Here is a 56,653-nt window from a genome sequence, read left to right as displayed (position 1 = left end):
ATCATGCCGCGCGTCTAATCGAGGCGGAGGGACTCAAGGGATATCGGATCGGCGGTGCGCAGGTGTCCGAGAAGCACGCGAATTTCATCATCAACACGGGCGAGGCCAGTGCCGCGGACATCCGCGAGCTGATCGACCTGGTGCAGCGCCGGGTCGAGGACGCTACCGGTGTCCGGTTGGTGCCCGAGGTCAAACGAATCGCCGGAGAGCATCCATGACACCAGAGAAAATCCAGGCGCGTGCTCGGTTCGGCAAGGTCGCGGTGCTCCTCGGCGGGCGCGCGGCGGAGCGCGAGATCTCGCTGAAGAGCGGCAGCGCCGTGCTGGCGGCCCTGTTGCGTCAGGGCGTCGACGCCCATGCACTGGATCCGGACGAGCAGGTTCTCGAACATCTGCGCACCGGCGGTTTCGATCGCGCCTTCATCATCCTGCACGGACGCGGCGGCGAAGACGGTCAGATTCAAGGCGCCTTGGAGACCATCGGGATGCCCTACACGGGTTCCGGGGTTCTGGGTTCGGCGCTCGGCATGGACAAGTATCGCTGCAAGCTGGCCTGGACGGGGTGCGGTTTGCCGACGGCCGCATCGGTGCTGCTGCGCACGGACGCCGATCTGGCGGCTGCCGAGGCTCTCGGCTTCCCGCTCATGATCAAGCCCGTTCACGAGGGTTCGAGTATCGGGATGGCGCGCGTCGAGGATCCGGCCGCACTCGCCGATGCCTGGCGCACGGCACGCGGTTACGACGCACTGGTGCTCGCCGAGCGCTGGATCCAGGGCGCGGAATACACCTGTGCCGTGCTCGGACAGGCGGCGCTCCCCATGATCCGGCTCGAAACGCCGCACGCCTTTTACGACTTCGAGGCCAAGTATCGGGCCGACAGTACGCGCTATCACTGTCCCTGCGGTCTGCCCGAAGCAGAGGAGTCACGCCTGCAGCGACTCGCGCTCGACGCCTTCGAGGCGACCGGTGCGAGCGGTTGGGGCCGTGTCGACCTGATGGTCGACGGGAGCGGAGAGCCGTTCCTGCTCGAGATCAACACGGTGCCGGGCATGACCGACCACAGCCTGGTCCCGATGGCTGCGCGGGTAGCGGGGCTGGACTTCGACACCCTGGTTTGGCGGATCCTGGAAACGAGTCTCGACCGTGGTTGACCCGGCACGGACAACCCCTCCGATCGTAGAGGTGCGTGCGCGCCGCTCCGGGCGTTGGCTGGCGCTTGTCGGGTTGCTCTTGATTTCGGTCATGGCCGGCGGCGTTTGGCTGCTCGTTCATTGGGAGCCGCACCTGTTGCCCGTGCGCGTCATCGCCGTGGAGGGCGAGCTGCATCATCACTCCTCGCGGTTGCTTCAGCAGACCATCAGCGAGCGGCTGCGCGGCGGCATCTTGACGGCGGATTTGCACGATCTAAAGCAGGCTGCAGAGGACCTGGCCTGGGTTGGTCGCGCCACCGTGCGGCGCGTCTGGCCGGATCGGCTGCAGGTCGAGGTCGAGGAGCACCGCCCGATCGCACGCTGGAATCGCGACGGTCTGGTGACCGCGGAGGGCATCGTTTTTCGGCCCGGTACGGGCACGGTCCCGGCGGGTCTGCCGCTGCTCGAAGGCGAGGATCGGCGTGCGCCCGAGGTGGTCAAGCGCTATGCGCAGTGGCGCGACGATCTGATGCTGATCGGCCATCTTATCCAGACGCTCTCGGTCGACCCGCGCGGGGCGTGGCGGGTCGAGCTGGTCATGGGGGTCGAGTTGTATCTCGGCACGGAAGGCGTCGATCAACGGCTTGCGCGCTATATCGCCAGCGCGACGCAATTGGAGGCGGCCGGCCAGCCGCTGGTGGTGGACCTGCGCTACAGCAACGGTTTCGCCGTGAAATGGGCAGCGAACGCCGAGCCGCAGGCTCGTGCGACAACGGATCGCCCGACGCGATCCGGCAAACGAGGATAAGACCGGATGTCGAGACGTAACGACAAGAATCTATTGGTGGGCTTGGATATCGGGACCTCGAAGGTGGCCGCCTTGGTCGGCGAGCTCAAGGACGACAACCAGATCGAGATCATCGGCATCGGCACACACCCCTCGCGGGGTCTGAAAAAGGGCGTAGTCGTCGACATCGAGTCGACCGTCCAGTCGATTCAGCGTGCGGTCGAGGAGGCCGAGCTGATGGCCGGCTGCGAGATCCACTCGGTCCACGCCGGGATCGCCGGCAGCCATGTGCGCAGCCTCAACTCGCACGGCATCACCGCGATCAAGGAGGTCGAGGTCACCCAGGCCGATGTCGATCGGGTCATCGATGCCGCGCGCGCCGTCGCGATCCCGGCCGATCAGAAGATCCTGCATATCCTGCCGCAGGAATTCATCATCGACGATCAGGAGGGCATCCGCGAGCCGATCGGGATGTGCGGCGTGCGGCTCGAAGCCCGCGTGCACATGGTCACGGGTGCGGTGAGTGCCGCCCAAAACATCATCAAGTGTATTCGCCGCTGCGGGCTCGAGGTCGACGATCTGGTGCTCGCGCAGCTCAGCTCGAGCTATTCGGTGCTCGGCGACGACGAGAAGGAGCTCGGCGTCTGTGTCGTCGACATCGGCGGCGGGACGACGGATCTTGCCGTCTTCACCGACGGGGCGATTCGCCACACCGCGGTGATCCCGATCGCCGGCGATCAGGTGACCAACGACATCGCCGTGGCGCTGCGCACGCCGACCCAGCATGCCGAGCTGATCAAGGTCAAGCATGCCTGCGCCTTGGCGCAGCTGGCGGCCAACAGCGAGTCCATCGAGGTGCCGAGCATCGGCGATCGCCCGCCGCGCAGGCTCTCGCGCCAGACCTTGGCCGAGGTGGTCGAGCCCCGCTACGAGGAGCTTCTGACCCTGCTGCACAACGAGCTGCGCCGCAGCGGCTTCGAGGATCTGGTGGCGGGCGGCGTGGTACTGACCGGCGGCAGCTCGAAGATGGACGGTCTGATCGAGCTGGCCGAGGAGGTCTTCCACATGCCGGTGCGGCTCGGAGTCCCGCAGTACGTGATCGGGATGGACGAGGTGGTGAACAATCCAATCTATTCGACCGGCGTGGGGTTGCTGATGTACGCGCGTCAGCACCGCTTCTCGCGGCGTCCGGAGATCGGAGATTCCGCCGGGCTGCGTGGGGCTTGGTCACGGATGCGCAGTTGGTTCCAGGGCAATTTTTAGTGCAACCGCGTTTGGCGTTGATCCTGCTGAAAGCGGATTGATGATGGGGTGTTTCGTCAAGCCCCGTCGGTCGGGGGGCCGCGGCCTGCGGTCTCGGGCCGCGACGCATCCCGCGTCGCGGCGGTGTCGGGGGGGCGTGCGCGCCGAGGCGCGCACGTACGAGGTTTCATAGGTCGTGCAACGAACGAATTCGAGAGGAGACAACAGCATGTTTGAGCTCATGGATACCCACAGTCAGAACGCCGTCATCAAGGTCGTGGGCGTCGGGGGCGGGGGCGGGAATGCGGTCAATCACATGGTCGCCGCGACCATCGAAGGGGTCGACTTCATCTGCGCCAATACCGACGCTCAGGCGCTGAAGAGTTCGCAGGTGAAGACCATCCTTCAGCTCGGTGCCGGCATCACCAAAGGTTTGGGTGCCGGTGCCGATCCTGAGGTCGGTCGCAACTCCGCGATGGAGGACCGCGATCGCATCCAAGAGGCCCTGGAGGGTGCGGACATGGTCTTCATCACCGCCGGCATGGGTGGCGGGACCGGTACAGGTGCCGCGCCGATCGTGGCGCAGATCGCGAAGGAGCTGGGTATCCTGACGGTCGCCGTCGTGACCAAGCCGTTCCCGTTCGAGGGGACCAAGCGTCGCCGCATCGCCGAGGAAGGGATTGCGGAGTTGGCCAAACACGTCGACTCCTTGATTACCATTCCCAACGAAAAACTTCTGGCCGTTCTGGGCAAGGAAATGAGTCTGCTCGGTGCCTTCAGCGCCGCCAACGACGTGCTGTTGCATGCGACCCAAGGCATCGCCGAGCTGATCACCCGTCCGGGATTGATCAACGTCGACTTTGCTGATGTGAAGACGGTCATGTCCGAGATGGGCGTGGCCATGATGGGAACGGGTGCTGCGCGCGGCGAGCATCGTGCCCGCGAGGCCGCAGAGGCCGCCATCCGCAGCCCGCTGCTGGAGGATATCGACCTTGCAGGAGCGAAGGGCATCCTGGTCAACATCACCGCCGGACTGAGCCTGACCATCGGCGAGTTCGACGAGGTCGGCAACACGGTGCGTGATTTCGCCGACGACGATGCCACGGTCGTGGTGGGCACCGTGATCGATCCGACGCTGGACGACGAGTTGCGGGTCACCGTCGTGGCGACCGGGCTGGGCGAGCGTCGCGTCATGCTCAAACGCCAGGTGGCACAAGAAACGGCCGCGATGCATCTGGTCAGCAGCGTGGGCGGCAACGAGAGCGCGCCGAACTACAACGACCTGGGTCGGCCCGCCATCTATCGCCGGGGCGGCGGCGCCGGCGCCGCTGTGGCCGAAGCCGTGGTCGAGAATGACCTCGATTATCTGGATATCCCGGCATTTCTGCGGCGCCAGGCCGATTGATCAGGGGTTTCCCTGTATCGAATAGTTCTTTTAAAACAGGCATCTTCAAAATGGTTCGTTGTTGATCTTGATAAACGTCGGGGAAAACCCTAAGCTTGTCGGCAGGTGGCTCGCATGCGAGCCGCAAAACAACATGACGAATGGAAAGCGATCGTGGCTCGGGCGTGGACTCGCCGGGTCACGACCGGTCGTCGATCAGCCGGCAACGGATGCCGACAGCCGCCATGGCTTGCGATGGGAGACCTCGACCGATGCTCAAGCAGCGTACCTTGAAGAATGTGATCCGGGCGACCGGCGTCGGCCTGCACACCGGCGAGAAGATCCCGTTGACCTTGCGGCCGGCGGCGCCCGATACGGGGATTGTTTTCCGTCGGGTGGATTTGGACGTGCCCGTCGAGATCAAGGCGACACCCTTCAATGTCGGCGATACTCGGCTGTCGACGACATTGGTGAAGGGGGATGTTCGCGTCTCGACGGTCGAGCACATCCTCTCGGCCTTTGCCGGGCTCGGGATCGACAACGCCTATGTGGATGTCGGCGCCGCCGAGGTGCCGATCATGGACGGCAGCGCCGGGCCATTCGTCTTCCTCGTCCAGTCGGCCGGCGTCGAGGAGCAGAACCGCGCCAAGCGTTTTATCCGGATCAAGCGGCCGGTCGAGGTTCGGGACGGCGACAAATACGCGCGCTTCACGCCGTACAACGGGTTCAAGGTGGAGTTCTCGATCGACTTCGATCATCCCGCGTTCCATGCGCGATCCAACCGTGCGATCGTCGACTTTTCGACCTCCTCCTTCGTGAAGGAGATAAGCCGGGCACGTACCTTCGGTTTCCTGCGGGAAATCGAGGCATTACGTGCACAGAATCTCGCGCTCGGCGGCAGTCTCGACAATGCCGTGGTGGTCGACGAGTATCGTGTCCTCAACGACGAGGGTCTACGTTACGAAGACGAGTTCGTGAAGCACAAGATCCTGGATGCGATCGGCGACCTCTATCTCTTGGGGCACACCCTGATCGGATCCTTCCAGGCGCACAAGTCCGGGCATGCACTCAACAACACCCTGCTGAGGGCTTTGGTGGCCGACGTCAGTGCTTGGGAAGAGGTGGTGTTCGAGGACTCCGCGGAGTCTCCGATCTGCTATGCACACCCGGTGGCGCTGGCCTAGTCCGATCGCGCAGCAGGCGTCTTAACGATACCGGGCGATTCCGGCGAGTCCCTGTTGTCCCCGGCCGCCGTCATGGCGGCCGGGGCATGATTGTTTGCAAAACGTCGAAAGACCTCGGCTAAGGCCGGATCCGACATCCCTTCCGCTGCGCCGAGGAGATGGGCGCGAGTCTGTTGGGTCAGTCGCCCGCCGCCGTTCGGTTGTCTCTCGACCGTCCCTCGCGGTTTTGGCCCGAGGGCATCCATTCCATCGCGTTCCGAACGGACGCGGACCTGAGCAACCACCTTGGCAACGCCTTCGCGCTCGAGGGCTCGGGTCAGATCCTCGATCATGAAGCGTGCGCGGGTGACCCAAGCCGGCGAATCGAGAAAAAGCGTCAGGATCCCATCGCTCAACACGACGTCGCGACAGTGCGCACGCAGCGGGTCGGGCAACCGGCTCAGGACCATGCCGAGCAGTGCCAATTCACGGTCGCGATGCTCAAGATGCCGGCGAATCAGGCGGTTGGATTGAAGTAGCTCGCGGACATGGGCCAATCCCGGACGAAGCATCGGAGGTTTACCTCGGTATGCGCAAGGCCTGAGCAAACGGAGTCCCGATGTTTGCCCACGGCGAAAAACGAATCGACCTGAGGCGCGATTGTGGCGACAATCATGCCATATGCCCAGTGCTCATCAGTTAGAGACCAAAGCAGAGTAAACAACGATGCACCACCTCGATCGACGAAAAACCGCTCGCGGACAGGCCGTTATAGCGCTCTTGGCCGTTGTCTTGTTCACCTTGGCCGGTGGAGGATTAGGATTCTGGATCGGTCACTATCAAAATATGACGACACTTGTCGACAACCGTGCCCAGCAGCCTGCAAGAGTTCCCCGATCATTGCCCGCACCTCTGACCCCCGCACCCCCACCCGCTGCTACCGAAGATCTCGATGTCATCGCCTCGCGTGTCGGCGAGATGCAAGCCGAGCTTCTCAGGCTGAATGCACTCGGCGAACGTCTGGTGCAGATGTCAGGATTGAATCCCGAAGAGTTCGATTTCACGGACCCGCCGCCGCGTGGCGGTGCCGAAGACGGTCCGGCACGAGACTTCACGATTCGCGAGATCGCCAGCGAACTCGGCAGCATGGTCAGCCTGGTGCAGGATCGCAAGCGTAAGCTCGAGGTCCTCGAAGATGTCATCATGGACAAGGGCCTCGCCGCGCAGGCGATGCCCTCCGGTTGGCCGGTCCGCTCCGGTTACATCACCTCGAATTTCGGTTTTCGGGTCCATCCCATCAAGAAACGACGCCTCTTTCACGAGGGTGTCGACTTCGCAAGCCCACGCGGCACGCCGATTGTCGCGGTTGCCGACGGTGTCGTGACCTTCAGCGGTCGCAAGGGCGGATACGGGCGGATGGTCGACATCCGGCATGTCAACGGGCTGGTCACGCGTTATGCCCATAACCAGGACAACCTGGTCAAAGAGGGCCAGATGGTCCGGCAGGGACAGAAGATCGCGACGGTCGGATCCTCCGGAACCGCGACCGGCCCGCATGTCCACTTCGAGGTTCTCAAGGACGGCAAGGCGGTCGATCCTTTCCGTTACATCGACCGTCAGCCCCGGCCCGTGCTGGCCGGCGGGTCCGAGGATCAACCCGGTTAAACCGCGCCCAGCGCGATATGCGAGGTTTTTGGATGGGATCGGCCCCGGCAGACTCGGCGGCCGTTGGAGCCGGCGCGGTTTAAGATTTTAAGAATATATTATTTTAAACCGCGTCCCCGCCAAAGGCCGTGGATGCACCAAACGGCGGTCTCACACGAAAATTCAGCATCTCGCTCTGGACGCGGTTTAGGGCTCGGGGCTCGCTGAATCGATCGGGGTGCACGGGGATCTGCGGGCCATTTGTGCAGGCAACGGCCGCCGACCCCGGCCCCGGGCGCGCATCCGATGCCACCTGCGGTTGTCCTTGAATTCCGGTATCATGGCGGGATTTTCCCGACAGGTCTCAAACGTATCCGATGGTCAAGCATCTGTTCAAGAAGGTCTTCGGCAGCCGGAATGACCGGCTCGTCAAGACATTGCTCAAGTCCGTCGCACGGATCAACGCCCTCGAGCCCGAGCTCGAGCCACTCTCCGATCAGGCCCTGGCCGCGAAGACGACTGAGTTTCGGGAGCGTCTTGCCGCGGGCGCCGATCTCGACAGCTTGATCCCCGAGGCATTCGCGGTCGTGCGCGAGGCGTCCAAGCGAACGCTCGGCCTGCGTCACTTCGACGTGCAGATGGTCGGCGGCATGGTGCTCAACGACGGGAAGATCGCCGAGATGCGCACCGGCGAGGGCAAGACCCTGGTCGCGACCCTCTCGGCGTACCTCAATGCGCTTCCGGGCAAAGGCGTTCACGTCGTCACCGTCAACGATTATCTGGCTCGGCGCGACGCCGCCTGGATGGGTCAAATCTACCATTTTCTCGGTCTGTCCACCGGCGTCATCAATTCGTCGGGCGGAACAGGTCCGGACTCGGCGTCGTTTCTCTTCGATTTGAGCTACGAGCCGCCGGTCGGTCAAGGTTACCGCCACATGCGCCCGGTCTCCCGCAAGGAGACCTATGCCGCGGATATCACCTACGGGACCAACAACGAGTTCGGGTTCGATTATCTGCGCGACAACATGGCCTTCGTGGCCGAGCAGCGCGTGCAGCGCGATCCCTTCTACGCGATCGTCGACGAGGTCGACTCCATCCTCATCGACGAGGCGCGCACCCCGCTCATCATCTCGGGTCCCTCCGAAGGGAGCACGGATCTCTACAAGCAGATCGACAAGGTCATTCCGCGACTGACCCGTCAGCCCCCCATCACCAACGAAGAGGGTCAACCCGACTTCGGTCCCGGTGATTATTCGGTCGACGAGAAGGCGCGCCAGGTTTATCTGAGCGAGGAAGGTCACGAGCACGTCGAGCAGATGCTGGTCGAGATCGGTCTTCTCGCCGAGGAAGGCGGTCTCTACGATCCGGCCAACATCGTCCTGATGCACCACGTCTATGCGGCGCTGCGTGCGCACGCGCTGTTTCAAAAGAACGTTGAGTACATCGTGCGCGACGGCCAGATCATCATCGTCGACGAGTTCACCGGCCGCACCATGCCGGGACGGCGCTGGTCGGAAGGTTTGCATCAGGCGGTCGAGGCCAAAGAAGGGGTTGCGATCCAGCCCGAAAACCAGACGATGGCCTCGATCACCTTCCAGAACCTGTTCCGGCTCTATCCCAAGCTCTCGGGCATGACCGGCACGGCGGATACCGAGGCCTACGAGTTCCAACAGATCTACGGTCTGGAGGTCGTCGTCATCCCGACCAACCAGCCGATGGTCCGCGACGATCGGGGCGACCTCGTCTATCTGACCCAGGAGGAGAAGTACGAGGCCATCGTCGAGGATATCCGGGACTGCATCGCCCGCGGTCAGCCTGCCTTGGTGGGTACCGCCTCGATCGAGACCTCGGAGCTGATCGACCGACTGCTCGTGGAGCAGAAGATCCCGCATGAGGTCCTCAACGCCAAGCAACATGAGCGCGAGGCCGGGATCATCGCCCAGGCCGGCCGCCCCGGCGCCGTCACCATCGCCACCAACATGGCCGGTCGCGGGACCGACATCGTCCTCGGCGGCAATCTTGAGGCCGAACTCGAGGAGGCCGGTCCCGACGCGGATCGCGCCGCCATCCGCGCCGCCTGGAAGGAGCGCCACGCCCAAGTGGTGGCCGCCGGCGGTCTGCATGTCGTGGGTACCGAGCGGCACGAGTCCCGCCGTATCGACAACCAGTTGCGCGGTCGCTCCGGTCGCCAAGGCGACCCGGGCTCCTCGCGTTTCTATCTGTCGCTCGAAGACAACCTGATGCGTATCTTCGCCTCCGACCGCGTCGGCAAGATGATGCAGAAGCTCGGGATGCAGAAGGGCGAGGCGATCGAGCACCCCTGGGTGACGAAGGCGATCGAGAACGCCCAGCGCAAGGTCGAGGGTCGCAACTTCGATATCCGCAAGCAGTTGCTCGAGTACGACGACGTCGCCAACGATCAGCGCAAGGTCATCTATCGCCAACGCCGCGAGCTGATGGACAGTGTCGATGTCTCCGATACCGTCACCGCGATGCGCGATGATGCGCTGACGCGCCTGATCAACACCTATGTCCCGCCCGAAAGCCTCGAAGAGCAATGGGACGTCGACGGACTCGGCGCCGCCTTGAGCGAGCACTTCGGTGGCGACTGGCCGATCCGCAAATGGCTCGACGAGGACGATTCGCTCCACGAAGAGACGCTGCGCGCGCGGATCCACGACACCCTGACCGGGGCCTACACCGAGCGCGAGCAGCTTGTCGGCTCGCCGACCATGCGCCAGATCGAGACGGCGGTCATGCTCCAGACCCTGGATACCCACTGGAAGGACCATCTCGCCGCGATGGACTATCTGCGCCAAGGGATCCATCTGCGCGGCTACGCTCAGAAGAACCCCAAGCAGGAGTACAAGCGCGAGGCCTTCGAGATGTTCTCCGCGATGCTCGACAGCATCAAGCACGACGTCGTCGCCACGCTCGCCAAGCTCCAGGTGCAGACGCAGCCGGGTGCCGCGGCCGAGCCGGCTGCGGGGCTCGGGGCAGCGCGAGAGCGCGAGTTCGAGTTCAAGCACGAGCGCTTCGAGGGGTTCGGTCAAGGTCCCGGGTCCGAGGATGATGCGCAGCCCGACGGTCGCGATCGGGCGAGCACCCGCGGAGCCGAGGACGCGCACGCTCAACCCTATGTCCGCGGCGATCGCAAGGTCGGCCGCAACGAGCCCTGTCCCTGCGGCTCGGGCAAGAAGTACAAACAATGTCACGGCAAGGCGAGCTGAGCGACACCATGACGCGGTCCGAGCAGCCCCCGTCCGAGCCCATTGCATCCGATCAGGTCCAGTCGGAACAAACCTGGCTCCCCGTCGGGGGTGTACGCTTGGCCGCGGGTGCGGCCGGCATTCGTTACCAGGGGCGTGACGATCTGGTCATCCTGGAGTTCGCTCCCGGCAGCCGATGTGCGGCCGTTTTTACCCGCAATGCCTTCTGCGCAGCGCCCGTGCGGGTCGCCAAGGCCCACTTGGGTCAAGCGATGCCGCGCTACCTGCTGATCAACGCCGGTAACGCCAACGCCGGGACAGGTCGGCGCGGGATGGCGGACGCCGAGTCGAGCTGTGCGGCACTCGCCGTTGTCGGCGACTGTGTCGCCGAGGAGGTCCTGCCCTTCTCGACCGGCGTGATCGGCGAGCATCTGCCGGTCGCTCGCATCTCCGCGGCATTGCCGGGCCTGCTCAGCCGATTGGATGCATCCGATTGGCCCGCTGCAGCGCGGGCCATCATGACCACGGATCGGGTGCCGAAACTGGTCTCGCGCCGCTTCGAGATCGACGGGCGCACCGCCTCGATCACCGGTATCGCCAAAGGCGCCGGGATGATCTGTCCGAACATGGCGACTATGCTGGCCTTCATCGCGACCGATGCCGCCGTGTCGCCCGATCTGCTCCAAGCCTGTCTAGGCTCAGCGGTCGCTCGGTCGTTCAATGCCATCACGGTGGATGGCGACACCTCGACCAACGATGCGTGCGTGCTTGCTGCAACCGGGGCCTGCGGGAATTCGGAGATCCGCGACGGCGCGTCGCCGGGATACGCTGCACTCCAGTGCGCCGTCGATGCGGTCTGTGTCGAGCTGGCGACCGCCATCGTGCGCGACGCCGAGGGTGCGACCAAGCTGGTGACCGTGCAGGTCGAAGGCGCTGCGGATGTGGAGGAGGCTCGCGCGGTCGCCTACACCATCGCCCATTCGCCCCTGGTGAAGACGGCGCTTTTTGCGTCGGATCCCAATTGGGGCCGTATCCTGGCCGCGGTCGGACGTGCGGGTCTTCGGGATCTCGATATCGATCGGGTCAGAATCCATCTCGGCGAGGTCCTGATCGTGGCCGACGGCGGTCGCGCACCGGACTATACGGAGGAGGCCGGAGCCGCCGTCATGGCCGAGCCCGAGATCCTGATCCGCGTCTTGCTTGGACGGGGTCTGGCCGAGGCGCAGGTCTTGACCTGCGATCTGTCCTATGAATACGTTCGGATCAACGCCGAATACCGCAGTTGAGCGTCGATCCGATTCATGTGATGGTCGGCGCGATTTCCGACCCGGCTGGACGCGTGCTGGTCACCAAACGTCCCGATCATGTCCATCAGGGCGGGCTGTGGGAGTTTCCGGGCGGCAAGCTCGAGCCCGGCGAGTCGCCCGAGCAGGGCCTTGCGCGCGAGCTGGCCGAGGAGCTGGGTATCGAGGTCAGCGACAGCCGTCCGCTGATCCGCATCCGACACCATTACGGCGACCGCCATGTCCTGCTGGATGTCCGGTGTGTTCGCTCCTACACGGGCATTCCGGCGGGCTTGGAAGGGCAGCCCCTCGCCTGGCAGCGCCCCGAGACCATGGATCCGGCCTGTTTCCCCGCTGCGGATCGTCCCATCATCGCCGCGCTGCGCCTGCCCGGGCGGATGCTGATCACGGGTCCCGACCCGCTCAGGCCCGAGGTCTTCCTCGCGCGGCTCGCGCGTGCCGTCGCGGGCGGTATCAGGCTCGTTCAGCTGCGTGCGCATGAACTGGATCACGCCGACTATCGGAATCTGGCACGCGACGCCTTCAGGCTCTGCGAGCAAAGCGGTGCACGTCTCCTCTTGAATCGCGATCCGGGCGAGACGCTCGGTATCCCGCGTCACGGCCTGCATCTCCGCAGCCAGACCCTCGCCGGACTGAGCGGGCGTCCGGGTCTGCCCGACGATCTCGTGGGTGCCTCCTGTCACGACGCCGAAGACCTCTTGCGGGCGGCGCGCATCGGGCTCGACTACGCCCTGCTCTCGCCAGTCCAGCCGACCGCCTCCCACCCCGAGGCCGTGCCGCTCGGCTGGCGCCGCTTCGCCGAGCTGGCGGATGCGGCGACACTCCCGGTCTATGCGCTGGGCGGCTTGACCGGAGCTGATCTGGATCTCGCCCGTGAGCATGGTGCGCAGGGTGTTGCGGCGATTCGAGGCTTCTGGCCGATCGATTGATCGGTTAAACCGCGCCGGCTCCAGCGGTTGTCAAATCCGCCGGGGTCGATCCCACCCAAAACATCGCATACCGCGCCGGGCGCGGTTTAATGCTCGCTCATCGGCGAATCTTCGTCGGGATCGTCCTCCGTGCCGGGGATCCGGTGATTCTCGTCCAGCCACTCGCCCAAATCGACTAAACGGCAGCGCTTGCTGCAGAAGGGGCGCCATGGCGACTCCGGACCCCAAACGACCGATTTGCCGCAACGCGGACAGGAGACGATCGTGTCCATGGCTAAACCGCGTCCCGAGTGAAGATCGATGTTTCGCTGTCGTCGGCGGTTCGGTGCACGTCTAAGGATCCGTGCCGGACGCGGTTAAGGAGCAAAACGAAAACCTCTGAACCGCGTCCACCGATGAGGCGCTTGGTGGGTGCGAGGGCAGGGGTGGAGTCGAAACAATGCATGATGTGCAGGACGCGGTTCAAAAGACGCAGCAGGTGAGCTTGAAGGGGATGTTTTCCGGGATCTGAGCTGGCCGTCCTTGAGTGCCGGTCATCATGAAACGGATACTGAAGCGGCCCTTGTGCCCGCTGATCTCCGGATAGAGTGCACCGGTCCCGTTGATGCCGACCCGCACCATCTGCGCAGGCGCCTGCACATCGAGCGCCTCCTGGAAGAAACCGCCCTCCGCGAGCACCTGACGCGGTGATGCGCTGGTGCGGGCGAGCGAGAGGACGAGACGGATTGCCCGCTCCGCCGGTCGCAGATCTTGAAGCCAGTGGTCGATCCGTGCCTTCCTGAGCTCCGGTGCCTGGATGAGCCAGTGATGAAACTGCGGCAGATCGAAGCTGCAGGCGCCGCCCGGAATACTGCTGCGCTGGGCGACGCTCTTGAGAAGATCGTCCTCGCGGGCGATTTGCCCGATGGGTCCGGACAGGCCATGGACGCCGCCGACGGCATCCGCAAGGTCGCCGAGTACCTGCTCCAAGGCCCGTGGATCGACCCCGGGCTGATCCCCGAAACGCTTGAGCGTGGTCATGTTGCGCTCAAGCTCCTTGAGCAGCTCGTTCTTGACGTCTGCGCGTGCGGTCACCGCGGCAATGTCGAGCAAGGTCTCGACAGCGACTCGGGTCGCCCAGGCGTCGTACTGAGGTGCGAAGTGGTTGAGCCGCTCGAACAGATGCTCTATCCGCAGGAAGGTGCGGACGCGCTCGTTCAGCGGATGCTCGAAGGTCATCAGTGTCGACACAAAGGCGCCTCGGGGCTCGGCGCGATCCGGATCCGGTCATCTCGGCTCGGTCGGCGCGGTAATTGTTCGAATGTGGCGCACCACGCGATGCGGTGCGCGCTACCATGGCCGGAATTCTCCCGATTTCGCGAGGGGTTGTCACGCCCGCGCCGATCATCCGATCATCACGCCGGATACGGTCCTCGGGCACCGCATTGAACCGCCCCTCGTATCGAGGGCACCGCGGGTGCCCGAGGCGCGTTTCGAGCGCCTGATCCGCGAGCCTACTTCGTACTCTCCTTGAAGTCCTCGGTACCCTCCGAAACCGCCTTCTTGGCGTGCTGCCAGGTGTTTTTCGAGCCTTCCTTGATGTTGTTCCAGTTTTCTTTCGACTCTTGCTTGGTACAGGCCGTCAAGGCCGCGAGGGCGACCAGTAGGCCGACGATCGATGCCTTCGACATATTTCCTTTCCGCATGCTTGCTCTCCCGTTGTCATGAATCGCCCACATCGATTTGCGCCGGCGACGCGCCTCAGGCTCATCCTTCGGGACTGATCGCGGCGGCCGTTTTGCCCCGAAGCGCCGCGGGGTAGTCGCGATCGATGGACGCGAGACCCTGATGATACTTCCGGCCGGCGAGAGCGACCCTCATCATTTGATCGGGCGCGGCCAGATGGCGATTGACCCGCATCGGCACCTTTTCCAGGGCGACATGGGCCTGCTCGGCGAATGAGCGCACAAACTCGCGAAGCGGCAGCGCCGTCGGGGTCAGGGGATGCATGCAGTCGTGCAGGTCATGCGGGTTGTCGACCCAGATCCGCGGCTGCATGGCCTGATAGTCCGGGGTGCCGGGGGAGGGCGTGCAGACGGTGAAGCTGCACTGCACCGGCGGCAGTCGGCTGACGTAGTCGCGCAGTCTCGCGAACTCGAGCGCCCGGTATTCGGGCTGCACCATGAAGGCGGCATGCACGGCCACGTCCATCGCGCGCAGCCGCTCCAGGGCACGTTCGTTGGCGGCGACGGTTCCGCCTTTGGCCGCGCGCTTGAGCTCCGCGTCGCTCGGGAACTCGAAGCCGATAAAGGCCGCATCCAGGCCGATCTCGCGCCAGCGTCGCAGCAGCTCCGGGGAGCGGTTGACGGTGGTGGCGCGGGTCCAGGCGAAGTAGCGTTTCTTCACGCCGCGTGCCTCCAAGGCTTCGGCCAGCGCCCAGGCGAAGGGCTCGTCGATGAAGTTCTCGTCGTCGCAAAAATAGACGTGATCCACAGCCAATGAGGCGATCTCCTCGACCACGGACTGCACCGGACGCGTGCGGTGGATGCCGCCGCACAGATGCGGCACGATGCAGAAGGAGCACTTCATGCGGCAGCCCCAGGAGGTGCGGACCATCGCCACCCTCGGGAACAAGGGATGCCAGCGCGGCAGCTTCTCGCCGGTCCAGATGCTGCGGTAATGGCGGGTGTCCCAGAGGTCGCGCCTGGGCAGCGGCAGCATGGCGGGATCGGGAAACAAAGGCCAGAGCCGCTCCTCGTCGTCGCGCCAGCTCCGATTCGGCAACAGCACCTGCGGGATGTCTTCGAGCCCGCGGCCGGCGGCGAGCGCACCGACGATCTGTGCGAAGGGTGCGCATCCTTCGCCGCGGACGATGGCGTCGATCGCCTCGATCCGATAGTCCCGTGGGGCGACGGTCGCATGATGTCCGCCGACGACGATGGTTGTTCCGGGCAACGATCGGCGCACTCGGCTGGCGATCCGCTTGACGCTGGACGCCTCGTGGCTGTAGCCGGTGATGCCGACCAGATCGGGGCGAAAGCGCCGCAGGCTGTCGAGGAGGTCGAGTTCGGGCCAGGCGGCCAGGCGCAGATCCAGGATCCGGGTGTCGTGCTCGGGGCCGGCCGCGGCGGCCAGGTAGCCGAGCTCAAGGGGCTCCATGCGTTGAAACGCCTGAAGACCGAGAACGGACCTCAGTCGCGCCTTGGGTTTGATCAGCAGGATGTGCATACGGCTGGACTTCCTCGGCCACCGGGGAGCGGGGCGGCATTCGATGCTCGGGGCCGGCCGCGGCGGTCGCGCCTCAGGTCACCCGGGCGACCATGCGGCGGTTGCGGGTCAGGCGGGCCCAAGTCTTGCCGGTGGCGAACCAGGCGACGTAGAAGCCCTCGATCAGCCAGCGATGAAGGGACGAGGGGCGCAGCGCGGTGGCGACATCCTCGGCTGCGCAGAGTCGGTATCTCAGGCCGAGGCTGGTCGCCATCTGACCGACCCGGGCCAGGTGATAGCGATTGGAGACGAGTGTCAGCGGCTCGCGCGACTCGCTCTGGGCCATGAGCTCGCGCGCATTGCGCAGATTCGTCAAGGTGTCGTGCGAGGTCTGCTCCAGCGCAATGCGCAGCTCGTAATCGCCGGGGAGTTCGCGCAGCATCTGCTCCCCCGCCTCGGCCTCGGTGATGCGTGCCCCGCCTGTACGGCCTCCGAGGATCAGGATGCGGCGGCTCGAAACGGCCGCCACCCGCGCGGCCGTTTCGAGCCGTGCCCGATAGTCCCGGTCCGGTCGGTCCTCGACCAAGCGCTTGCCGAAGACCACGACCACGCCGGTTGCGCCATCGGCCTTCGTTCGCAGGCCGACCGCGAGCACGCGGGCGAACGCGACCAAGAACGGAAGCCCCAGCCCCGCGACCCCGACCAGACAGGTCAGCGCAAAGGTTCCGATCTCGTCCCGATCGATCGTTCCGGGTGTGCTCACGGTGTCTTCACGATCGAGGCTAAACCGCGTCCAGAGCGAGATGCTCGTTTTCGAGTGAGTTCGGCGTTTGGTGCATCGACGGCCCTTAGCGGGGACGCGATTTAAAATCATATCTTTTTTAATCTCTTAAACCGCGCCGGCTCCGGCGGTCGTCAAATCCGCCGGGGCTGATTTCATCCAAAAACATTGCATGCCGCGTGGGGCGCGGTTTAGAGCATCGATAGGTTCGCTCGGATCTGGTTGTCGAGGTTCGCGATCCAACTGTTGTAGTTGGAATGGATCGTCTGCTTCTCTTCGTTGTATTTCAAGTTCGTGCTGGCGCTGTAGCGAATGCTGTAACTGGACGTGGAGAAGGGGATCTCGACCTTCGCCATATGGTCGCGCAGGAAGATGGTGCCGACGATCATGCCCGGGCGGGTCTCCTGCATCGCCCATCCCAAGCTGTTGCCGGCGCCCTGGATCGCCTTGCTGACCTGGGGAAGGGTGGCGCCCGGCGGGATCGGACGTGCGTCGAGATCCCGGATCGGCGCGGTCCGACAGCCGCCGAGACCGATGACGCTCGCGGCCATGACCAGCAGCATGAGCATCCGTATATTGAAGATCCCCTGAATCCCCCGGCGCCGTGAAGCGTTCTTGGGGCTCTGTTTGCCGAGCGCGATCTCGTTTTCCATCTGCTTTTCCCTATTGTTGTCGTCATCACCGCGTCGACTGAGCCTTCAGGCCGTTGGGCGGTGGGTTCTTCTTTTCCAGCGCCCGATAGCCTGAAGGGCAGTGGTCCGCTTCTGCGTTGAGCTCAGTCGATGTCCCGCAGCGCAGCGGTGCCGCCTTTCGCCGAGCCGACTCCCCGGTCGAGCGAGCGCAGCAAGCCCGTCGGATACAGGCCGCGGCGCAGCAGTTTTGCGCCGACCAGCCGGATGATGCTCCAGGTATCGCGCCAGGGTCGGTAATGGCTGAGACGTCGGTCCGGCAGGTAGCGGGTCATGATGGGGACGCTGCGGATCTCGGCGCCCGCGGCGACGCTGTCGATCAGCATCTCGGTCTCGAAGGCGAAACCGGCATTGCGGCGCGGTCGCACGCTCAGACGCGCGAGCACGGCGGCGGGATAGAGTCTGAAGCCGGACTGGGTGTCCTCGATGCGACGCCCGCAGGCCCAGGAGATCCAAAAATCCGCGACCTCGTTGGCGAAGCGGCGCAGGGCTGGGGCCGCCTCCCGGGCCTCGGTTCGCGCGGCGATGACGATGGCCTCGGGCGCGCGCATGGCGGCCCGCTCCAAGCGCGGGATGTCGCCCGAGCAGTGCTGACCATCCGCATCGATTGTGACGATGCGCTGCCCGCCGCAGGCGATGGCCCGGGCGATGCCGCTTGCCAAGGCGAAGCCTTTGCCGAGATTGGTCCGATGGCGGATCAGCTCCAGGCTCGGCAGGGCGGCGTCCTCCGTCGGAAGCGAACGAATCAGCGTCGCGGTGGCATCCATAGAGCCGTCATCGACGACGATGATGCGATCGACGTCCTGGCGACGGACGGCCGTGACGACCTCGCGGATCGTTCGCGCTTCGTTGAATGCGGGGATGACAACGATGGTTCCTTTCATGCCATGGCGCCGTTCAGGTTGATGATCTGTCCCCAGCGCTCGCGAATCATCGGCAGGAGCAGGGGCTGGGTGACATTGTAGAAGCCGAGCAAGGCGACGTCGACGACGCGTGACCCTTGTTCCGCCTTCATGCCGGCCAAGGGCGCCGCTCGCACCCGTGTCCAGTGCGTGTTTCATACGGCGTCCGTGGCGGGGCCTAAACCGCGCCCAGCGCGACATACGTCATTTTCATGTTGCGTTTGGCTTCGGAGGTGTCCTCGATCTCGGTGAGACGCGGTTTAACAGGGTGATGCGGCCGCGCACGCAGACGCGTTCGTCCGCGCTCAGCTCGAAGCGGTAGACGGCATTGACCCCGGCGCGGGCTTCGAGCCATGCCGTCACCTGAAGCGGAGTCGGCAGACAGTCGAGTCTCGCGACGCTCAGCTCCAGGTCGCGTACGGCTCCGAGAAGCAGGGCCGTCTCGCCGTCGAGGACATCGGTCAGGACGCCGTGCGCAGCCGCGGCTTGGGCGGCATATTCCACGCCCTGAACCGAGGACAGGGTGCCGTCGCGACGCAGCGGATTGCACGGGTCGCGGTGGGATGTCGTCGCGCAGCGGATAGAGTCTCGGTCGTGCTCGAGTGCCTCCTCGAGCAGGCACATGGCACCGGCGTGCGGAAGCTTGGCGTAGACCTCGTCGAGCAGGGTCATGCGGCTGGCTCCAGACGGACGTCGAGCCGAAGCCCCGGCCAGTAGGGCAATCGGATGACGGCCGGTCTGCCGGCGGCGATGGCCGCGAGCAGCGGCAGCGCGCGGGCCGCCGGGTTGCCCCGGCGCATGGCCTCCAGTGCGCCATCCTGCATCGGCGTGAATGGCTGTTCGTCGTCGCACAGGGTCAGATCGAGCGTGGTTCGGTCGCTGCTCGGTGCCGCCGGTCCGAGCCGCAGTGCACAAGCGAAGGCGCTGTCGAAGGGCCGATGGGGATGCAGCCGCTCGGGTGCAGGCACCTCGAAGGCGACCAAGAGCACCGAGCCTGCGAAGTAGGTCACCTGGGTAGCGGCCTCGAGCAGCCCCGCCGCGAAGGTGCCGTCGCCGGCCGCGAGGCTGGTGGACGGACCCCGGCAGCCCTCGGCGATCGACCAATAGCCGGCGACCGCGTTGTGGACCGAGTTCTGGAACACCGTCGGCGACGGCGGGACCCGATGCGCGTAGATGTCCCGGCACATGGAGTCGATCAGACCCATGTCCCCGTCGGCGGAGGCGAAGACGGTGGCGAGCTCGGTCGTGGCCTCATCGTCGCCTCCATTCGCTCGCTGGGCATTCGCTCGCTGGGCAGTCGCTTGCCGTGCCGCATCCAGGGCGAGGCGAGTCGCCAGTGTCGCGCGGCGCCGCTCGTTCGGATTCAGTCCGACCGGCGCCGTGACCCTCAGCGTGTCGGGGACATAGGGCCGATCGCCAGCGAGCACGGGGCGAGCATCGGTCCAGTCGGCGAGCCCGGGTCCGACGATTCCGATCCCGGTCACGGTCAGGCGCATGAGGTCCGTCCGAAGACGAGTGCGCAGTTGTTGCCGGCGAAACCGAAGGCGTTGCTCAGTACCCGAGCGATGGGTCGCGCCTCGCTGTTGCGAATCAGGCGTGTTTTGAGCTCGGGATCGAACCGCTGCGTATTGAGCGTGCCCGGGAGCAGCCCCTCCCGAAGACAGATCAGCGAAATCACCGCCTCGACCGCCCCGGACGCGCCAAGGGTATGCCCGGTCCAGCCCTTCGTGGCGCCGGCGATCGCGGCTTCGCCGAACACCCGCGCCACGGCCCGGTCTTCCGACAGGTCGTTGGCCGGTGTCCCGGTGCCGTGCAGGTTGATGTAATCGATCGCGTCGGCGCTCAGGCCCGCCGAGTCGAGTGCCGCGCGCATCGCCAGCACCGCGCCGTCGCCCTGCGGGTGAGGCGATGCGATGTGGTAGGCGTCGGTGCTCTCGCCGAAGCCGAGCAGGGACAGGCCGTCGTCGTCCGCGTCGCCGTCGCGCTCCAGCAGGGCAAAGGCCGCGCCCTCGCCGATGCTGATGCCGGTACGTCCTTGCCCCCAAGGGGTGCAAGGGGTGGGCGAGAGCAGGCCGAGTGCGTGAAACCCCAAGAGCGTGGTTGCGCACAGTGTATCGACGCCACCGACGACGGCCGCATCGCAGAGTCCGGCCGATAAGGCTCGCTGAGCCGCCGCAAAGGTCTTGGCGCCGGAAGAGCAGGCCGTGGAGATCACCACGGCCGGCCCGCTCAGTCCGAGCCGACGTCTGCAGTAGTCCGCGAGCGAGACGTAGGCGTGGGTATAGGCGAAGCGCAGATCATCGCCGAGACCGGGCGTCTTCTCCTCGAAATGGCGCCGGTAACACTGCTCGGTGTGGCGGATGCCGGACGTGCTGGTGCCGAGAAAGAGGCCGATCCGGCTCGGGCCGCGGCGCTCGCGAGCCGCCTCGACCTGCTCGGCGAAGCCGTCGCCGCCGAGCGCAAGCTCGGCGAGACGGTTGTTGCGGCAATCGAACTCGGCGAGCCGCGCCGGCAGACGCACCGCATCCAGGCCGTCGACGACACCCGCCCAGGACTGCACGGGCGCCTCCTCCGGCGTCCAGAGACGCAGGCCGGGCCGCATCTCGCTCAGGGCTTGACGGTGCGGTCGGCAGCCGTGTCCCAACGCCGTCGTCAGCGTGTAGGCACGGATCCTGGCGGGCGAGATCGGCATGGTTGTTCGGCGGTGGCGTTCCCTGGCGTTGAAAAACCCTGTTTAAACCGCGCCCAGAGCGGTATGCGATGCCTTTGGATGGGATCGGCCCCGGCGGACTTGACGAACGCTGGAGTTGGCGCGGTTTAAGTTATTAAAAAATATAATATTCTAAACCGCGTCCACGCTAAGGGCCGTGGATGCACCAAACGTCGAACTCACTCGAAAGCGAGCATCTCGCTCTGGACGCGGTTTACCCGAGTTTAACCAACAGGCCAGGCCCTCGCCAGCAGCAGCGACATGACGTAGGCGCAGAGGATGCCCAAGGTCACGGTGAGACCGATTGCCTGCAAAGCCGGGATCGCGGACAGCGCAAGAAAGCCGAACATGGCGAAGCTCGATCCTGCGCCGACACTGACCGAGAGCAGCGAGCGCAGCCGGTCCGCCTCGTCGGCGGCCGGGCGATTCAGGAAGAGGCTATAGTCGACGGCGAGCCCCGCGACCAGGAGCAGCGAGACCAGATGGAAGAGGTTGACCGAACCCTGGATCAGGATCAACAGCGTGAAGGTCCAGACGAGTGCGATGACGATCGGGAGCAGCACCAAGCCGATCCGCGCGAGGCCACGCAGCGCGAGGGCGAGGGCGAGCGCGATGACGAGTGCGGCGAGAAGGAATTTGTCCAGGGTCTCGGTAAAGAATCCGGCCAGCAGTTCGGCAGTGCCTTCTCGCAGGTCGAGATAACGGATCCCGCCGGGCTCGGCCAACGCCTGCAGGGGGGCGACGGCGTCCTCGCCGACACCGGACAGGGGCACCAGGCCGAGCCAGGCGTCGCCGAGGGGTTGGAGCAGCATCGAGACGCGCGTCCCGATGAGCCCTCGGGCAAGATCGGCAGCCCTCAGTGGCTCGAGATCCCGCGAGGCTTCCACGTCGTCGAGGAAGGGCGCGAGCCGTTCGAGACGAAACGGCAGCTCGGCGTTGGCGGCCGCCAAGCGCGCGGTCAGCTCGGCGCGCTCCGGGAGTGCCGCGCGGCGCGCTGCTTGAGTCTGAGGGCTCGGCAGCCAACGTGCGACAGTGTCGAATCCGCCGATCAGCCCTTGTGCTTGGAGGGCGGCCAAGTCGGGCAGCACCGCCTCCAGACGCTCGAGCACGTCCGCTTCGTCATCCGCCACGACATAGAGCAGGCGCGAGACGTCCGGGGCGCCGAGCTGGGCGCGGATCAGGCTGTCCTTCTCGATCTCGGCCTGCGGCACCGTGCTCAGACGGCGGATGTCGGTTTCCCACGGGTTGCCGCCGATCGACACGACCAGCCCGAGTCCGGCGAGACCGAGCAGCAACAGAAGGAGACCTGTCCGCGGCGACCAATGCGGTCGACGGGCCTGTAACGCGGCCAGCCAGCGGCGCTCCGGTAGCCGGTAGCTGTCGGGCATGAGGGCAGGCAGCAGGTAACGGGAGGTCAATGCCGCCGTGATCAAACCCGCCGCGGCGAGGACGCCGAGCTGCGACAGGCCCTCGAAGCTGGTCCAGGCCAAGGCCGCGTAGCCGAGCACCGTCGTCGCCATGCCCAGCAGCAGCGTGCGCCAGACCGACTTGGTCTGCAGGTCATCGGCGCCGGCGGCATGGGCGTAAACGTGCACCGGATAGTCGAGCGCGACCCCGAGCAGCGTGACACCCAAGGCCAGGGTGATCCCGTGCACCGAGCCGAACACCCAGGACACCAATGCGGCTCCGACCATGACCCCGCTCAGGAGCGGCAGCATGCCGAGCAGCACCAGCGCCGCGGAGCGGAAGGCGAGGGCCAGGATCCCTGCGGTGGCGATGCCGGCCGCGATGCTCAACACCAGCGTCTCGGTCTTGATGCGTTGCTCCGAGCCGACCGCGAAATAGCCGGGTCCGGCGAGGTCCAAGGTCAGACCGGCGCCCTCGGGCAGGTGATCGAAGACGTCCCGTATGTGCTCGACCGCACGGCGTTGCGCGGCGAGATCCGATGCCTGCGCATCCGTGACCACGACCATCAGCACATGGTCGCCGTCGGGGCTGAACCAGACCCCATGCCGGCGATCCGGTGTGTGTTGCGGGATCAGCGCGTGCAGCAGGTGGCGATAGCAGGCGGTGGGATCCGCACCGAAGCGTTCTTTGTCGAGCATGGCCGCGCCCGAGGCCAGCTCCGCGAGGCGTTCTTCGAGTGCGGCACGCAGTGCGGGCTCGGTGAGTGCATCGACGCAGGCGTCGTGCGGGCCGATCAGATAGCGGTAGCGGAAGAGGTCCGGGTCCGTGTCGCGTATTGCGAGATCGAGTTCGCCGTTGGCGACCTGCTGGAATCCCTCATCGTTGCGCAGCCGCGCGGCCAGAGCGCGGCTCGCGTCGGCCAGCGCCTCGGCCGGCCGCTCCCCGCCGATGCGCAGCAGCAGGGTGCGGGCGGCGACACCGCTGCGCACCTGCGACAGGAGCACCTCGTCTTGCAGGGACACGCCGCGTGGGAGGAACTGAGACAGGTCGGTGCTCGGGCGCAGGTTGAAACCGTTCCAGAGGGCGAGGAACCCCAGAACGACGAGCCAGGCCGTCAGCAGGATCGAGCGCCGCTTTAGCGTCGCCAGCTGCATCGCTTACTTGAGTCCGGCCGGCTCGCGTGCCAGCAGCCGCATCTGCAGGGTGCGCCGGTCGCCGTTCGCCTCCAGCATATCGATGGTCTCGATCGTCGCCCCGTCGCCGATGATCCGAATGCGCTGGAACAAGGGCGAGAGCGCCATCCCCCGGGGTGCGAGGTCGAGGGTCCAGGTCTGCTCGGTCGTGCCGTAGTCGAGTCGATAGTCCGCCTGCAGCGCGGCGAGGTCGCCTGCGAAGGTGGCGCGCAGGGCGCCGACCAAGGCCGCCAGCGGCTTGATCTCGGAGACGTCCAGCTCGTCTGCGACCTGATTGCCTTTGATGAGCTGCATCCGGTCTCCCTCCAGGGCGAAGCCGTCACCGCCGTCGCTGACGCGGCGGATGCGGTCCGGGGCCTGGTAAACCAGATTGCCGCGCGTCGCGATGGCGGTGTCGATCAGCCCGGACTCCACGCGCTCTTGGTAGGCGACCTCGGCACGCTTGACGTGCCCGAGGAGTTGCATCAGGGCTTGCGCGTCGACCGGCTGTCCCGCCGCGGAGAGGGTCCCCGCGTACGACAGGCAAAGGCAGAGCGCGAGACAAGCCGCGCGCCCTCTAGCGATCAGCCCGGGACGGCGTCTTCGGGCCATCGTCCTCCTCCCAAAAGTCATAGAAGTTGAACCAATTCTCGGGCGCCTCCCGGCTGTAATGGGCGAGGCGGTCCGCGTAGCGCTGAATCCACTCCTGCAGCGATGCCTTGCGTCGCGCGCGATCGAGCTGGATGCGCTCGGCGAGAACCTCGAAATAGACGTCGTACCGGTTGCCGCCGCGATAGATCCCGAAGGGCAGGATCACGGGCACGCCGGTCACTGCGGCCAGGCTCAGCGGGCCGGTCGGAAAGGCCGCGCGACGGCCGAGAAAGTCACACATCTCCGTCGGCTCGCCCGGCATGTGGCGATCCCCGAGCAGGCCGACGATCCGGCCGGCCTGTAGGTTTTCCGCAACGGCCAGGAGGGGCTGCGGCGAGGCGAGCGAGATCACCGAGTCGGCGATCGCCGGGTTCAAGGCGTGCAGCAGCTCGGTGATGATGCGGTTGTGGGTCGGAGACATGAGGATCTTCAGCGGCATCCGCGCCTCCTCGATGGCGAGTGCGCGCAGGATCTCGAAGCTGCCCAGATGCGAGCCGAGCAACAGGAAGCCCTGCCCGGCCGCGACCCGATCGGTGACCCGCTCCGGGTGGTGCAGGCGGATATCCAGCAGTTCCCGTCGCCCGGCGAGCAGAAAGACGCGGTCCAGAATGGTCGCGGCAAAGCTGTGGATATGGCGGGCGATGTCCGACAGCCGCGCCGGTCTGCCGAGCACGTGCGTCAGGAAGCGCCGCGACGCGCGTCGTTGCGGCCCGGCCTTGACCAGGAAATAGAGCGTGATCGGGTAGAGCAGCCCGCGCGCCGGTGCTCGGCCCAGATGGAGCGCGATCCAGAGGATCAGCCGCACCGCGAAGGGGCTGCCGCGCTCGCCTTGGCTGGACCAGTCGGTCATGGTGCGCGTGGCATGAGCAGACCGGAGCAGACAAGCGTCTGCTCGCGCAGACAGGTGAAGCGCACCCCGGCCTCGGTCCCGGACCCCGGGGTTGTCGGTGTGAAGTGCAGCACCAGGGCATCCCCGGGCACTACCGGCCGATGGAACTTCAGGCTCGGCACCGAGGTGACCGGATCGCCCCCCGCGTCCTCCCAGGCGGCAAGCACAAGATCGATCAACATGGATCCGGGCACGATGGGGCGACCCGGGAAATGACCCTCGAACACCGGATGCTCGAGCGGGATGGAGATCCGCCGAGTCTGCATCCCGTTAGTCTGCATGCCGCTTGCCTTTGCGCCTGTTCCCGAGAGCAGGCTCGATCGCGGTCTCGGTCGAGGTTTCCAAGATCCGCAGCAGGTCCTCCCGCGGCAGTTTTCCGGCCTCGTTCCGGGGCAGCCGATCGACGAAGACGACCCTGCGCGGATGGAAGACCGGATCGATGCGGCCCGCCAGGCCGGCAATCAGGGCCTGCCGGGTCAGCCCCGGCGCGACGGCGATCACGGCGAGACGTCCGACCGGATCCCGGTCCCCGTCGGGTGCAACGAAGATGCCGTCGCGCACGCCCTCGATCGCCGTCAGCTTAAGATTCAGATCGGCCAGCGAGGCGCGCTTGCCGCCGACCTTGAGCATCTCCGCGGCTCGGCCGACGAGACGAAAGCCGCCGTCGGCGTCACCCTCGCCATTGAACTCCAAGAGGTCTGCCAGCATCGTCGGAGCGGGCAGAAAGTCGGCCGTGACGCTCACCCCATTCGCCTCGCGTAGCGGGCGCACGCTGTCGTACCAGGTCCATGCGGGATCCCCGCAGGTGCGCCGACTGGCGATCGAGCCGGTCTCGGTGCTGCCGTAGATCTCGAGCACCTGCGTGGACAGCAGCGATTCGACACGCTCGGCCAGTGTTTGCGACAGCGGGGCGGTCGCCGAGATCACCATATCGACGGCAGGCCAGGTCAAGCCCGCCTCGACACAGGCTGCGAGATGCACCGGCGTCGTCACCAGGATGCGCGGCGCCGGTGCGCGTGCGAGCGCGTCACGGATGTCGGCCGGAAAGAAGGGGCGGGCGGCGGCAACGCACGCGCCGGTCGCAAAGGGCACCATGATCGACAGCTCCATCCCGTACATATGCTGGGGGACGACGGTGGCGACGATGCTGGACTCGGGGCCGAAGCCGAAGCGCCGTGCGGCCGCGCGTGCGCAACCGACAAGATCGCCCCAGCGCTTCGGATGCGGCCGCGGGAGGCCGGTGCTGCCGGAGGTGAAGCCGATGAAGACCTCGCGATCGGCCGCGATGAAGGGCATTTCCCGCTCGACGCAGGCGAGCGAATCCGGCACCTCGACGATGGCGAGCGGCAGCTCCAATCCCGCGACCGGCGTATCGGCGATGCAGATGGCGCCGGGATAGTCCAAGGCGATCTCGTGCGCGGTCGCGGCGAGCCGGTTCGGGGGGAACAGGCTCACCGCCCCTCGGATCAGTCCGGCCGCGAAGGCGAGCGCGAACAGATAGCGATCGTTGCAGAGATTGATCAGATAGGGTGCGGTCGGCAGCGTCCGGGCGAGCGCGTCGGCCTGGGTCAAGAATTCCCGTTGCGTCACCACAGCGGCCGAGTCGGTCAGAAACAAGGGCCGGTCCGCCTGGAATCCGGGCAACAACGGCAGGGTCTGCGGTGTCTCGGGCACGCGACGCCGCCGCCTCGATCAGCGAAGGTCCAAGCGCAGGGATCCGCGCAGGGAATCGATGAAGGGGGTGTGCTCCAGATCCCGCAGGACCAGACGCCTGATCGGATATTCGACCACGAAAAGCAGGGCGATCAGCGCATAGTTGATGTAGTTGGTAAAGAGGGACCACCAAAAGGGCGAGGCGAAGAGCCCTAAGAGGATGCACTCCAGTCCCAGGATCACGAAGAACAGGGTCCAGACGAGGGTGAGGCGGTGGCCGTAACGGGCGACCGGCTCGGGCAGCTCCCCGCGCATCCGCTCGCCGATGCGCGAGATCAACGCGACACGCCCCGGCAGCAGGCTACGACCGAAGATCCAGGCGAAGGCGAAGCAGATGATCACGGGCGGCACGCGCAACAGGATGTCGGCATAGCCGGCGAGATGTCCGATCACCGCCGCGCCGAGGCACGCAAGCGCGAGTGCGAGGAGCACGGGCGAGCGCGACCCAAAAAGGACACTGCCCCAGAGCATCAGACACAGCCACAACAGGGGCACGACCGGGGCGCCGAGGGTGGCCCCGAAATGACTCACGACGGGGTAGGCGATCGCGAGCGCGGTCAGCACGCGCGCCGAGAGGGTCATGCGCCGAGTCGCTGAGTCTGGATGTAGGTGGCGAGATGCTTGAGCGAGGCGAAGATCTGCTGCACCTTCGGGTCCTCCGAGCTGATGGTCACGCCATACTCTTTGGAGACGGCCAGCGCGAGCTCGAGTGCGTCGATCGAGTCGAGTCCGAGCCCACTGCCGAAGAGCGCATCGTCCGGGTCGATCCGCGTGATGCCCACCTCTTCGAGCCGCAACTCTCGGATCACCATCTGCTCGACCTGCTCGATCGAGGGTTGCGAAGCTGTTGCCGTTTCTTCCGTCATGCCTAAAACCCGCTCAAGCCGCTGTCAGGATCGGTCGTCGTCGAGACGATAGCGGTGTACTCCGTGAGGAGTGCGAGCTTCACCGATCGTGCGACCGAGACGAAACCCGCGTCCTGTAAGGCGTCGATTACCACGCCCGGGGCAACACACTGATCCACTGTGTCCCAATAGTACTGCATCAGTCGGCGGGCGTCGCCGCTGCCGCCCAGCCAAGACGCCAGCGTCGGCACCAGGTGCTTCAAATAGAGCTTTGCAAGGAGGTGTCCGACGGGTGAGCGTGGCGGCACCATCTCCAAGATCAGCAGTCGACCACCGGGGCGCAGCACCCTGGCAAACTCGGCGAAGGCGACGCCCAGATCCGCGACGTGGCGCAGCGCATAGCCCATGGTGACGACATCGACGCTGGCATCCGGAAGGGGCAGCCGCTCGGCGGTACCGGATACGCGGTTTTGTACCCCGCGGGTCCCGGCGACCGCGAGCATCGGCAGGCTCGGGTCGATCGCAACGACGACCCCGGAGGTGCCGACGAGCCTCTGCGCATGCGCGGCCATCACGCCGGTCCCGCAGGCGCAGTCGAGCACCCATTGGCCTTCGTGCACCCCGGCACGCACCATCGCCTCCATGCGGTAGTGCTCGCCGCGATTCAGGCTCATCCAAGCGTTGATGCGATCGTAGCTCTCGGCGGTCCGATCGAAGAGGCCCCGAATGTAACCGACACGGTCCTCCTCCGCGGCATAGTGGGCGGGAAGCACCGGGTGCGGGGACAAGCTCTGTTTAACCGGCGGTTGATTCATGGTGGTGCCTCTCGCCTGTCGGCTTGGATGTCCGGGTGAAGATCGCCGGCATTGTAAGGCGAGACGCTGTCGTGTCCTTCGATCTCGATCTCCAGATCCCGCCGACAGATGGCGCCCTGCAGGTACATGATCTCGGAGCGCCCGCGCGTCCATGCGCGCAGCAGGGTGTCGACCTCGCGGACATGGTTCGGATCGCGGAGGTAGACCTTGAGCAGTGCCGGGGGGGCTTGGTCGGATCGGCGCGGCGCAATCCGCGCATGCTCGACGAGGCTGCGGAGGTTGCGGATCGTCTCGCGGGTTTGGCGCCTCGGGTCGTCCGGATGCATGGTGACATGGCCGACGATGCTCGCGGTTCCCGAGATGGCCAGCTCCAGGCTCCCGTACGGGCCCGAATAGCAGAGCGCGCGCGCGAAGGACGGTGGCCGCGGTCCGTAGGGCAGGGGATAGCGGTAGGCGCTGATCTGGCGCGGATTGCCGATCGGCGTGCCGGCTCCGCGCCCGGCCAACACATGGATGGAGAGGCCGGGCGCCTCGCAACCGATCGCCGTGGCTGCGGGAAAGCCGCGTTCCGGGATCGCCGCATCTGCAAAGGCTGCAGCCCGGCCTCTGCAGAAGGCTTGATAGCGCTCCAACCCCCGCTCCTCGTCGTTGATCCGGAAGATGTAGTTCCAGATACGCAGCGGATGCGGGAAGTCGGTATCGCGCAGGAATGCGAGCAGCCGCGTGTAGGCTCGACCTGTGAGGCGTGTCAGGTCGGTCCCGGCGGGCTCGTCGACCAGCAGGTGCGCAAACAGAAAGTCGCCGCTGCAAACGTAGCCGATGTCGCCCGACCAGCCCGCGGTGCCGGTCTGTGGCAGACGCCAGACCTCGCGCTCGGGCGAGCCGCCGATGGGCGGGGTTGCAATCCGGATGCGGCGTGGGTCGGCGGCATCGCGCTCATGGTGGCGTCCGAAGCGGATGTCGGCGAGCACCGATCCGCCTAGGTCGTCCGAATCGTATGCCGCATCACAGCCGGAATCGCAGCTTGGATAGGCGATCATGGCGGGGGTGCGGGTGCGGGTGCGGAGGCCGGGCATGTCGCGATCCGGCCAGTCGGTTTGGATTCGCGTTTCGCTCATCACATCTTGACCGCGACGCAGAGGACTTCGGTCGGTTCTTCCGCCTGCGTGAGTCGGCGCCTATCCGGCGATCCAAGGAGGCCGAGGTCGCGCCGAGACCACCAAGGGCTCGAGGTCGCCACATCGCGATCATCCACCCGGAAGCCGGCCGAGCGCACCAGGTCGAGATACTCGTCGGCATTCCGCTGAGATTCGCGGGGGTGTCGAAACAGCGCCCGTACAAGACCGGTCTCGATGAAGGAGCGGCAGGATTCGGCCATCAAGAGCAGGCCGCTCGGGCGCAGAACGCGATGCAGCTCGGCCAACGCCTCTCGCTGCGGCACCAGGTGATGGAGCACTTGATGGCAGAGCACCAGATCGACGGAGGCGTCGGCAAGGGGGATGTCGGTCGCGTTGCCCGGTCGCAGGAGGAGCCTGTCCGACAGCCCGGCGTCGTAGGTCTGCCGCTGTCCGAGTGCGATAAGCTCGGGGTCGATGTCGATTCCGGTGATGCGCCGCGGTGCGAACGCGGCATCGAGCAGCGGTGCCGCGATCCCCTGACCGCACCCGAGATCGAGGATGTGCCCGCCGACGGGGACTCGTCCTTCCACCATCCGCGCGAGGTTACGGAGGGCCTCGGCGAGGACATACCTACGCCAGATCTCCGTGCCCAGAAACCAACGCCCGAAACGGGTCTCGCGGACCCAAACGGCCTTCGCGCCTGCCGGTGCGCCGCCGTGTGCAGGGGCTATTCGGTCATCCATTCCCATTGCCTCACTTCGACCAAGTTCTTTGACTGAAACACAAACCAGGTGACGACAAACCCGACGGTCCAACCCGAGGTTTGCTCCACCAGCGGGCTGTCTTCGAAGACGGCCCCTTGGAGGTTGTCGTAGAGGGCGTAAAGGCTGACGAGCTTGTTCCGATCGCGGTGGTAGAGGCTTGTGCGCAGGCGGGTGCCGCCGAAGCCGGCCTCGGCCGCGTAGGCCGGTCGCTGAGCCGTCGCGTCCGCCGCATCGACCTGATAGTAGTAGCGGTTCAATCCCCCGGATCCCCAAAGCGCCTCGGCACCGATCGACCACCTCCAGGGTCTATCGAGCAGATCGACCTGGCGCCGGTACGAAATCCGCGGGGTGACCGCATAGCCGACATATTGGACCCCGTGTCCGACCGACAGGGCCGCTCTGACGGGGAGGTCGAGGATCACCGATTGATTGAAGCGGGGCGCGGTCCATGCTTTGTAGCGCAGCATCGGGCCGATCTCCAGGATCGGGTCCAGGTCGTCCATGCCCTCGCGGACCTCGTTGTCGCTGCTGACGGGCACGTTGCCGAAGACGCTGAAATCCAGCCGCAGTCGGCTCGATTCGCCGAGCACACCCTTGATGCCTTCCTCGTCCGCTTGGAGCTGTCTGCCCCGATAGATCGGCATGATGAAGGGGTAGGGATAAGTGCCGGCCTCGCTGGAGCCGCGATAATCCGGGATGCGAATCACGCCGCCGCCGATGCCGACCTCCCAGAGCGGCAGCTCCTGCGCCGATGCCGAGGCCGCGAGGGTAGAGAGCAGGAGCAGTAAGCGGCCGGCAGTCCCTTTTGCTTCGCGAAACATGTTGCTCAAGAGGGATTAACCCAGCCGCAGTGTCTGCTTGTAGAAGCGCGGAATGGCGTCCGGGTCCGCGGTCATGAGGATGTTGTCGAGCACCCAGTCCGGCAGTCGGCCTTGGGCCGCCATGCGTGCGAGTTGGGTCTTGAGACCCTCCCAATAGAAGCCCTCGCCCGAGCCGTCGAAGAAGACGATGGGTCCGGCCTCGATGACGCCGAGCTTCATGTCCGTCAGGGTCAAGCCGATCTCTTCGAGTGTGCCGACGCCGCCGGAGAGGAAGATGTGGAAACTGGCGATCTCGAACCAGCGCTGACGCGCCTGGCGGCTACGCGCCTGGAAGGTCTGGTAGTAGTCGGCGCTTTGATTGGGCTTCTGGTCCAGCGTCTCGATGTAGCTGGAGCCGACCAGCAGGCCGAGCCGGTGTGCGGCCTCGGTCACCTGGAGCATGGCGCCCGGGCCGCCGCCGGTGAGGATGCTGATGTCGCTGCCGAACAGGCCCTTCAGATTGGTGAGAAGATGCTCGGTCCGGCGCGCGGACCCCTCGTCCAGGGGCTTGATGGAGCCGTAGATGGCGAAGACCAGGCTGGAGCGAAAGCGGTCGACCTGCTCGGGCGACGTGAAGTAACCGCGCAGCCCGCGGAAGACGTGCCGCACGACTTGCGCGCGCGCATCGTTGCACCAGAAGACCTCGATGCCGAGACCCTCGTAGTCGGCCAGTCGGCCGTGGTCGCGGGCGGACAGGAAGTGACCGTGCTCGAAGGAGGCGCGGCGAAAGACAATGCGACCGATGCGCTGGCGCAGGGCCGCGGCGCAGATCTCGGTGTGCTCGATCAGGTTCGGGAAATAGCCGAGCAGCAGCGTGGCGCGTGCGCCGTCGGCCAGATCCTCCAGGATTCCGGTGCCGTATTCGGTGCGGGTATCGAGCTTCAGGCCCTCGGCGACCAGACCGGCCGCCAGGTCGGTTCCGCCGCGTGGGTCGCGCGGCTCCTCGGGCTGGGTCCAAATACGATCCGGTCGAGCACCGTTGAGCAGGGTCTCGGGATGCTGCGTCACGGCCATCATGCGGTGCGAGTAGCGATCCTTGAGCGGACCCGCTTCGAGCCGATCGAAGACCTCCGCGAGCGGCGGATAGTCGTTGCCGCTCTTCGCGTCGTCGGACAAGGCACTCGCACGACCATGCCAATAGCGTCGAGTCGGTGTGACCGGGATCGCGTCGTGCACCGATGCGGCGACGCTCGGATTGATGATCAACTGCTCGGAGCGATTGATGAACTCCAGATAGACATTCGTGCCGCGCGTGGAGACCGGGTCCAGCACCGTCGCCTGCAGATGAAAGCCGAGTGCGTCGTCCAGATTGCGCAGCACCACGTAATGGCGGTGCAGAAACATCGAGCAGGCCGTCACCAGTCCGTCGTTCGGGGGCAGGGCGATGTGATCGACCGCTTCGCGGATCTGCAAACGGTTCAGCAGATCTTTGCCGTCGGCATGGGTGGCGATCGCGGTGATCTGCTCGAGCGTCAAGGGGCGGAGAAATCGAAAGAGCTGTCGCTGCGGCCGCAGGATGAGATAGCCGTTGCTGTCGACCGAGAAGCCGGCCGGGACCTGGATCTCATTGGCCTGGATGAGTGCGTGGATGGCGGCGGAGTCGAGCCGGTTGTCTTGCGGGCAGAACACCAGGCGTCCGACCCGCAGGCCCGGCACGACGATGTGCTGCAGGTGCTCGGCGATGCCGAAGGAGTGGATCGCCGAGACGACCTGAAGTTGGAGTGTGCAATGGTCGCCGTTGAAGAGTGGCTCGTCGAGCGGGCAGATGTTGATCCCGATCCGTGCGAGCCGGCTGCGGGCGGCGAAGACCAGGTCCGACTCCCGGCCCTTCACGAGTGCGCGGAATCGCTGCGAGATCGCAAAGCGCGCCTCGACCCGAAAGCCTTCCTCGTCGGTGCCGACAAGGGCCGTGATCCAACCGTCGCCGGTTTCGGGTGTCGCGTACATGTCCAGGTCCTGATGTCGCTTGGGTTTCGCCGGGTTGTCGCCGGGGACGGATCGAGCTAAGGGCGCGAGTCCGCCTGCGGACCGCGTTTGCATCCGCGCGCCGGGGTTTACCCGGTGTTTCCCGGCCGATGCTAGAATGTCCGGCCAAACAACATGCAGCGCGACTCCCGCGGTGTCAACCGGCCCGGCTCAGGCCGCAGTTCCGGAACCGGGGCGCGCTTGGTCGATATCGAGTGAAGAGAGGTCATCGATGGCGGGTCACAGCAAATGGGCCAACATCAAGCATCGCAAGGCGGCGCAGGACAAACAGCGCGGTAAGGTCTGGACCAAGCTGATCCGCGAGGTGACGGTCGCGAGCCGTGAAGGCGGCGGTGATCCCGGCGCCAACCCCCGATTGCGTCTGGCGATGGACAAGGCGTTCGGCGCCAACATGCCGCGCGATACGGTCGAGCGCGCCATCAAGCGCGGTGCCGGCGGGATGGAGGGCGACGACTACGAGGAGATCCGCTACGAGGGCTACGGCCCCGGCGGGGTCGCCATCATGGTCGATTGCATGACCGACAACCGCAACCGCACCGCGGCCGAGGTGCGTCATGCCTTCAGCAAGCACGGCGGCAACCTGGGCACCGACGGTTCGGTCGGCTATCTCTTCACCAAGCAGGGCATCATCAGCTTCCAGCCCGGTACCGACGAGGATGCGGTGATGGAAGCGGCGCTCGAGGCCGGTGCCGAGGATGTCCTCGCCAACGACGACGGCTCGCTCGACGTGGTGACCACGCCCGAGGCGTTCGCCTCGGTGAAGGACGCGCTCACCCAAGCCGGGTTCGATACCGAGGTCGCCGAGGTCTCCTACAACGCCGCGACCCTCGCCGAGCTCGACCGCGACACGGCCGAGAAGCTGCTGCGTCTGGTCGATGTCCTCGACGACCTGGACGACGTCCAAGACGTCTACCACAACGCCGATATCGCCGACGAGATCCTGGCCGAGCTCGATGCCTGAAGACCGGCAGCGCCTGCCCGACGTCCGGCCCGGTGCGTCGGTCGGCCGCGCGCCGATCGGATCCCCGGCAAAGCTCCGCCATCGCATCCTGGGCATCGATCCCGGCTCGCGCACGACCGGTTACGGGATCATCGACACCGACGGTCAGCGCAGTCGCTGGATCGCCAGCGGCACCCTGCGTGTCGGCGAATTCCCCTGGCCGGATCGTCTCGGCCGCATCTTCGACGGTGTCGCCGCCATCGTGGCCGAGCACGCACCCCATGAGATGGCGGTCGAGCAGCTCATCTTCGCCCGCGATCCGACCGCCGCGCTCAAGATCGGTCAGGCGCGCGGCGCGGCACTCTGTGCCGGGCTCAAATCCGGCGTCACGGTGCACGAATACAGTCCCAAGACGGTCAAGCTGGCGGTCGTCGGCACCGGCGGGGCCGACAAGGCCCAGGTCCAACACATGATCCGAGTCTTGCTTGCGCTGCCCGAGACGCCCTGCGAGGACGAGGCCGATGCCTTGGCGATCGCGCTCTGTCATGCCCACTCGATGGGCATCCCGGCGCGCGGACGGGCGTCCGCTTCCTGGCGGGATTGGCGCCCGTGATCGGCCGTCTACACGGCCGGATCCTCTCCAAGCATCCGCCTCAGCTGTTGCTGGACGTGGGCGGTGTCGGCTACGAGGTCGAGGCACCCATGTCGACCTTCTACGACCTCCCCGCCGTCGGCGAGACCGTCGCCCTGGTGACACACTTGGTGGTGCGCGAGGACGCTTGGTCGCTCTACGGCTTCGGCCGCGAGCAGGAGCGCGCGCTTTTCCGGCGTCTGCTCAAGGTGACCGGCGTCGGCGCCAAGATGGCCTTGGCGATCCTCTCCTCGATGGACGCCGCGCGCTTTGCGCAATCGATCGAGCACGAAGATCTGGATGCGTTGATCCGGGTCCCGGGGATCGGTCGGAAGACGGCCCAGCGCCTGGTGATGGAATTGCGCGACAGCCTGGATGTGATTCCGGGCAGCGTCCCCCATCTCCCCGAGACGCGAGCCGGCGGTGCCGACCCGCGCGAGCAAGCGCTCGCCGATGCGGTCAGCGCACTGGTGGCCCTAGGCTATCGCCCCGTCGATGCGACGCGGATGGCCCGAGCAGCGGATGACGGCACCGGCGGGGCCGAGGACATCATCCGCAGCGCCCTGCGGGCTGCGAGCGCGCGCTGAACCGCGTCCTCTCAGGTCAAGGCAGAACTCTCGGTGACGGTTCGAGAACCAGGTATACAGATGCGTAGGATGGGTAGAGCGCAGCGAAACCCATCCTCCAAGCTCCGACACTGCCGGACCGGGACCGGGCAAAGCGCAGCCTGCCCAACTGCTCCCTGTGATACCGGCGCTGATTGTTGTCGACAACGACAACGACAACGACAACCGCAACAAAGGGATTCTCTCGTCGAGTTTTCTGACTTCTTTTCGAACTACTCCGTCCAAACAGGGGGGACACCGGTGAGCAACGACCTGACCGCCGAGCTTCAAGATCGTGTCCGCCACGCGGCCGATGCCGCATTGCCTCTGCGCTTGGAAGGCAACGGCACCAAGTCGTTGCTCGGGCGTGCGGTCGACGGCGAGGTCTTGGCGCTGTCCGGGCATGCCGGGATCCTCAACTACCAGCCCAAGGAGCTGGTCGTCACCGCGCGCTGCGGCACCCCGCTGCGCGAGATCGAGGCCGTGCTCGCCGAGGAGGGACAGATGCTCCCGTTCGAGCCGCCGCATTTCGCCGACGTCTCGGGCGGAGGCGACTCGACGACGGGCGCGACCTTGGGCGGAACCATCGCCTGTGGTCTCTCGGGTCCGGCGCGACCCTACGCCGGCTCGGCCCGCGATCTGGTGCTCGGCACACGCGTGTTGACCGGGCGTGCCGAGGTCCTGCGCTTCGGCGGCGAGGTCATGAAGAACGTCGCCGGCTACGACATCTCGCGGCTCATGACCGGGGCCTTCGGGACCCTCGGTGTTCTGCTCGACATCAGCGTCAAGGTGCTCCCTATCCCGACGACCGGCCGCACGCTGGTGCAGACTTGCTCGCAGGCGGAGGCGATCGCCCGCATGACGAGTTGGGCCGCGAAGCCGCTGCCGATCAGCGCGACCTGCTTCGACGGCGAACAGTTGTGGGTGAGGTTGTCCGGCAACCACGGCGGCGTCTCGGCCGCCGCCGAGCGCATCGGGGGCGAGGCGGTCGATGATGGCGACGCGCTTGCCTTCTGGCGCGAGCAGATCCGCGAGCAACGCCACCCCTTCTTTGCCGGCGACGGCCCGCTGTGGCGCTTGTCGGTGCCGCCGACCGTCGCGCCCCTGTCCCTGCCGGGCGACCAGCTGATCGAGTGGGGCGGGGCGCAACGTTGGCTGCGCAGCGATGCCTCGGCCGAGGTCATCCGTTCCGCGGTCGGCTCGGTCGGCGGGCATGCCATGCTCTTTCGCGGAGGGGATCGCCGCTCGGAGGTCTTCCACCCGCTCCCTGCCGGACTCATGACACTGCATCGCGAGATGAAACGGGCCTTCGATCCGAACGGCATCCTGAACCCAGGTCGTCTCTACCCGGCCCTCTAAACCGCGTCCAAAGCGACATGCGTCATGTTCATTTTGCGTTTGGCTTCGGAGATGGCCTCGATCTCGGTGAGACGCGGTTTAAAATTTAGTTTTTTGAATACTTTAAACCGCGCCTGCTCCAACGGTCGTCAAGTCTGCCGGGGCCGATCCCATCCAAAAACATCGCAGACCGCGCCGGGCGCGGTTTAGGAGCCAGGCATGCAGACCGAGATCCTGCCCGAGTTTCTGAGCACGCCCGCCGGTCGCGAGGCCGATGCCATCCTGCGGACCTGCGTCCACTGCGGCTTCTGCACCGCGACCTGCCCGACCTATCAGCTGCTCGGCGACGAGCTTGACGGCCCGCGCGGGCGCATCTATCAGATCAAGCTGGTCATGGAAGGCCAAGCGCCGACCCGCATCACCCAGCAGCATCTCGACCGCTGTTTGACCTGCCGCTCCTGCGAGACGACCTGTCCGTCGGGTGTGCGTTACGCGCGTCTGCTCGATATCGGGCGGCATCTGGTCGAGGATCGGGTGGAGCGTCCGGTGTCCGAGCGGCTGCTGCGCTGGGCGCTCGTCAAAACCGTGCCCTATCCATCACGTTTCGGCCCCTTGATGCGGATCGGGCGCTGGGTGAAACCGCTGTTGCCGGCCAAGCTCAAGGCGAAGCTGCCGACACCGCGCCCGGCCGGTGCTTGGCCGAAGCCCGCCGGGCGACGTCGGATGCTGGTGCTTGGCGGGTGCGTCCAGTCGGTCGCCACACCCAAGACCAACGCCGCGGCGGCGCGTGTGTTGGCGCGGCTCGGGATCGATCTGATCAAGTCGCCCGACGCCGGCTGCTGCGGTGCCGCCGCGTATCATCTGAACGCCCTGTCGGACGGGCTCGATGCCATGCGGCGCAATATCGACGCCTGGTGGCCCGAGATCGAGGCGGGCTGCGAGGCGATCCTGGTCACCGCGAGCGGCTGCGGTGCCATGGTGAAGGACTACGGTCATGCGCTGGCCGAGGATCCCCGCTATGCCGAGCGGGCCGCGCGTGTGGCGGCCTTGGCGCGCGATCCGATCGAGGTCATCGCGAGCCTGGATCTCGCGCCGCTCGGCTCGCCGGGCGTAGGTCGCAAGGTCGCTTTCCATGCACCCTGCACGCTGCAGCACGGCCAGCAGCTCAAACAGGTGGTCGAGCCGGTCCTGACGCGGCTCGGGTTTGCGATGACTCCGGTGCCGGACGGGCATCTGTGCTGCGGATCCGCCGGGACCTATTCGATCACGCAGCCCGGTCTCTCGGCACGTCTGCTTGCGAACAAGGTCGACGCCCTGGAGTCGGGCCGGCCCGAGCTGATCGCGACGGCCAACATCGGTTGCCAGCTCCAGATCGGCGGCGGTACCGCGATCCCTGTCGTCCATTGGCTCGAGCTGCTCGACGGCTGAGCCGCGCTCGGAGCGCTCCGGCTTGTCTTGAGGTCAAATCTGCCTTTTCGCTCGAAACGCCCTCGGCGGGGCGCGGCTCAGGTGAAACAAGATATGAGGATCACATCATGACCGAAGCTGTCGGCTTCATCGGCCTCGGTATCATGGGTCGGCCGATGGCCTTGAATCTCGTCAAGGCCGGTTACGACCTCGTCGTCCATGCCCGGCGAGCCGAATCGATGGCGCCGCTGGCCGACGCCGGTGCCCGGACGGCTTCGAGCCCGGCGGAGGTTGCCCGAGACGCGTCGATCGTCTTCACGATGGTCTCGGATACGCCGGATGTCGAAGAGGTGATCCTCGGCCCCGAGGGCGTCATCCAAGGTGTCCGACCCGATGCGGTGGTGGTGGACATGAGTACGATCTCGCCCTCGTCCACGCGGATGATGGCCGAGCGGCTCCACCTCGCCGGAGCCGAGATGCTCGATGCCCCGGTCTCGGGCGGCGAGGCCGGGGCGAAGGCCGGCACACTGTCCATCATGGTCGGGGGTGAGCCGGCCGCCTTTGCGCGGGTGCAACCGCTGTTCGAGGCGATGGGCGGGAATATCGTGCACGTCGGCCCCAGCGGGGCAGGCCAGGTGTGCAAGTCCTGCAACCAGATCGTCGTCGGCGCGACCATTGCGGGCGTCTCCGAGGCGGTCTTGTTGGCGCAGGCGAGCGGTGTTGATCCGCGCAAAGTGCGCGAGGCTCTCCTCGGTGGCTTTGCGGGCAGCCGCATCCTGGAGGTGCACGGCCTGCGGATGATCGAGGGCGATTACACGCCGGGGTTCAAGTCACGTCTGCACCAGAAGGATATGCGGATCGTGCTCGAGTCCGCACAGGAGTTGGGTATCTCCTTGACGACGGCGGCAATGGTGGCGGAATGGCTGAACCTGCTGGTCGAGGGCGGAATGGGCGAAGAGGATTCCGCGGCCATCTTCGAGGTGATCCGCGGTGCGGTCGGCGAGGGGTAGATCTCTTCTAAACCGCGCCCAGAGTGAAGTGCGTCATTTTTACTTTGCGTTTGGCTTTGGAGATATCCTCGATCTCGGTGCGGCGCGGTTTAAAATTTTTTAGTTTTTTTAATATTTTAAACCACGCCAGCTCCGACGACTGTCGGAGCTGGCGTGGCCAATCCACTCCAGCAAATTACGCATACCGCGCCGGGCGCGGTTTTGGACCGGCGCAAGGACTCCAGCCGGGGTTATTTAGGTGATTTCCGGGAAAGGATCTACCGACAGAGCCGGAACCAAGGTCAGTCGTCGAAGGTTCTACTCGTTGTCGTAGTCGTAGTCGTAGTCGTAGTCGTAGTCGTATTCCGGACGAACCGATCCTTCCTCGCACATCCGATCGGCCTGAAGCAACGTCGCGAAGCGGCGTGCCCCCGGGATAGACGACTTGCAGTTGTCCTCTTCCCCGCGCCTCGCTCGCACGACCGTCGCGTCGGGCAACACCTGAAAGCAGAGGAAGATCGCGAACGGATCAGCACAGCGGAAACTGGTGCCAAAGCGCGTTTGGCGCGGTTCTCGAGTGCGTCGCGTTGACCGCGACCTCGCGGGTCGTCGGGCCGGCTGAAGAGGACGACTGCAAGTCGTCTATCCCAGGAGGGTGTCGCCGTTTCGCGACGACCGTTGGCGTTACTTCCGACCCATCCTCTGTGTAGTTGGAATCTCGATTCCCGGAAATCGCCTAAGCGGAGCACCCAATCCAGTCGTTGTCGATTGCGATTACGACAACGACAACGACAACGACAACGAGTGAGCTCGACGTTTGGTGCATGCACAGTCCTGAGCGGGGACGCGGTTCAAAATGATCTATTATTTAATATCTTAACCGTGCCGACTCCGGCGGTCGTCAAGTCCGTCGGTGCCGATCCCATCGAAAAACATCGCATGCCGCGCCGGGCGCGGTTTAAGCGATCAAAGCACGCCATCGAACGCGATCGGCGTGCCCGGTTGCTCCAGCTTGACCGGCTTGCTGAAATGGTACCCTTGGGCGTCGTCGACCCCGAGCCCCTTCAGAATCCCTAAGATCTCGGCGTTCTCGACGAACTCGGCGATGACGCGCTTGCCCATGCCGTGGGCCATGTCGGTGATCGCTTTCACGAAGATCCGGTCTTCCGGATTCTTGGCGATGTCGCGCACGAAGGCACCGTCGATCTTGACCTCGTCGACCGGAAGCTTACGCAGGTAGGCGTAGGAGGCATAGCCGCTGCCGAAATCATCCAGGGCGAAACGACACCCGAGCTCCTGCATGCCGCGCATCAGGCGCGTCGCATTCAGCAGGCTGTTGATCGCGGCGGTCTCGGTGACCTCGAAGGACATCCGCTCGGGCGCGATGCGGTGTCGTTCCAAAAGGTGTCGCAGGTCCGTCAGCAGCAAGGGGTCGTCCATGGCGCTGGCGGAGAGGTTGATCGAGAGATTCAGGTCGGCCCGCAGCTCCATGGCGGCGAGGGCATTGTCGATAACCCATCGATCGATCGCCTGGATCTGCCCGGTGCGTTCCGCCACCGGAATGAATCGATCCGGATACACCATCCCGCCGCGTGCGTCGCGCATCCTCAGCAAGACCTCCATGTGACGTGTTCGTCCGGTGGCGATCTCGATAATCGGTTGCACATGCAGCTCGAATCGCCCCTGAGTCAGTGCCTGATTGATTTGCTCGCGCCAGAGCACGCGGGCATCGAGCTGCTCCTTGCCCTGATCCTCCTCCGAGAAGAGATACCAGCGTCCGCGTCCTTTCTCCTTGGCTTGATACATGGCCAGATCGGCACTCGCCATGAGTTGGCCGATGTCGGAGCCTTGGGTCGGGAACATGACGATGCCGATACTCGCCGTCACCCTGTGGCGGCGGCCGTGCTCTTGAAGGCTGATCGAGCAGACCGCCTCTTGGACCGACTCGGCGCTGGCGAGGGCGTCGTCCTCGGTCGCCTCGGGCAAGACCAGGGCGAACTCGTCGCCGCCCAAGCGTGCGAGTAGATCGCTGGTCTGGGTGACGAGTCTCAATTGCTCGGAGACGCGCTGCAACAAGGTATCACCGACGCGGTGGCCGCTCAGATCGTTGACGTCCTTGAACTGATCGAGGTCCAGGAACAGGAGCGCGCCCTGATGACCGAAACGGATCGTTTGATCCAGGATGCGCTCGAAATCGTCGTTGAAACGGCGGCGATTGTACAGCTGGGTCAAGGGGTCGTGATCGGCGAGCCAGACAAGGCGGGCCTCGGCCTGCTCGCGGTCGTACTGGAGCAGCTCCATGCGGTCGGTCAGGCTCCTCACCGTGTCGGTCATGAGATCGATCTCGTCGCGCAGCATGAGCGATTTCGAGCGTCCGGGGAGCTGACGGCGCAGATCCGTATAGCGGTTTTCCGCCAGCAAGGGGATGACCGTGGCCAGATCCCTGAGTCGGTACAGGGGACCCTTGATGATCAGTAAGAGCAACGAGCCGGAGAGGATCAGACCGAGGGTTCCGAGCAGGATGCTGCCGGTCGTGGCCGTGCGGATCGCCTCGCGCTGGGTGGTCACGTCGTTGACCACCAGGGCATCGATGCCGGCGGCGAGTGCCGGGATGCGAAAGATCTCGTACCAGCCCGCCCCGTGCGGGATGAGGAGCGGCTCCTGCATCGTGTCGGCGCTCGCGAGCGTCGGCGCGGCGGCACGCAGAACGGGCAGGGTGTCGTCCGGGTAGGTGACGGCGGGAAACTGCAGATAGTCCGGGCTGAGCGGATTCAGCAGCTCGGCGGAGCGGGCATCGTCATGCCAGGTGATGGCGACCTCGGCTCCGGTCAGTGCGTTGAAGGCCAGCAATGCATCGGCGAGCGAGCGCCCGAGGACCAGGTTGCCGGCGAAGGAGCCGTCCCAAAGCAGCGGTGTCGCTTTGTATTGCCGGCATTCCGGGCTGCACAAGAGTGCCGCAATCGCCCGCTCCGGGGTTTCTTGAAGCTCGGCGCGCAAAGCGTCCGGAATATCCTGAGCATCCTCCGGCCAGACAATGGCCGTGGTGCCGTCCGGTCGAATCCACTGGACGGATCGAATGTCCCATTCCAAGTCGAGCATGGCACCGTTGGTGAGCAATGCCTCCTCGATTGCGGCATCCGGACCCGACATCGCCGATTCGCCGCCACCGAGCAGAGGAACCAGACTGGCGAGCTTGGACATCGCTTGGGTGCCCTCCTCGACGAGTGCGCGCAACTGTCTGGCCTGTTGATCGCGAACGGCGCTCTGCTGGAACTCGAACTGGCTGGTCAGTTGAAGGTTCGAGATCAACGCGAGCGATGCATTCACGAGCACGAGCGCCAGCGTCATGGCGATGAGTGCCTTCCAGCGCAGACTTAGATCGACCGACGGCATCGTTTTGACGGTGGCTGCGTCCTCCATCCCCGGGGGCCTCAAAAACGGACCGAAACGGATGCGCCGAAGACATCCCATTCACGTACGAGATTGCTCGGGTCGGGGTTTTCGCGGATCGACAGGGCATAGGTGCCGTCGTGCCGTTGAAATTCGAGACGAAACATGAGGTTCGGGTTGATGTCCCAGCGCAGTCCCAGGGTCCAGATCTTGGAAAAGAAATCGAAGCGCGGGGTGGTTCCGCCGGTGAGATCCGAGGAGCCCCACCCGTTGCGATCGCTGCGGTTTGCAAAACCTTCCTCGTAACGGGCCATGATCTCGAGATTCGGTCGAAGCCGGTAAGCGCCCTGCAGATAGTACCCTTCCATGACCTGATCTTTGAAGGGGAAATAGGGGCCTAGATCGTTCCAGCGCGTCGGTGCTCGGGAGTACTCGGACGAGATCGTCCAATCCGCGGCGTTGTACTGGAACGAAGCGACCCAGTCGAAGACGTCGATGGTCCCGGGGCTCAAAAGGGATTCCGGCCGGGCATTGAAATCCATTTCAGTCACGATGGCGCTGAGGCCCAGCTTGATCTCGTCGGCCGGCGTCGAAAACCATAGGCTTCCGATCCCCCAGTTGATGCCTTCAGCTCGGAGATCGCCCTCGAAGTCGCCGCCGAGATAGGCCCATTCGACGTTGTTGTCGATGACGGACTGCCCGACGCCGAGGTTCAGGGAGAGGTTGCCCTGATCGAGATAGCGGTCGCCGTAGAGCATGACTCCATCGTATGACAGCAGCAGATTCCGAACTTTGTCATAGTAAATCACTTGAGGCAGGAAGATGCCGGGGCGCGTGAATGGGACGTCGCGCGTCTCGTTGTAAAGTCCGAAAGGATTCTTGATGCGTCCGAGGCGCACCCCGAGGCGACGCTCGGCATCGGAGATGGGCGTAAAATCGACTAAGCCATAGTCCAGAGATGGGGTGCCGTCGTACATACCTCCGGCCTTTCGAACCAAAAGCTGCCCTGAAAACAGCAGGCTCGGCGTGCTTTGGTAGGAGGCATTCAGCCCGATCTCGGTGAAGTCGAACGAGGTACCGGGGCTATTGCCGTAATAGTCGTTGTCGGTCGATTTGAGGACGGCCTGGCTGGCGAAGCCGTGGACCTGCAGTTTCCCCTCGACAAACTCCAGGGCCGGAGCCGTACTCGGAGCCATCCAGGCCAGCAGGACCGCGATTGAGAGTCGGGTACGCATCTCAACGCACCTCCAGCAGGCGAATGCTTGGATTCTCGATCGGTCCATCTGCATAGCCGATCGCTCCCGGCGTGGTGGCGACGCGGTCGAGCATCTCCTGCTCGCTCGAGACGGTCGTCGGCGCCTGCCCTGTCCCGGAGAAGATCTGTCGGTCCCAAACGCGCCGAAGTTGGTAGGGGTAGAGTCCGAGGATTTCGTTGGAGAAGCGGTTGTGAAGTGCGTTGTTGTCGGGCAGCACGAAAACCTTGACCAATGTTCCGTTGGGCCAATTTTTGAGGCGCATCGTGAAGAAAAGACGCGCCTCGTTGCGGGTCAAGGTCTCGACACCCGCGCCTCTGTGAGCGATCAAGTCTTGCGGACAGGCGTGCAATGACATGCAGCACAAGGCCGCACCGACCGCGCTCTTGATGATGTTGCGCACAGACCGACGGGAGATCAAGGCGTGTTCCAGAAGTCCTGTATCGACTCATCCACCACGGGTACGCTCAGTCTCGAGGCCCCGTGCCGAGATCCTTAGACGAGCGCAGGTGGACAGGATCGAAGACAGACGCAACCCATGGGGTCGCGGGCAGGTCGCCTTCCAAACCAGCGCCGATACCTTGCCGCCCTTCCCTTTGATCAGGAAGTGCCGACGTGGATCGTTTTTCCGGGCGTCTGCGAGTCGTAACTCTCGTCATGATCTTCGCCATGATCGAGTGCGGCCGCGGGAGTCGCGACCAAGCTTGGGGAGATCAAGCGATGGCCCAAGTCTAGACTGTGTAGGTGCGTAGACACAAGGTCCGCGTTCGTGCTAAACGCGCTGCATGTCGCGTCGGTGCCGCAGAGGACGCGTGCAGAGGATCCGTAATGCTTGGGATTACGCGACATGTTGTTGATGTGATAGCCTCCTGCCCGGTATGAGTATGACGTTCGAAGCGGACAAAGCGCGTGTCGGCGGAATCGCTGCGATGCGCGCTAAGCGCAATCTCGCCCTCCGATTTTCTTTCGAGGTGCGAGATCGCGCGAATCGATAATGTCACCGGAGGGTTGCATGAGCTTGAATGCATCGGAGTCAGCCTGTCATCCGGGGGCGGGTCACGGCCAAGACCCCTACTTTCGGTTCAACTGCGTCGAGGATGCGTCCAGTCTGGACACCGTCTATCGCATCCGCTACCAAGTCTACTGCGTAGAGCGTGGTTTTTTGGACGAGAACGACTTCCCGGACGAAGCGGAGCGAGACGAGTTCGACGCGTATTCGATACATATGCTCGCCACTCATCGTGCCGGCCATCCCGCGGGAACGGCACGGCTCGTCATGCCTTCGCCGCTCGGCTTTCCTCTGATGAGCCACTGTGTGTTCACCGGCGATTACGCCTTTTTAAACGACCCGTCACATCCAGCACTGGCAGGTTTTGCCGAGATCTCGCGTTTGGCGGTTTCGAAAAATTTTCGACGTCGCGAGGGTGATTCAGTCTTTGGTGGCCCGCCCCGAATAGATCCCGGTCGGCCGGAGAGTGCCGACATTTTGCCCTTCTGCCCTCCGCGCAACACCCCTGAGATCCTGATCGGACTCTCCCGATTGCTGTATCAGGAGAGCAAGCGCCGCGGGGTGACCCACTGGATGTTGGCCATGGAGCGGGGTCTGTATCTCATGCTGAGACGATTGGGCTTCCGTTACATCCCCGCCGGCCCGGATGTCGATTACTTCGGCCCCGTGCGGCCCTATGTCACCAGCGTCGAGGCGTTTGAGACGGCTCTGTACGCGACCTTTCCGGCAACCCTACAATACCTGGCCTGCGGTTTGGAGTCCGAGTACTTGCCCGACTGCATCGAGTCCGCCGTCGCTGGCGATCCGCAAGTGCAGGAGCAGGCCCGGAGTGCCTGATTGGATTCACGGGGCCGATTGAGCCGGCTGGTGCCGGATTCGGTTCAGGGTCTTCTCGGGGCGTCGAGATAGTTGAATTTTCTTTCGTAATCTAAAGTTTGACCGAATGGAAAGTCGGCGTGTGACCAGATCTTGATTCGGTCGCGGTCACCGGAGTTCGGTTTGGGGAGACAGGCGTCGAGCGCGCTTGCGAATTCCGGCCCTCCGTTCTCCACGCCTGCGCTCAATTGCACATGGATGCAACAGCCGGTGTCCTCATGCTCGATGCGAAAGGCGCCGCTTAGGCGGTCGGCGATGTCGTGCCGCACGTAGAGGGCGTCCTTGATGTCGAGCAAGGGGCGTCCATCGGGAAGATGATCGCTGGCGCGACCGACAACTGCGATCATCGGGAGTCTCGGCACATTCAGGTGAACCCCGCCGATGTCGCTCAAGGTGCGTGCGACAGTCGCGGTGTCGAGCAATCTGGCCCGGTCTCCGGTCCGATAGCGGATGAGTGGAAGCATCGAGTCCGGATCGAGGCTGGAGATCGTCAAGGCGCCGAAGCCGCTCGGGTCGGGCTCGATCACCTCGACAAAAATCCGAAGCGGGTCATAGACGAAGAGAAGGGGCGGGACCCGGCCCTGCCAATCGCCGATCGCCGGGCGTAATGCCTCCGGTTGCCGATGGGCGCGCTGGCGCAAGCGAACGGTATCGGTTGTCTCGAAAAACAGGTTCAGGCCGAGCTCCCCGACGCCCATCGAGGAGATCGCCGATCCGGCCGTCCATCCGTCCGGATCCTGCCCCAAACCGCGCACGACATAATCCCGAAATGCCTCGCCGAAGGTCTCTTCGCCGAGGACCACGTGGACCTTGAAACGACCCCAGTCCAGACCGCGATCGCGGCCCTGATCGAGGAGGCGTTTGCAGAACAATGGATCCGTGACCAGGATCGTTTGTTGGTGATGCGGAGCAAACTGCTCCACCAACGCGCACACCATATCCTCTCGTACACTGGTCTCGGCGATGGTGACGGTCGAGCAGGAGAAGCGCACCCCCATCGGAAGGGCGTTGATCAGAAGCGTCGAGTAGCGGTCGGTCCCGAAGCTGAGCTCCAGTGCCAGCTCGATCGCCTTTGCGGCGCGCCGGGCTTGTCGATGCGTGGAGAGGCCGAATGCGAACCGCCCTCCTTGGCCGGAACTCGTCAAGACACCGGCCAGCGAGCCCAGATGTCCACCGACACAGAGTTGATCGATGGGATAGGCGCCGAAAATGTCCTGCTTCTCGATGACCGGGCATAGCCGGGTGAAGTCATCCAGCGTCCGGATCCCGCCCGCCGATACGCCGTGGGCATTCAGGATGGCGGCGTAGGCCGGTACGTCGCGCGCGACACGTTGAAACCGCTCGAGGACACGTCGATTGCCGGCCTTTAGGAGCGCCGCCGTATCGATGTGCTCCATCGCTTTGAGCTGCCATCGCCGCACGAGCTTGTCCAGTGCTCTCATCATCTACTCGCATCTACTCGTAAACGGTTGTGGCGACGCCGTTCATCACGGTAACCCTGGCGACACCGGCCGCGCCGAGCGGACACATGTAATTGATGATGGCGACGGTGCGTGTGTTGTTGAGCGCTTCTTCCGACATCAGCATGACGGAGCCGTCGCCGCGCGAGTTCCCGGCGACGCAGCCGCAACGTGCCAAGTCATCCGTCGTCATGCCGGGGGCGAAGGTGCAGGTATCGCCGCGTGAGCTCGTCGCCGTGGATTGACAGCCGGTCACCCCGAGCAGGCAGATCAGAGCGCCGAGTGTGACGAGATGCGTCCCGAGTCGGCCAGTCGGCGGTTTTCCGTATCCCTGATCGCGTCGGCGAGCAGCGACGTCGGCGACGCCTTGGGACATGTCGATGCTCCGTGACTCGGATTCGATGCGGGTGAAGGATGCGGGCAGCGCCCGGCGGCTTTGCTTCGAGCCGTTCGGCCGCTCGGGCAACGCCGATGCTGTCGGTGCTGCTCCGAGCCGATGCCCGACGATGAAGAGGGCGACTCAGCGCACCTCGACCTTGCCTTTGACCGAGCGGATGAAGGTCGCGACCACGCCGTCGCCCACCGCCAGCTCGGCGAGGAGTGCCGGGTCGTTGACGGTGAAGTCGACCGTCTCCTGCGCGCCCTGGACGCTGACCTTGCGGTTGGCCTTGTCGACCGCAGCGATCCGACCGTACAGGGTCATGGTGTCGGTCAGGGTTCCAGCCGGCTTCGCCCCGCGCTCGCGGTCGACGACCGTCTCTTGAGTCGTCCCGACGGCTGCCGGATCCGGTCCTTTGACAAGATCGATCAAAACGGCCTCGGTTTCCGTAATGGTGAGCTTGTTGCCGATCTTGATCTGGTCGAGAGGCCCGACCTGTTCCGGGACATTGATGACGTGGAACCGGCCATCCGGTGTTTTGATCGTGAGCATGCGTCGCTCGACGTTGACGATCTCGACGATCCCGCTGATCTCCGAGGTGACCTCGGAGCCCGTCACCGGAATGACGGTCACGTCCGCCTGCGCTGTCGAAGACACGACGATGATCCCGCCTGCAAGTGCGAAAGCCAAGGTCAAAGCCATTGGTTTTCCATTCATGATGCGCTCTCCTGTTGTGGCGTCGGATCGACTCGGATCCGTCTGTCGGAGCCGGCGACCCGTCTGCTTATACGTGTGAATGGTGCTTGCGCGAAGGTACGGCACTCCGGATTCTCGCCGAGCTGCGACCAGCACCGAAGCGGTGCAGACGGCGCCCGCACGGTACCCCGTCCGCGCGCCTCCCGCAAGCGCCCCGAAGGCGGTGCCCCGAAGACGGTGCTTAAACCGCGCCCGGTGCGGTATGCGATGTTTTGGGATGGGATCGGCCCCGGCGGATTTGACGGCCGCTGGAGGCGGTGAGGTTTAAGAGATTGAAAATGATAATTTTTAAACCGCGTCCCCGCGAAGGGCCGCGGATGCACCAAACGTCGAGCTCACTCGAAAGTGAGCATCTCGCTCTGGACGCGGTTTAGATGAACAAGAATTAAGACATCGGACATCCTCGAGCAATGGCGGCGCCCGGATACTCCGAAGCTGTTCATCAACGTCCCGGTACGCATCCGTCTCGATGGCGATGTCGGCCGGATTTTGGTCAGGAGAATACCGTGTCACAACGCCGAATCACGACCCCGACTCGTTCGATCGCCGTGGCCCCGTCGCTGCCCTTGCGTCGCCCGGCACTCGTCAGTGCGACCTTGGCCCTTGCCCTCGCATCCGGTGCCGTTTATTGGAACGGACGCGATGCCGTCGCGGCGGATCAACCGATCACCGCGGATGCGCGCGTTGCGTCCGCGGCGTTTCCCAGCTTTGCGGACGTGGCCGAGCGGGTCACCCCCGCGGTGGTCAACGTCTCGGTCAAGACCGAAAGTGTGCAACCCATGGGCTTGCGCGGCCACCCTGCGCTTCCGCCGGACGCTGCCGTTCCCGAAGCCTTCCGTCGCTTCTTCGAGCAGCCGGGGCGGTCGATGCCGCGCCAGACCACGGGACAAGGTTCAGGCTTCGTCGTGGACAGCGACGGTCATATCGTGACCAACCATCACGTGATCGAAGGCGCGGGCGAGGTGACCGTCGTCCTGAACGACGGCACCAGCCATGTGGCGCGCGTGGTCGGTGTCGACACCAAGACGGACCTCGCAGTGCTCAAGATCGACATCGATCGCCCGCTGGTCGCCGTCGAGCTGGGTGATTCGAGCAAGGCCCGCGTCGGCGATTGGGTCCTCGCGGTCGGCAACCCCTTCGGTCTAGGCGGCTCGGTGAATGCCGGGATCATTTCCGCACGCGGACGCGACATCAACTCGGGTCCTTACGACGACTATCTGCAGATCGACGCGCCGATCAATCGCGGCAACTCGGGTGGTCCGCTGTTCGACATCGAGGGTCGGGTGATCGGTGTGAATACCGCCATCTTCTCCCCGAGCGGGGGCAATGTCGGGATCGGGTTCGCCATCCCGGCCGAGACGGTCGAGCGTGTGGTGGCCGACCTTCGCGAGAATGGGCGCGTTGAGCGTGGCTGGCTGGGCGTGCAGATCCAGCCGGTGACCGAGGAGTTGGCCGCCGGGCTCGGGCTCGAGCAAGCGACCGGGGTTCTGATCACGGATCTCGTGCCCGGCGCTCCCGCCGCCGCGTCCGATCTGCGAACCGGCGATGTCATTCTCAGCGCGTCGGGGCAGCCGCTGAGCTCGCCGAAAGACCTCTCGAAGCTGGTCGCCGCGACCAAGGCCGGCACCGAAATGACGCTGCGCGTGGTGCGGGACGGTCAGGCACGTGACCTGACATTGACGATCGGCCGGATGCCCGAAGAGGATCGGATCGCCGCGGTGCCGAGCGAGGACGCCGATGCGACAGGCCGCCCCCGTCTGGGACTCTATCTGTCGCCGCTCACCCCCGAGCTGCGTGCGGAGCGCGGGCTGAGCGCTGACGCCGCCGGCGTCTTCGTGTCGCAGGTCGAGCCCGACAGCCCGGCCGATCGCGCCGGGGTGGAGGCGGGCAGCCTCATCTCGATGGTCGGGATGGAGTCGGTCAGCACGCCGGAGCAGGTCGTCACCGCGGTGCGCGCGGCCGCCGAGGAGAAGCGCGACAGCCTGATCCTGCGAGTCGAGAAGGACGGACGGCCTCTCTTCATCGCCGTCCCCTTCGCGACCTGATCCCCACCGCGTCTCAGGCGCATCGAACGCAGGGTGATATGCGGTCGCGGCTTTGCCGAAAGGCAAGGTCGCGATCGCGCAACCGAGCGCCCCGCCACAGGCCCCGACCAAGCGGATTCCGCGCTATTCTGTACCCCGAACCCCGAACCCCGAACCCCGAACCCCGAACCCCGAACCCCGAACCCCGAACCCCGAACCCCGAATCCATGCGAGTCCTCCTGATCGAAGACGATCGCCAAACCGCCAACTATCTCCTGAAGGCACTCGCCGAAACCGGCGCGGTCACCGACCATGTCGCGGACGGTCGCGCAGGTCTGTTGCAGGCTGCCGGCGGTGAGTACGACGCGCTGATCGTCGACCGCATGCTGCCCGGCCTCGACGGGGTCGGCATCGTGCGCACATTGCGCGCCTCGGGCAATCGCACGCCGGTGCTTTTTCTCAGCGCCTTGGGCGAGGTCGACGACCGTGTGGAGGGTTTGCGTGCGGGCGGTGACGACTATCTCGTTAAGCCCTTTGCCTTCTCCGAGCTGCATGCGCGACTCGAGGTGCTGCTGCGTCGCGGCAAAGCCGACACCCCGGAGACGCGACTGCGGGTCGCGGACCTCGAGATGGATCTGCTCAAGCGCGAGGTGACCCGCGCCGGGCGCGAGATCCAACTGCAGCCGCGCGAGTTCCGGCTGCTCGAATATCTGGTGCGCCACGCCGGCCAGGTGGTGACCCGCACCATGCTGCTCGAGCAGGTGTGGGACTATCATTTCGACCCCCAAACCAACGTCATCGATGTCCATATCAGCCGCCTGCGCGGCAAGATCGACAAGGACTTCGCGCCGCCGCTCCTCCAGACCGTCCGCGGTGTCGGCTACATGATCCGCGGCGCATGAGCGTCGCCGAGGCTCCGCCGTCGGCCCTGCGTGCCCGGGCCGCCAATATTCTGCGCAGCTCGACCTTCCGTCTGGCCGTCCTCTACGTGCTGCTGCTCGGCGTCTCGGTCGGCATCCTCATGGCCTTCCTGTATTGGTCGACCGCCGGCTATATGGACCGCCAGACCGCGGCGACGATCGAGGCCGAGATCCGCGGGCTTGCCGAGCAATACCGGCGGCGCGGTCTCGCCGGCCTGTCCTCGGTGATCAGCGAGCGCGTCGCGCGCGATCCGGTCGGGTCGAGCGTCTATCTCCTGGTCGACGACAACCTCGAGCCGCTCGCCGGCAACCTCGATCGCTGGCCCGCGGGCTTTCCCGACCCGGACGGATGGATTGGTTTCCGCCTGCGCGAGCGCGGACCGGATCGCACCGAAGAGCATGCGGCACGCGGACAGGTCTTCCTGCTGCGCGGCGGTCTCAGGCTTCTGGTCGGGCGCGACGTGCGTGATCTCGAGGCCACGCGCGCCCTGATACTGGATGCGCTCGGCTGGGGACTGGCCATCACCGCGGCCTTGGCCTTGCTGGGCGGATGGCTGATGAGCGCGGGTGTCATGCGGCGCCTGGAGACGATCAACCAGACCGCCGGCGAGATCATGGCCGGCGATCTGTCACGACGTGTTCCGCTCAACGGCAGCGGCGACGATTTCGACGCGCTGGCCGCGAACCTCAACCGGATGCTCGAGCGTATCGAGCAGCTGATGACCGGCGTGCGACAGGTCTCGGACAACATCGCCCATGATCTGCGCACGCCGCTGACCCGGGTGCGCACCAAGCTCGAGCTGCTGTGTGCCGAGCTCGACGGCTGCGAGAACGCCCGCGCGCTGGCCGCCGAGACGATCGCCGATACCGAGGAGATGCTGTCCACATTCAATGCGCTGCTGCGGATCGCACGGATCGAGTCGGGCGCTCGACGGTCCGCCTTCGCTCGCCTGGATCTGGCCGCCTTACTGGAGGATTTGGCCGAGCTCTACGAGCCGCTCGCGGCCGAGAAGGGGCAGGGCCTGAAGCTTCGGCTCGACGGTCCGGCCCAGGTCACGGGCGACCGCGACCTCTTGTTTCAAGCCTTGGCGAACCTGGTCGACAACGCCATCAAATACACGCCGTCGGGCGGGACCATCGCGCTTGCCGGGGCGTCTCGGGAGGATGGCGTGACAGTGACGATTCGCGATTCCGGGCCGGGCATTCCGCCGGAGGCGCGCGAGAGGGTTCTCGATCGTTTTGTTCGGCTCGACGACAGCCGCTCAACGCCCGGCAGCGGACTCGGCCTGAGCCTGGTGAAGGCGGTGCTCGACCTACACCAGGCCTCCATCGTGCTCGGCGGGGATGCCGGAGGGCTCATCGTTACGATCGGTTTCCGCGATGCGCGCTCCCCGGTCGCGTAACGGCGAATCGCCACTCGCCACTTACCAGTCACCACTGGGGGAGCAGTGCAGAATTTCCGAGACCATCCGAGATCATTTTCGTTGTCGTTGTCGTTGTCGTGGTCGTTGTCGTTGTCGTTGTCGTATCGATGGTCGATTACGACAACGACAACGACAACGACAACGAACGGTCTCGACACATCTGCCGTGCTGCACTAGTAAAGTCGCACCCCCGCAGTCGACTCGGCCCACCGCACCTCGTCCGCACTCAGGCGCTGCTCCAAGTCGCCTGGTCGAGCCTCCGGATCGTCGACCCACTCGCGCAGAAAGGTACCGCCGGAGAGCAGGTCGATGGCGAGGCGCTCGGTCTCGTACTCGTAGGGGAAGTCACGCCAGATCGGATAGTCCGGATATTCCAATCGAACCGCTTTCAACATAAGCGCGACCAATCGGTATGGCTTGAAGCGATCGTGACGGTAGCCGTGATGGTCGGTGTGGACCTGAAGGCCGGAGCAGAGCCGGCCGGCGTGCTTGTGGAAGGTCGGCTCGAACCAGCAGGGGCGTATGAGGGCGCCTTCGGTCCAGGCGGCACATTCGGCGCGCATGCGTGCCAGTACCCGCTCGAAGTCGACATCCGGCGCGCCGACGACTTCGAGAGACACCGTGGTGCCGCGTCCTTCGGACAGCGTTGTCCCCTCCAACAAGACGGTGCCCGGAAAGCAGCGGGCCATGTTGAGGCTCGCGGCGTTGGGGCTCGGGTTGATCCAGGGGAGTTCCATGATCGGCCAGCCGAAACCGGGGCCGACCTCGGGGCGATAGCCGTCCATCGCGATGACGTCCAGGTCGATATCGTGACCGCGGTAGTCGACGAACCAGCGGGCCAGCTCGCCGAAGGTCAGCCCGTGACGCATGATGATCGGACCCGCGCCGACGAAACTCTCCCAACCCGGCTCCAGGATGCTGCCTTCGATCGGTCGGCCCGCGGGGTTGGGTCGGTCCAGTACCCGGATGGCCTTGCCCGCCGCGGCGCAGGCGTCGATCAGATAGGCGAGCGTCGTGACATAGGTGTAGATGCGGGTGCCGATGTCCTGCAGATCCACCAGCAGCACATCGAAACGATCGAGCATCGCGTCGGTCGGATAGCGCACCTTGCCGTAGAGGCTGAAGACCGGGATGCCGTGTCGCGGGTCCAGGGCGTCTTCGGTCTCGACCATATTGTCCTGCTTGTCGCCGCGCATCCCGTGCTGAGGGCCGAAGGCCGCCGTGACAGTCAGCTCGCCGAGGTCCATCAGGGCATCCAGGCTGTGTCGACCCTCGGATGTGCAGGACGCGGGGTGCCCGAGCAGCGCCACTCGGCGACCTTGCAGGGGACGGCGCAGGGCGTGGTCTTCCAATAGCCGATCGATACCGAGTCTCACGATGTTCAGGCGGGCGTCATTGAGGTATCCATCCGCGAAGGATAACCGAAGACGATCGGCCTTCGGGTGCTATGATGCGCGCCGCGTTCGCCGACCGCCCGCTCCGAGACCTTTGTCGAAGACCGTTTGAATCCTGCTCCTTCGTTATTCGCTCCATGCACCTTCGCGATTTTCACTATGACCTGCCTGCCGATTTGATCGCCCAGCGTCCGCTGCCCGATCGCGGCGCCTCGCGCTTGCTCGCACTCGACCCCGAGGGCGAGGGCTGTCGCGACCTTCTCTTCAGCGATTTGCCGCGGTTGCTCCGGCCGGGTGACCTCCTGGTGTTCAACAATACGCGGGTGATGCGTGCCCGGCTGTTCGGGCGTAAGGACACCGGCGGTCGGGTCGAGATCCTGATCGAGCGCCTTGTGGACGCGCGCGCGGCATTGGCCCAGGTCCGGGCGAGCAAGTCGCCCAAGCCGGGCGGCTGGATCGAGCTCGATGGAGGTGCGCGGCTCCTCGTGGTGCAGCGCGAAGGCGATCTCTATCGACTCGGACTGGTCGAGGGTACCTTCGCCGATCTCATGTCGGAGCAGGGTCATATCCCCTTACCGCCCTATATCCAACGCCCCGACGACGTCTCGGACGAGGCGCGCTATCAAACGGTTTACGCACGACACAGCGGGGCGGTCGCCGCCCCGACGGCGGGTCTTCACTTCGACGAGGCCATGCTGGTTCGTCTGCGCGCGATGGGCGTCGGGCTCGCGGAGGTGACGCTGCACGTCGGTGCGGGGACCTTTCAGCCGGTTCGAGTGGACGACATCGATCGACACGAGATGCATGCCGAATGGATCGAGGTGAATGAGGAGGTCTGCCGTGCGGTGCATTCGACGCGCGCGAGTGGCGGACGTATCGTCGCCGTCGGCACCACGAGCGTGCGCAGTCTCGAGACCGCCGCAGCCGACGGCGCGCTCAAACCTTTTCGGGGCGACAGTCGCCTTTTTATTCGGCCCGGTTATCGGTTTCGTGTGGTGAACGCGATGATCACCAACTTCCACTTGCCCGAATCGACGCTGCTCATGCTGGTTTCGGCCTTTGCGGGTTATCGCCCCGTGATGGACGCCTACCGCCACGCCGTGGATGCTCGGTATCGGTTCTTCAGCTACGGCGATGCGATGTTTCTGAACCGCAATGAGGAGGATACGGCGCTTCACCACTCATCGAGTCGATGAGCCTGCGGTTCGGCCGAATCGGATTCGGCTCCGAATGGCTCAATCAGCGTGTGCGATTCTGCGGACATTCTCCGTGAAGTCGTGCGCAGCGACAGCTCTCTTAAAGCTGTCCCATGGATCGATTCCGGCACCTTATCCGATCGCGTTTTACCGTTTCTTCTTGACATCCAATGCAGAACGCATAAATTATAGAGACCGAGCCGCACGACGGCTCGCTTGTCTTTTCAGGGATTACCCTTTACCCGTTTTGGAGGTATGTCACGTGGAGTACGCTAACCTTAGCGTCGACGAGATCCAGCAGCAGCTTGCTGAGATCGAAAGCAGCAAGACCGAGCTGAAGCGCGCGCTGGAAGTACGCCGTCAGGAGGCGAAATCGGAAGTCGCTCAACAGATTAGGGGCTTGATCGCGCAATACGGCTACGAATTGGAAGAAATTCTGCCTCTGGTGGAATCCAAGCGTCGGCGTGCGGGCGGCTCGGTCCGGCGTTCGCCCACCGGGGGGCGGCAGTATACGCGATACGTCGATCCGGAGAATGGCGACAACGTCTATGTGCGTGGCGTTCTCCCCGGCTGGATGAAGCAAAAGATGGCGGAGCAGGGCTACGACCCGGCCTCCAAGACCGATCGTGAAGCCTTTAAGTCCAGTTATCTTCAGGCGGTCGACGCCTAGGCGCGATTGTTTCGGCGATTTCCGGAGAACCATCTCGGCATCGGGCGATCTTCCTCGGATCGCACGAGGCGCTTTCAAGCTCGGATGTCGAGATGGTGGGTCGGGACTGTTTCCGACCTCCGGCCGAGCTGACTCGGAAACGCCTCGGTAAATAGGATCTGCGCGGCACTGGCTTTCATTGTACGTATCGCGTAGACTCCATACATCGCATCATCCGGTCGATGCGTCGTCTCGCGGCTGACCCCACCTTATCCCAAGGCTTCATCCTCGAACGCCTCTTTTCTGCCTAGGCCGGTCCCGCGCCCGCGCGGTTATTAGGCCGGTTTCAGGAGTTTTCATGTCATTCGATTCACTCGGCCTTCAGGCCGATTTGCTGCGTGCCGTGGCAACGCAGCGTTATGCCCGTCCGACCCCGATTCAACTGCAGGCAATACCGGAGATTTTGGCCGGTCATGACCTGCTTGCCGGGGCTCAAACCGGGACAGGCAAGACGGCGGCCTTTGTGCTCCCGGTTTTGCAGCGCCTCTCCGAAAAGGGTCACCCGCAACGTCATCCGCGGGCACTGATCTTGACGCCGACGCGCGAGTTGGCGGCCCAGGTCGGCGAGCGTGTGCACGCCTACGGCCTGCACCTGCCTTTGCGCTCGGCGATTGTCTTCGGCGGTGTCGGTATGCAGCCCCAGATCAATCAGTTGCAGCGTGGCGTGGATGTTC

Annotated in this window: 54 protein-coding genes and 1 pseudogene (2 of these 55 running past the window's edge); 23 read left to right on the top strand and 32 right to left on the bottom strand. The window is 65.0% G+C overall.

What is annotated here, in order from left to right; translation table 11 throughout:
- From murB to lpxC, 6 genes are all read left to right on the top strand, one after another.
- A protein-coding gene (gene murB, locus BDD21_RS03975; RefSeq protein WP_120796035.1) for a UDP-N-acetylmuramate dehydrogenase crosses the window boundary here: on the top strand, positions 1 to 218 show its 3' portion. 658 nt of this gene lie to the left of the window's left edge; only the last 218 of its 876 coding nucleotides appear in the window; its start codon lies off the left edge, out of view; the stop codon is at positions 216 to 218.
- Complete coding sequence (locus tag BDD21_RS03970) at positions 215 to 1,150, top strand: D-alanine--D-alanine ligase (RefSeq protein WP_120796034.1); 936 nt, start codon at positions 215 to 217, stop codon at positions 1,148 to 1,150. The genes murB and BDD21_RS03970 overlap by 4 nt, the downstream gene beginning before the upstream one ends.
- Entirely contained in the window at positions 1,143 to 1,937 is a 795-nt protein-coding gene (locus BDD21_RS03965) for a cell division protein FtsQ/DivIB (protein WP_120796033.1), read from the top strand. Before BDD21_RS03970 ends, BDD21_RS03965 begins: the two co-directional genes overlap by 8 nt.
- Before the next feature lie 6 nt (positions 1,938 to 1,943).
- Positions 1,944 to 3,179: a cell division protein FtsA gene (ftsA, locus tag BDD21_RS03960; protein WP_120796032.1), complete on the top strand. Its 1,236-nt coding sequence runs from the start codon at positions 1,944 to 1,946 to the stop codon at positions 3,177 to 3,179.
- A 208-nt stretch (positions 3,180 to 3,387) separates the two neighbouring features.
- On the top strand, positions 3,388 to 4,563 hold the full coding sequence (ftsZ, locus tag BDD21_RS03955) for a cell division protein FtsZ (RefSeq protein WP_120796031.1): 1,176 nt from the start codon (positions 3,388 to 3,390) through the stop codon (positions 4,561 to 4,563).
- A gap of 251 nt (positions 4,564 to 4,814) precedes the next feature.
- Positions 4,815 to 5,726, top strand: coding sequence for a UDP-3-O-acyl-N-acetylglucosamine deacetylase (gene lpxC, locus BDD21_RS03950; RefSeq protein WP_120796030.1), 912 nt, complete (start codon positions 4,815 to 4,817; stop codon positions 5,724 to 5,726).
- Here lpxC and BDD21_RS03945 read toward each other — a convergent pair.
- Positions 5,723 to 6,277, bottom strand: a complete 555-nt coding sequence (locus BDD21_RS03945; RefSeq protein ID WP_120796029.1) for a DciA family protein — start codon at positions 6,275 to 6,277, stop codon at positions 5,723 to 5,725. The genes lpxC and BDD21_RS03945 overlap by 4 nt on opposite strands.
- A 328-nt stretch (positions 6,278 to 6,605) precedes the next feature.
- Here BDD21_RS03945 and BDD21_RS03940 point away from each other — a divergent pair, with 328 nt between their 5' ends.
- From BDD21_RS03940 to BDD21_RS03925, 4 genes are all read left to right on the top strand, one after another.
- Entirely contained in the window at positions 6,606 to 7,370 is a 765-nt protein-coding gene (locus BDD21_RS03940; protein WP_342769592.1) for a M23 family metallopeptidase, read from the top strand.
- A gap of 356 nt (positions 7,371 to 7,726) precedes the next feature.
- Positions 7,727 to 10,579, top strand: coding sequence for a preprotein translocase subunit SecA (secA, locus tag BDD21_RS03935; protein WP_120796027.1), 2,853 nt, complete (start codon positions 7,727 to 7,729; stop codon positions 10,577 to 10,579).
- Positions 10,580 to 10,587: 8 nt separating this feature from the next.
- Positions 10,588 to 11,844, top strand: coding sequence for a bifunctional glutamate N-acetyltransferase/amino-acid acetyltransferase ArgJ (gene argJ, locus BDD21_RS03930; RefSeq protein ID WP_120799736.1), 1,257 nt, complete (start codon positions 10,588 to 10,590; stop codon positions 11,842 to 11,844).
- A 20-nt stretch (positions 11,845 to 11,864) separates the two neighbouring features.
- Positions 11,865 to 12,791 (top strand): Nudix family hydrolase, encoded by a 927-nt coding sequence (locus tag BDD21_RS03925; protein ID WP_120799737.1) that lies wholly within the window; start codon positions 11,865 to 11,867, stop codon positions 12,789 to 12,791.
- A gap of 86 nt (positions 12,792 to 12,877) precedes the next feature.
- Here BDD21_RS03925 and yacG read toward each other — a convergent pair whose 3' ends face one another.
- The 23 genes and pseudogenes from yacG to BDD21_RS03815 form a co-directional block, all read right to left on the bottom strand.
- A complete protein-coding gene (gene yacG / locus BDD21_RS03920) occupies positions 12,878 to 13,063 on the bottom strand; it encodes a DNA gyrase inhibitor YacG (RefSeq protein ID WP_120796026.1) in 186 nt (61 codons plus the stop codon).
- Between the two features lie 190 nt (positions 13,064 to 13,253).
- Positions 13,254 to 14,021 (bottom strand): cell division protein ZapD, encoded by a 768-nt coding sequence (zapD, locus tag BDD21_RS03915; RefSeq protein ID WP_120796025.1) that lies wholly within the window; start codon positions 14,019 to 14,021, stop codon positions 13,254 to 13,256.
- Between the two features lie 263 nt (positions 14,022 to 14,284).
- A complete protein-coding gene (locus BDD21_RS27725) occupies positions 14,285 to 14,461 on the bottom strand; it encodes a hypothetical protein (protein WP_170164682.1) in 177 nt (58 codons plus the stop codon).
- Between the two features lie 76 nt (positions 14,462 to 14,537).
- The gene (locus BDD21_RS03910; protein ID WP_120796024.1) at positions 14,538 to 15,998 is read right to left on the bottom strand and encodes a B12-binding domain-containing radical SAM protein; all 1,461 of its coding nucleotides are present in this window, start codon (positions 15,996 to 15,998) and stop codon (positions 14,538 to 14,540) included.
- Positions 15,999 to 16,071: 73 nt separating this feature from the next.
- On the bottom strand, positions 16,072 to 16,740 hold the full coding sequence (locus BDD21_RS03905; protein WP_170164681.1) for a YdcF family protein: 669 nt from the start codon (positions 16,738 to 16,740) through the stop codon (positions 16,072 to 16,074).
- A gap of 209 nt (positions 16,741 to 16,949) precedes the next feature.
- Positions 16,950 to 17,411, bottom strand: a complete 462-nt coding sequence (locus BDD21_RS03900; protein WP_425470211.1) for a hypothetical protein — start codon at positions 17,409 to 17,411, stop codon at positions 16,950 to 16,952.
- Between the two features lie 122 nt (positions 17,412 to 17,533).
- The gene (locus BDD21_RS03895; RefSeq protein ID WP_120796022.1) at positions 17,534 to 18,331 is read right to left on the bottom strand and encodes a glycosyltransferase family 2 protein; all 798 of its coding nucleotides are present in this window, start codon (positions 18,329 to 18,331) and stop codon (positions 17,534 to 17,536) included.
- Between the two features lie 11 nt (positions 18,332 to 18,342).
- A pseudogene (gene fabG, locus BDD21_RS03890) lies at positions 18,343 to 18,477 on the bottom strand (3-oxoacyl-ACP reductase); the annotation flags it as partial.
- Between the two features lie 82 nt (positions 18,478 to 18,559).
- The gene (locus BDD21_RS03885; protein WP_120796021.1) at positions 18,560 to 19,021 is read right to left on the bottom strand and encodes a hotdog family protein; all 462 of its coding nucleotides are present in this window, start codon (positions 19,019 to 19,021) and stop codon (positions 18,560 to 18,562) included.
- Positions 19,018 to 19,845, bottom strand: coding sequence for a beta-ketoacyl synthase chain length factor (locus BDD21_RS03880; RefSeq protein ID WP_120796020.1), 828 nt, complete (start codon positions 19,843 to 19,845; stop codon positions 19,018 to 19,020). Before BDD21_RS03880 ends, BDD21_RS03885 begins: the two co-directional genes overlap by 4 nt.
- Complete coding sequence (locus BDD21_RS03875; protein WP_211335182.1) at positions 19,836 to 21,035, bottom strand: beta-ketoacyl-ACP synthase; 1,200 nt, start codon at positions 21,033 to 21,035, stop codon at positions 19,836 to 19,838. The genes BDD21_RS03880 and BDD21_RS03875 overlap by 10 nt, the downstream gene beginning before the upstream one ends.
- Before the next feature lie 248 nt (positions 21,036 to 21,283).
- Positions 21,284 to 23,620 (bottom strand): MMPL family transporter, encoded by a 2,337-nt coding sequence (locus BDD21_RS03870; RefSeq protein ID WP_120796018.1) that lies wholly within the window; start codon positions 23,618 to 23,620, stop codon positions 21,284 to 21,286.
- A 3-nt stretch (positions 23,621 to 23,623) separates the two neighbouring features.
- Positions 23,624 to 24,250: a LolA-related protein gene (locus tag BDD21_RS03865; protein ID WP_147430986.1), complete on the bottom strand. Its 627-nt coding sequence runs from the start codon at positions 24,248 to 24,250 to the stop codon at positions 23,624 to 23,626.
- On the bottom strand, positions 24,216 to 25,139 hold the full coding sequence (locus BDD21_RS03860; protein ID WP_120796016.1) for a lysophospholipid acyltransferase family protein: 924 nt from the start codon (positions 25,137 to 25,139) through the stop codon (positions 24,216 to 24,218). Before BDD21_RS03860 ends, BDD21_RS03865 begins: the two co-directional genes overlap by 35 nt.
- Positions 25,136 to 25,459: an ApeI family dehydratase gene (locus tag BDD21_RS03855; RefSeq protein ID WP_120796015.1), complete on the bottom strand. Its 324-nt coding sequence runs from the start codon at positions 25,457 to 25,459 to the stop codon at positions 25,136 to 25,138. The genes BDD21_RS03860 and BDD21_RS03855 overlap by 4 nt, the downstream gene beginning before the upstream one ends.
- Positions 25,449 to 26,852 carry an AMP-binding protein gene (locus tag BDD21_RS03850; protein ID WP_120796014.1) on the bottom strand — a complete coding sequence of 468 codons (1,404 nt, stop codon included), beginning with the start codon at positions 26,850 to 26,852 and terminating at the stop codon, positions 25,449 to 25,451. Before BDD21_RS03850 ends, BDD21_RS03855 begins: the two co-directional genes overlap by 11 nt.
- A gap of 18 nt (positions 26,853 to 26,870) precedes the next feature.
- A complete protein-coding gene (locus BDD21_RS03845) occupies positions 26,871 to 27,473 on the bottom strand; it encodes a COG4648 family protein (protein ID WP_120796013.1) in 603 nt (200 codons plus the stop codon).
- The gene (locus BDD21_RS03840) at positions 27,470 to 27,757 is read right to left on the bottom strand and encodes a phosphopantetheine-binding protein (RefSeq protein ID WP_120796012.1); all 288 of its coding nucleotides are present in this window, start codon (positions 27,755 to 27,757) and stop codon (positions 27,470 to 27,472) included. The genes BDD21_RS03845 and BDD21_RS03840 overlap by 4 nt, the downstream gene beginning before the upstream one ends.
- A gap of 2 nt (positions 27,758 to 27,759) precedes the next feature.
- A complete protein-coding gene (locus BDD21_RS03835; protein ID WP_120796011.1) occupies positions 27,760 to 28,551 on the bottom strand; it encodes a class I SAM-dependent methyltransferase in 792 nt (263 codons plus the stop codon).
- Positions 28,548 to 29,669 carry a chorismate transformation FkbO/Hyg5 family protein gene (locus BDD21_RS03830; RefSeq protein WP_120796010.1) on the bottom strand — a complete coding sequence of 374 codons (1,122 nt, stop codon included), beginning with the start codon at positions 29,667 to 29,669 and terminating at the stop codon, positions 28,548 to 28,550. The genes BDD21_RS03835 and BDD21_RS03830 overlap by 4 nt, the downstream gene beginning before the upstream one ends.
- On the bottom strand, positions 29,669 to 30,412 hold the full coding sequence (locus tag BDD21_RS03825; RefSeq protein ID WP_170164680.1) for a class I SAM-dependent methyltransferase: 744 nt from the start codon (positions 30,410 to 30,412) through the stop codon (positions 29,669 to 29,671). The genes BDD21_RS03830 and BDD21_RS03825 overlap by 1 nt, the downstream gene beginning before the upstream one ends.
- Positions 30,397 to 31,254, bottom strand: a complete 858-nt coding sequence (locus BDD21_RS03820; RefSeq protein ID WP_120796008.1) for a MipA/OmpV family protein — start codon at positions 31,252 to 31,254, stop codon at positions 30,397 to 30,399. Before BDD21_RS03820 ends, BDD21_RS03825 begins: the two co-directional genes overlap by 16 nt.
- 15 nt (positions 31,255 to 31,269) lie before the next feature.
- Positions 31,270 to 33,240 (bottom strand): LOG family protein, encoded by a 1,971-nt coding sequence (locus BDD21_RS03815; protein ID WP_120796007.1) that lies wholly within the window; start codon positions 33,238 to 33,240, stop codon positions 31,270 to 31,272.
- Between the two features lie 250 nt (positions 33,241 to 33,490).
- On the opposite strand from BDD21_RS03815, the gene BDD21_RS03810 reads away from it, so the two are divergent.
- From BDD21_RS03810 to BDD21_RS03785, 6 genes are all read left to right on the top strand, one after another.
- On the top strand, positions 33,491 to 34,240 hold the full coding sequence (locus BDD21_RS03810) for a YebC/PmpR family DNA-binding transcriptional regulator (RefSeq protein ID WP_093033360.1): 750 nt from the start codon (positions 33,491 to 33,493) through the stop codon (positions 34,238 to 34,240).
- Complete coding sequence (gene ruvC, locus BDD21_RS03805) at positions 34,233 to 34,832, top strand: crossover junction endodeoxyribonuclease RuvC (protein ID WP_245969392.1); 600 nt, start codon at positions 34,233 to 34,235, stop codon at positions 34,830 to 34,832. Before BDD21_RS03810 ends, ruvC begins: the two co-directional genes overlap by 8 nt.
- Positions 34,829 to 35,437 carry a Holliday junction branch migration protein RuvA gene (gene ruvA, locus BDD21_RS03800; RefSeq protein ID WP_120799733.1) on the top strand — a complete coding sequence of 203 codons (609 nt, stop codon included), beginning with the start codon at positions 34,829 to 34,831 and terminating at the stop codon, positions 35,435 to 35,437. Before ruvC ends, ruvA begins: the two co-directional genes overlap by 4 nt.
- Positions 35,438 to 35,716: 279 nt before the next feature.
- Positions 35,717 to 36,814 carry a glycolate oxidase subunit GlcE gene (glcE, locus tag BDD21_RS03795; RefSeq protein ID WP_120796006.1) on the top strand — a complete coding sequence of 366 codons (1,098 nt, stop codon included), beginning with the start codon at positions 35,717 to 35,719 and terminating at the stop codon, positions 36,812 to 36,814.
- A gap of 198 nt (positions 36,815 to 37,012) precedes the next feature.
- On the top strand, positions 37,013 to 38,221 hold the full coding sequence (gene glcF / locus BDD21_RS03790; protein WP_120796005.1) for a glycolate oxidase subunit GlcF: 1,209 nt from the start codon (positions 37,013 to 37,015) through the stop codon (positions 38,219 to 38,221).
- 107 nt (positions 38,222 to 38,328) lie between these two features.
- Positions 38,329 to 39,210: a 2-hydroxy-3-oxopropionate reductase gene (locus BDD21_RS03785; RefSeq protein WP_120796004.1), complete on the top strand. Its 882-nt coding sequence runs from the start codon at positions 38,329 to 38,331 to the stop codon at positions 39,208 to 39,210.
- 297 nt (positions 39,211 to 39,507) lie between these two features.
- On the opposite strand, the gene BDD21_RS27720 is transcribed toward BDD21_RS03785, so the two are convergent.
- The 4 genes from BDD21_RS27720 to BDD21_RS03765 form a co-directional block, all read right to left on the bottom strand.
- Positions 39,508 to 39,669, bottom strand: coding sequence for a hypothetical protein (locus BDD21_RS27720; RefSeq protein WP_170164679.1), 162 nt, complete (start codon positions 39,667 to 39,669; stop codon positions 39,508 to 39,510).
- A gap of 486 nt (positions 39,670 to 40,155) precedes the next feature.
- Positions 40,156 to 42,609, bottom strand: a complete 2,454-nt coding sequence (locus tag BDD21_RS03775; protein ID WP_120796002.1) for a putative bifunctional diguanylate cyclase/phosphodiesterase — start codon at positions 42,607 to 42,609, stop codon at positions 40,156 to 40,158.
- Between the two features lie 11 nt (positions 42,610 to 42,620).
- Positions 42,621 to 43,814: a hypothetical protein gene (locus tag BDD21_RS03770; protein ID WP_120796001.1), complete on the bottom strand. Its 1,194-nt coding sequence runs from the start codon at positions 43,812 to 43,814 to the stop codon at positions 42,621 to 42,623.
- A gap of 1 nt (position 43,815) precedes the next feature.
- Complete coding sequence (locus BDD21_RS03765) at positions 43,816 to 44,253, bottom strand: type 2 periplasmic-binding domain-containing protein (protein WP_120796000.1); 438 nt, start codon at positions 44,251 to 44,253, stop codon at positions 43,816 to 43,818.
- A 591-nt stretch (positions 44,254 to 44,844) separates the two neighbouring features.
- Here BDD21_RS03765 and BDD21_RS03760 point away from each other — a divergent pair.
- Positions 44,845 to 45,678 (top strand): PEP-CTERM/exosortase system-associated acyltransferase, encoded by an 834-nt coding sequence (locus BDD21_RS03760; RefSeq protein ID WP_120795999.1) that lies wholly within the window; start codon positions 44,845 to 44,847, stop codon positions 45,676 to 45,678.
- A gap of 44 nt (positions 45,679 to 45,722) precedes the next feature.
- Here BDD21_RS03760 and BDD21_RS03755 read toward each other — a convergent pair whose 3' ends face one another.
- From BDD21_RS03755 to BDD21_RS03745, 3 genes are all read right to left on the bottom strand, one after another.
- Entirely contained in the window at positions 45,723 to 47,162 is a 1,440-nt protein-coding gene (locus BDD21_RS03755) for a phenylacetate--CoA ligase family protein (RefSeq protein ID WP_245969391.1), read from the bottom strand.
- 10 nt (positions 47,163 to 47,172) lie between these two features.
- The gene (locus BDD21_RS03750) at positions 47,173 to 47,553 is read right to left on the bottom strand and encodes a hypothetical protein (RefSeq protein WP_147430985.1); all 381 of its coding nucleotides are present in this window, start codon (positions 47,551 to 47,553) and stop codon (positions 47,173 to 47,175) included.
- Positions 47,554 to 47,697: 144 nt separating this feature from the next.
- The gene (locus BDD21_RS03745) at positions 47,698 to 48,273 is read right to left on the bottom strand and encodes a hypothetical protein (RefSeq protein ID WP_120795997.1); all 576 of its coding nucleotides are present in this window, start codon (positions 48,271 to 48,273) and stop codon (positions 47,698 to 47,700) included.
- Positions 48,274 to 48,818: 545 nt separating this feature from the next.
- Between BDD21_RS03745 and BDD21_RS03740 the strand changes: the two genes are divergently transcribed.
- The 3 genes from BDD21_RS03740 to BDD21_RS03725 all read left to right on the top strand — a co-directional run bounded on the left by BDD21_RS03740 (position 48,819) and on the right by BDD21_RS03725 (position 52,659).
- Positions 48,819 to 50,357 (top strand): Do family serine endopeptidase, encoded by a 1,539-nt coding sequence (locus tag BDD21_RS03740; protein WP_120795996.1) that lies wholly within the window; start codon positions 48,819 to 48,821, stop codon positions 50,355 to 50,357.
- A 206-nt stretch (positions 50,358 to 50,563) separates the two neighbouring features.
- Positions 50,564 to 51,238 carry a winged helix-turn-helix domain-containing protein gene (locus BDD21_RS03730; protein WP_120795995.1) on the top strand — a complete coding sequence of 225 codons (675 nt, stop codon included), beginning with the start codon at positions 50,564 to 50,566 and terminating at the stop codon, positions 51,236 to 51,238.
- Positions 51,235 to 52,659 carry a sensor histidine kinase gene (locus BDD21_RS03725; RefSeq protein ID WP_120795994.1) on the top strand — a complete coding sequence of 475 codons (1,425 nt, stop codon included), beginning with the start codon at positions 51,235 to 51,237 and terminating at the stop codon, positions 52,657 to 52,659. Before BDD21_RS03730 ends, BDD21_RS03725 begins: the two co-directional genes overlap by 4 nt.
- Before the next feature lie 194 nt (positions 52,660 to 52,853).
- Here BDD21_RS03725 and BDD21_RS03720 read toward each other — a convergent pair whose 3' ends face one another.
- Complete coding sequence (locus BDD21_RS03720; protein ID WP_120795993.1) at positions 52,854 to 54,059, bottom strand: exo-beta-N-acetylmuramidase NamZ family protein; 1,206 nt, start codon at positions 54,057 to 54,059, stop codon at positions 52,854 to 52,856.
- 152 nt (positions 54,060 to 54,211) lie between these two features.
- Here BDD21_RS03720 and queA point away from each other — a divergent pair, with 152 nt between their 5' ends.
- From queA to BDD21_RS03705, 3 genes are all read left to right on the top strand, one after another.
- Positions 54,212 to 55,270 carry a tRNA preQ1(34) S-adenosylmethionine ribosyltransferase-isomerase QueA gene (gene queA / locus BDD21_RS03715; RefSeq protein ID WP_120799731.1) on the top strand — a complete coding sequence of 353 codons (1,059 nt, stop codon included), beginning with the start codon at positions 54,212 to 54,214 and terminating at the stop codon, positions 55,268 to 55,270.
- Between the two features lie 262 nt (positions 55,271 to 55,532).
- Positions 55,533 to 55,940 (top strand): H-NS histone family protein, encoded by a 408-nt coding sequence (locus tag BDD21_RS03710; RefSeq protein WP_120795992.1) that lies wholly within the window; start codon positions 55,533 to 55,535, stop codon positions 55,938 to 55,940.
- A 337-nt stretch (positions 55,941 to 56,277) separates the two neighbouring features.
- On the top strand, positions 56,278 to 56,653 hold the 5' end (the start) of the coding sequence (locus BDD21_RS03705; protein ID WP_120795991.1) for a DEAD/DEAH box helicase. 911 nt of this gene lie beyond the right edge of the window; 376 of the gene's 1,287 nt are visible here — the first part of the coding sequence; the start codon lies at positions 56,278 to 56,280; its stop codon lies off the right edge, out of view.

It is taken from the genome of Thiocapsa rosea, from assembly GCF_003634315.1.
In the GTDB taxonomy this organism is placed as follows: domain Bacteria; phylum Pseudomonadota; class Gammaproteobacteria; order Chromatiales; family Chromatiaceae; genus Thiocapsa; species Thiocapsa rosea.
The sequence above is the reverse complement of the archived record's forward strand: the minus strand, read 5'-3'. Positions and strand labels throughout refer to the sequence as shown.

Bases quoted from the DNA above. Each gene is read 5' to 3' on its own strand.
- BDD21_RS03970 (WP_120796034.1), top strand. From the start codon at position 215: ATGACACCAGAGAAAATCCAGGCGCGTGCTCGGTTCGGCAAGGTCGCG.
- ftsA (WP_120796032.1), top strand. From the start codon at position 1,944: ATGTCGAGACGTAACGACAAGAATCTATTGGTGGGCTTGGATATCGGG.
- ftsZ (WP_120796031.1), top strand. From the start codon at position 3,388: ATGTTTGAGCTCATGGATACCCACAGTCAGAACGCCGTCATCAAGGTC.
- lpxC (WP_120796030.1), top strand. From the start codon at position 4,815: ATGCTCAAGCAGCGTACCTTGAAGAATGTGATCCGGGCGACCGGCGTC.
- BDD21_RS03945 (WP_120796029.1), bottom strand. From the start codon at position 6,277: ATGCTTCGTCCGGGATTGGCCCATGTCCGCGAGCTACTTCAATCCAAC.
- secA (WP_120796027.1), top strand. From the start codon at position 7,727: ATGGTCAAGCATCTGTTCAAGAAGGTCTTCGGCAGCCGGAATGACCGG.
- argJ (WP_120799736.1), top strand. From the start codon at position 10,588: ATGACGCGGTCCGAGCAGCCCCCGTCCGAGCCCATTGCATCCGATCAG.
- BDD21_RS03925 (WP_120799737.1), top strand. From the start codon at position 11,865: ATGGTCGGCGCGATTTCCGACCCGGCTGGACGCGTGCTGGTCACCAAA.
- yacG (WP_120796026.1), bottom strand. From the start codon at position 13,063: ATGGACACGATCGTCTCCTGTCCGCGTTGCGGCAAATCGGTCGTTTGG.
- BDD21_RS27725 (WP_170164682.1), bottom strand. From the start codon at position 14,461: ATGTCGAAGGCATCGATCGTCGGCCTACTGGTCGCCCTCGCGGCCTTG.
- BDD21_RS03910 (WP_120796024.1), bottom strand. From the start codon at position 15,998: ATGCACATCCTGCTGATCAAACCCAAGGCGCGACTGAGGTCCGTTCTC.
- BDD21_RS03900 (WP_425470211.1), bottom strand. From the start codon at position 17,411: ATGGAAAACGAGATCGCGCTCGGCAAACAGAGCCCCAAGAACGCTTCA.
- BDD21_RS03895 (WP_120796022.1), bottom strand. From the start codon at position 18,331: ATGAAAGGAACCATCGTTGTCATCCCCGCATTCAACGAAGCGCGAACG.
- BDD21_RS03885 (WP_120796021.1), bottom strand. From the start codon at position 19,021: ATGACCCTGCTCGACGAGGTCTACGCCAAGCTTCCGCACGCCGGTGCC.
- BDD21_RS03880 (WP_120796020.1), bottom strand. From the start codon at position 19,845: ATGCGCCTGACCGTGACCGGGATCGGAATCGTCGGACCCGGGCTCGCC.
- BDD21_RS03870 (WP_120796018.1), bottom strand. From the start codon at position 23,620: ATGCAGCTGGCGACGCTAAAGCGGCGCTCGATCCTGCTGACGGCCTGG.
- BDD21_RS03865 (WP_147430986.1), bottom strand. From the start codon at position 24,250: ATGGCCCGAAGACGCCGTCCCGGGCTGATCGCTAGAGGGCGCGCGGCT.
- BDD21_RS03860 (WP_120796016.1), bottom strand. From the start codon at position 25,139: ATGACCGACTGGTCCAGCCAAGGCGAGCGCGGCAGCCCCTTCGCGGTG.
- BDD21_RS03855 (WP_120796015.1), bottom strand. From the start codon at position 25,459: ATGCAGACTAACGGGATGCAGACTCGGCGGATCTCCATCCCGCTCGAG.
- BDD21_RS03845 (WP_120796013.1), bottom strand. From the start codon at position 27,473: ATGACCCTCTCGGCGCGCGTGCTGACCGCGCTCGCGATCGCCTACCCC.
- BDD21_RS03840 (WP_120796012.1), bottom strand. From the start codon at position 27,757: ATGACGGAAGAAACGGCAACAGCTTCGCAACCCTCGATCGAGCAGGTC.
- BDD21_RS03835 (WP_120796011.1), bottom strand. From the start codon at position 28,551: ATGAATCAACCGCCGGTTAAACAGAGCTTGTCCCCGCACCCGGTGCTT.
- BDD21_RS03830 (WP_120796010.1), bottom strand. From the start codon at position 29,669: ATGAGCGAAACGCGAATCCAAACCGACTGGCCGGATCGCGACATGCCC.
- BDD21_RS03825 (WP_170164680.1), bottom strand. From the start codon at position 30,412: ATGGATGACCGAATAGCCCCTGCACACGGCGGCGCACCGGCAGGCGCG.
- BDD21_RS03820 (WP_120796008.1), bottom strand. From the start codon at position 31,254: ATGTTTCGCGAAGCAAAAGGGACTGCCGGCCGCTTACTGCTCCTGCTC.
- BDD21_RS03815 (WP_120796007.1), bottom strand. From the start codon at position 33,240: ATGTACGCGACACCCGAAACCGGCGACGGTTGGATCACGGCCCTTGTC.
- BDD21_RS03810 (WP_093033360.1), top strand. From the start codon at position 33,491: ATGGCGGGTCACAGCAAATGGGCCAACATCAAGCATCGCAAGGCGGCG.
- ruvC (WP_245969392.1), top strand. From the start codon at position 34,233: ATGCCTGAAGACCGGCAGCGCCTGCCCGACGTCCGGCCCGGTGCGTCG.
- glcF (WP_120796005.1), top strand. From the start codon at position 37,013: ATGCAGACCGAGATCCTGCCCGAGTTTCTGAGCACGCCCGCCGGTCGC.
- BDD21_RS03785 (WP_120796004.1), top strand. From the start codon at position 38,329: ATGACCGAAGCTGTCGGCTTCATCGGCCTCGGTATCATGGGTCGGCCG.
- BDD21_RS03775 (WP_120796002.1), bottom strand. From the start codon at position 42,609: ATGGAGGACGCAGCCACCGTCAAAACGATGCCGTCGGTCGATCTAAGT.
- BDD21_RS03770 (WP_120796001.1), bottom strand. From the start codon at position 43,814: ATGCGTACCCGACTCTCAATCGCGGTCCTGCTGGCCTGGATGGCTCCG.
- BDD21_RS03760 (WP_120795999.1), top strand. From the start codon at position 44,845: ATGAGCTTGAATGCATCGGAGTCAGCCTGTCATCCGGGGGCGGGTCAC.
- BDD21_RS03755 (WP_245969391.1), bottom strand. From the start codon at position 47,162: ATGATGAGAGCACTGGACAAGCTCGTGCGGCGATGGCAGCTCAAAGCG.
- BDD21_RS03750 (WP_147430985.1), bottom strand. From the start codon at position 47,553: ATGTCCCAAGGCGTCGCCGACGTCGCTGCTCGCCGACGCGATCAGGGA.
- BDD21_RS03745 (WP_120795997.1), bottom strand. From the start codon at position 48,273: ATGAATGGAAAACCAATGGCTTTGACCTTGGCTTTCGCACTTGCAGGC.
- BDD21_RS03730 (WP_120795995.1), top strand. From the start codon at position 50,564: ATGCGAGTCCTCCTGATCGAAGACGATCGCCAAACCGCCAACTATCTC.
- BDD21_RS03725 (WP_120795994.1), top strand. From the start codon at position 51,235: ATGAGCGTCGCCGAGGCTCCGCCGTCGGCCCTGCGTGCCCGGGCCGCC.
- queA (WP_120799731.1), top strand. From the start codon at position 54,212: ATGCACCTTCGCGATTTTCACTATGACCTGCCTGCCGATTTGATCGCC.